Annotated in this window: 55 protein-coding genes and 1 pseudogene (1 of these 56 running past the window's edge); 52 read left to right on the top strand and 4 right to left on the bottom strand. The window is 62.9% G+C overall.

Annotated features, from left to right (window positions below):
- Positions 1-89: 89 nt before the first annotated feature.
- The 37 genes from NUW12_03905 to codY all read left to right on the top strand — a co-directional run bounded on the left by NUW12_03905 (position 90) and on the right by codY (position 36,180).
- Positions 90-908, top strand: a complete 819-nt coding sequence (locus NUW12_03905) for a patatin-like phospholipase family protein (protein MCR4401913.1) — start codon at positions 90-92, stop codon at positions 906-908.
- Positions 905-1,924, top strand: coding sequence for a PDZ domain-containing protein (locus tag NUW12_03900; protein MCR4401912.1), 1,020 nt, complete (start codon positions 905-907; stop codon positions 1,922-1,924). The genes NUW12_03905 and NUW12_03900 overlap by 4 nt, the downstream gene beginning before the upstream one ends.
- A gap of 195 nt (positions 1,925-2,119) precedes the next feature.
- On the top strand, positions 2,120-3,007 hold the full coding sequence (locus tag NUW12_03895; protein ID MCR4401911.1) for a peptidoglycan-binding protein: 888 nt from the start codon (positions 2,120-2,122) through the stop codon (positions 3,005-3,007).
- An 81-nt stretch (positions 3,008-3,088) separates the two neighbouring features.
- Positions 3,089-3,637, top strand: a complete 549-nt coding sequence (locus NUW12_03890) for a DUF177 domain-containing protein (GenBank protein ID MCR4401910.1) — start codon at positions 3,089-3,091, stop codon at positions 3,635-3,637.
- Positions 3,638-3,703: 66 nt separating this feature from the next.
- Positions 3,704-3,907 (top strand): 50S ribosomal protein L32, encoded by a 204-nt coding sequence (rpmF, locus tag NUW12_03885; protein ID MCR4401909.1) that lies wholly within the window; start codon positions 3,704-3,706, stop codon positions 3,905-3,907.
- A gap of 422 nt (positions 3,908-4,329) precedes the next feature.
- Positions 4,330-4,953, top strand: coding sequence for a transcription factor FapR (gene fapR / locus NUW12_03880; protein ID MCR4401908.1), 624 nt, complete (start codon positions 4,330-4,332; stop codon positions 4,951-4,953).
- Entirely contained in the window at positions 4,937-5,962 is a 1,026-nt protein-coding gene (gene plsX / locus NUW12_03875) for a phosphate acyltransferase PlsX (GenBank protein ID MCR4401907.1), read from the top strand. Before fapR ends, plsX begins: the two co-directional genes overlap by 17 nt.
- Positions 5,952-6,971, top strand: coding sequence for a ketoacyl-ACP synthase III (locus NUW12_03870; GenBank protein MCR4401906.1), 1,020 nt, complete (start codon positions 5,952-5,954; stop codon positions 6,969-6,971). The genes plsX and NUW12_03870 overlap by 11 nt, the downstream gene beginning before the upstream one ends.
- Positions 6,964-7,911: an ACP S-malonyltransferase gene (fabD, locus tag NUW12_03865; protein MCR4401905.1), complete on the top strand. Its 948-nt coding sequence runs from the start codon at positions 6,964-6,966 to the stop codon at positions 7,909-7,911. The genes NUW12_03870 and fabD overlap by 8 nt, the downstream gene beginning before the upstream one ends.
- A 1-nt stretch (position 7,912) precedes the next feature.
- On the top strand, positions 7,913-8,656 hold the full coding sequence (gene fabG / locus NUW12_03860; protein ID MCR4401904.1) for a 3-oxoacyl-[acyl-carrier-protein] reductase: 744 nt from the start codon (positions 7,913-7,915) through the stop codon (positions 8,654-8,656).
- Positions 8,657-8,709: 53 nt separating this feature from the next.
- On the top strand, positions 8,710-8,973 hold the full coding sequence (locus tag NUW12_03855) for a phosphopantetheine-binding protein (GenBank protein ID MCR4401903.1): 264 nt from the start codon (positions 8,710-8,712) through the stop codon (positions 8,971-8,973).
- Positions 8,974-9,035: 62 nt separating this feature from the next.
- Positions 9,036-10,277 (top strand): beta-ketoacyl-ACP synthase II, encoded by a 1,242-nt coding sequence (gene fabF, locus NUW12_03850; protein MCR4401902.1) that lies wholly within the window; start codon positions 9,036-9,038, stop codon positions 10,275-10,277.
- Between the two features lie 380 nt (positions 10,278-10,657).
- Complete coding sequence (gene rnc / locus NUW12_03845; protein ID MCR4401901.1) at positions 10,658-11,446, top strand: ribonuclease III; 789 nt, start codon at positions 10,658-10,660, stop codon at positions 11,444-11,446.
- A gap of 14 nt (positions 11,447-11,460) precedes the next feature.
- Complete coding sequence (locus NUW12_03840; protein ID MCR4401900.1) at positions 11,461-12,306, top strand: hypothetical protein; 846 nt, start codon at positions 11,461-11,463, stop codon at positions 12,304-12,306.
- Between the two features lie 99 nt (positions 12,307-12,405).
- The gene (locus NUW12_03835; protein ID MCR4401899.1) at positions 12,406-12,666 is read left to right on the top strand and encodes a stage V sporulation protein S; all 261 of its coding nucleotides are present in this window, start codon (positions 12,406-12,408) and stop codon (positions 12,664-12,666) included.
- Between the two features lie 333 nt (positions 12,667-12,999).
- Positions 13,000-13,725 (top strand): sigma-70 family RNA polymerase sigma factor, encoded by a 726-nt coding sequence (locus tag NUW12_03830; protein ID MCR4401898.1) that lies wholly within the window; start codon positions 13,000-13,002, stop codon positions 13,723-13,725.
- Positions 13,726-13,869: 144 nt separating this feature from the next.
- On the top strand, positions 13,870-17,460 hold the full coding sequence (gene smc, locus NUW12_03825) for a chromosome segregation protein SMC (GenBank protein ID MCR4401897.1): 3,591 nt from the start codon (positions 13,870-13,872) through the stop codon (positions 17,458-17,460).
- Positions 17,461-17,553: 93 nt separating this feature from the next.
- Positions 17,554-18,612, top strand: a complete 1,059-nt coding sequence (gene ftsY / locus NUW12_03820; protein ID MCR4401896.1) for a signal recognition particle-docking protein FtsY — start codon at positions 17,554-17,556, stop codon at positions 18,610-18,612.
- Between the two features lie 220 nt (positions 18,613-18,832).
- Positions 18,833-20,179: a signal recognition particle protein gene (ffh, locus tag NUW12_03815; GenBank protein ID MCR4401895.1), complete on the top strand. Its 1,347-nt coding sequence runs from the start codon at positions 18,833-18,835 to the stop codon at positions 20,177-20,179.
- Positions 20,180-20,216: 37 nt separating this feature from the next.
- On the top strand, positions 20,217-20,498 hold the full coding sequence (gene rpsP, locus NUW12_03810) for a 30S ribosomal protein S16 (protein ID MCR4401894.1): 282 nt from the start codon (positions 20,217-20,219) through the stop codon (positions 20,496-20,498).
- Positions 20,495-20,725, top strand: a complete 231-nt coding sequence (locus tag NUW12_03805; protein MCR4401893.1) for a KH domain-containing protein — start codon at positions 20,495-20,497, stop codon at positions 20,723-20,725. The genes rpsP and NUW12_03805 overlap by 4 nt, the downstream gene beginning before the upstream one ends.
- A 46-nt stretch (positions 20,726-20,771) precedes the next feature.
- Complete coding sequence (rimM, locus tag NUW12_03800; protein MCR4401892.1) at positions 20,772-21,296, top strand: ribosome maturation factor RimM; 525 nt, start codon at positions 20,772-20,774, stop codon at positions 21,294-21,296.
- 10 nt (positions 21,297-21,306) lie between these two features.
- Entirely contained in the window at positions 21,307-22,089 is a 783-nt protein-coding gene (gene trmD / locus NUW12_03795; GenBank protein ID MCR4401891.1) for a tRNA (guanosine(37)-N1)-methyltransferase TrmD, read from the top strand.
- A gap of 69 nt (positions 22,090-22,158) precedes the next feature.
- Complete coding sequence (gene rplS / locus NUW12_03790; GenBank protein ID MCR4401890.1) at positions 22,159-22,506, top strand: 50S ribosomal protein L19; 348 nt, start codon at positions 22,159-22,161, stop codon at positions 22,504-22,506.
- 356 nt (positions 22,507-22,862) lie between these two features.
- Complete coding sequence (gene lepB, locus NUW12_03785; protein ID MCR4401889.1) at positions 22,863-23,420, top strand: signal peptidase I; 558 nt, start codon at positions 22,863-22,865, stop codon at positions 23,418-23,420.
- Positions 23,417-24,283: a ribosome biogenesis GTPase YlqF gene (gene ylqF, locus NUW12_03780; GenBank protein MCR4401888.1), complete on the top strand. Its 867-nt coding sequence runs from the start codon at positions 23,417-23,419 to the stop codon at positions 24,281-24,283. The genes lepB and ylqF overlap by 4 nt, the downstream gene beginning before the upstream one ends.
- Complete coding sequence (locus NUW12_03775) at positions 24,280-24,945, top strand: ribonuclease HII (protein ID MCR4401887.1); 666 nt, start codon at positions 24,280-24,282, stop codon at positions 24,943-24,945. The genes ylqF and NUW12_03775 overlap by 4 nt, the downstream gene beginning before the upstream one ends.
- Before the next feature lie 65 nt (positions 24,946-25,010).
- On the top strand, positions 25,011-25,412 hold the full coding sequence (locus NUW12_03770; GenBank protein ID MCR4401886.1) for a YraN family protein: 402 nt from the start codon (positions 25,011-25,013) through the stop codon (positions 25,410-25,412).
- A gap of 5 nt (positions 25,413-25,417) precedes the next feature.
- A complete protein-coding gene (locus NUW12_03765) occupies positions 25,418-26,941 on the top strand; it encodes a YifB family Mg chelatase-like AAA ATPase (GenBank protein ID MCR4401885.1) in 1,524 nt (507 codons plus the stop codon).
- A 147-nt stretch (positions 26,942-27,088) separates the two neighbouring features.
- Positions 27,089-28,177 carry a DNA-processing protein DprA gene (gene dprA, locus NUW12_03760; GenBank protein MCR4401884.1) on the top strand — a complete coding sequence of 363 codons (1,089 nt, stop codon included), beginning with the start codon at positions 27,089-27,091 and terminating at the stop codon, positions 28,175-28,177.
- 13 nt (positions 28,178-28,190) lie between these two features.
- The gene (locus NUW12_03755) at positions 28,191-28,553 is read left to right on the top strand and encodes a DUF494 family protein (GenBank protein ID MCR4401883.1); all 363 of its coding nucleotides are present in this window, start codon (positions 28,191-28,193) and stop codon (positions 28,551-28,553) included.
- 32 nt (positions 28,554-28,585) lie between these two features.
- Positions 28,586-30,691 carry a type I DNA topoisomerase gene (topA, locus tag NUW12_03750; GenBank protein ID MCR4401882.1) on the top strand — a complete coding sequence of 702 codons (2,106 nt, stop codon included), beginning with the start codon at positions 28,586-28,588 and terminating at the stop codon, positions 30,689-30,691.
- 57 nt (positions 30,692-30,748) lie between these two features.
- Positions 30,749-32,101: a methylenetetrahydrofolate--tRNA-(uracil(54)-C(5))-methyltransferase (FADH(2)-oxidizing) TrmFO gene (gene trmFO / locus NUW12_03745; GenBank protein MCR4401881.1), complete on the top strand. Its 1,353-nt coding sequence runs from the start codon at positions 30,749-30,751 to the stop codon at positions 32,099-32,101.
- Positions 32,102-32,268: 167 nt separating this feature from the next.
- The gene (gene xerC, locus NUW12_03740) at positions 32,269-33,177 is read left to right on the top strand and encodes a tyrosine recombinase XerC (protein ID MCR4401880.1); all 909 of its coding nucleotides are present in this window, start codon (positions 32,269-32,271) and stop codon (positions 33,175-33,177) included.
- A gap of 18 nt (positions 33,178-33,195) precedes the next feature.
- On the top strand, positions 33,196-33,723 hold the full coding sequence (gene hslV, locus NUW12_03735; protein MCR4401879.1) for an ATP-dependent protease subunit HslV: 528 nt from the start codon (positions 33,196-33,198) through the stop codon (positions 33,721-33,723).
- A gap of 22 nt (positions 33,724-33,745) precedes the next feature.
- A complete protein-coding gene (gene hslU / locus NUW12_03730; protein ID MCR4401878.1) occupies positions 33,746-35,137 on the top strand; it encodes an ATP-dependent protease ATPase subunit HslU in 1,392 nt (463 codons plus the stop codon).
- A 257-nt stretch (positions 35,138-35,394) separates the two neighbouring features.
- Positions 35,395-36,180 (top strand): GTP-sensing pleiotropic transcriptional regulator CodY, encoded by a 786-nt coding sequence (codY, locus tag NUW12_03725; protein MCR4401877.1) that lies wholly within the window; start codon positions 35,395-35,397, stop codon positions 36,178-36,180.
- Between the two features lie 53 nt (positions 36,181-36,233).
- Here the strand turns inward: codY and NUW12_03720 are convergent, their stop codons facing one another.
- Genes NUW12_03720 through NUW12_03705 form a run of 4 tightly spaced genes read right to left on the bottom strand, consistent with a single transcriptional unit; the run spans position 36,234 to position 41,163 of the window.
- Positions 36,234-36,410 carry a hypothetical protein gene (locus NUW12_03720; GenBank protein MCR4401876.1) on the bottom strand — a complete coding sequence of 59 codons (177 nt, stop codon included), beginning with the start codon at positions 36,408-36,410 and terminating at the stop codon, positions 36,234-36,236.
- Positions 36,411-36,460: 50 nt separating this feature from the next.
- Positions 36,461-37,876, bottom strand: a complete 1,416-nt coding sequence (locus tag NUW12_03715) for a Ger(x)C family spore germination protein (protein MCR4401875.1) — start codon at positions 37,874-37,876, stop codon at positions 36,461-36,463.
- A complete protein-coding gene (locus tag NUW12_03710) occupies positions 37,866-38,981 on the bottom strand; it encodes a spore germination protein (protein ID MCR4401874.1) in 1,116 nt (371 codons plus the stop codon). The genes NUW12_03715 and NUW12_03710 overlap by 11 nt, the downstream gene beginning before the upstream one ends.
- Complete coding sequence (locus tag NUW12_03705; GenBank protein ID MCR4401873.1) at positions 38,974-41,163, bottom strand: spore germination protein; 2,190 nt, start codon at positions 41,161-41,163, stop codon at positions 38,974-38,976. Before NUW12_03705 ends, NUW12_03710 begins: the two co-directional genes overlap by 8 nt.
- A 252-nt stretch (positions 41,164-41,415) precedes the next feature.
- On the opposite strand from NUW12_03705, the pseudogene rpsB reads away from it, so the two are divergent.
- From rpsB to NUW12_03630, 15 genes and pseudogenes are all read left to right on the top strand, one after another.
- Positions 41,416-42,096, top strand: a pseudogene (rpsB, locus tag NUW12_03700) (30S ribosomal protein S2).
- A 207-nt stretch (positions 42,097-42,303) separates the two neighbouring features.
- Positions 42,304-42,927 carry a translation elongation factor Ts gene (gene tsf / locus NUW12_03695; GenBank protein MCR4401872.1) on the top strand — a complete coding sequence of 208 codons (624 nt, stop codon included), beginning with the start codon at positions 42,304-42,306 and terminating at the stop codon, positions 42,925-42,927.
- Positions 42,928-43,027: 100 nt separating this feature from the next.
- A complete protein-coding gene (gene pyrH / locus NUW12_03690; protein MCR4401871.1) occupies positions 43,028-43,774 on the top strand; it encodes a UMP kinase in 747 nt (248 codons plus the stop codon).
- Entirely contained in the window at positions 43,764-44,321 is a 558-nt protein-coding gene (frr, locus tag NUW12_03685; protein ID MCR4401870.1) for a ribosome recycling factor, read from the top strand. Before pyrH ends, frr begins: the two co-directional genes overlap by 11 nt.
- Positions 44,322-44,336: 15 nt before the next feature.
- Positions 44,337-44,510, top strand: coding sequence for a 4Fe-4S binding protein (locus tag NUW12_03680; protein ID MCR4401869.1), 174 nt, complete (start codon positions 44,337-44,339; stop codon positions 44,508-44,510).
- A gap of 76 nt (positions 44,511-44,586) precedes the next feature.
- The gene (locus NUW12_03675) at positions 44,587-45,411 is read left to right on the top strand and encodes an isoprenyl transferase (protein ID MCR4401868.1); all 825 of its coding nucleotides are present in this window, start codon (positions 44,587-44,589) and stop codon (positions 45,409-45,411) included.
- 56 nt (positions 45,412-45,467) lie between these two features.
- Positions 45,468-46,283, top strand: a complete 816-nt coding sequence (locus tag NUW12_03670) for a phosphatidate cytidylyltransferase (protein ID MCR4401867.1) — start codon at positions 45,468-45,470, stop codon at positions 46,281-46,283.
- A gap of 118 nt (positions 46,284-46,401) precedes the next feature.
- Positions 46,402-47,448 carry a sporulation integral membrane protein YtvI gene (gene ytvI / locus NUW12_03665; protein MCR4401866.1) on the top strand — a complete coding sequence of 349 codons (1,047 nt, stop codon included), beginning with the start codon at positions 46,402-46,404 and terminating at the stop codon, positions 47,446-47,448.
- Positions 47,449-47,563: 115 nt separating this feature from the next.
- The gene (locus tag NUW12_03660; protein ID MCR4401865.1) at positions 47,564-48,745 is read left to right on the top strand and encodes a 1-deoxy-D-xylulose-5-phosphate reductoisomerase; all 1,182 of its coding nucleotides are present in this window, start codon (positions 47,564-47,566) and stop codon (positions 48,743-48,745) included.
- A complete protein-coding gene (gene rseP, locus NUW12_03655) occupies positions 48,745-49,803 on the top strand; it encodes an RIP metalloprotease RseP (GenBank protein MCR4401864.1) in 1,059 nt (352 codons plus the stop codon). The genes NUW12_03660 and rseP overlap by 1 nt, the downstream gene beginning before the upstream one ends.
- A 160-nt stretch (positions 49,804-49,963) precedes the next feature.
- On the top strand, positions 49,964-51,052 hold the full coding sequence (gene ispG, locus NUW12_03650) for a flavodoxin-dependent (E)-4-hydroxy-3-methylbut-2-enyl-diphosphate synthase (protein MCR4401863.1): 1,089 nt from the start codon (positions 49,964-49,966) through the stop codon (positions 51,050-51,052).
- Between the two features lie 2 nt (positions 51,053-51,054).
- The gene (locus NUW12_03645; protein ID MCR4401862.1) at positions 51,055-51,711 is read left to right on the top strand and encodes a glycosyltransferase family 2 protein; all 657 of its coding nucleotides are present in this window, start codon (positions 51,055-51,057) and stop codon (positions 51,709-51,711) included.
- A 739-nt stretch (positions 51,712-52,450) separates the two neighbouring features.
- Complete coding sequence (locus NUW12_03640; GenBank protein ID MCR4401861.1) at positions 52,451-55,144, top strand: valine--tRNA ligase; 2,694 nt, start codon at positions 52,451-52,453, stop codon at positions 55,142-55,144.
- 37 nt (positions 55,145-55,181) lie between these two features.
- Positions 55,182-55,865, top strand: a complete 684-nt coding sequence (locus NUW12_03635; GenBank protein MCR4401860.1) for an endonuclease III — start codon at positions 55,182-55,184, stop codon at positions 55,863-55,865.
- A 14-nt stretch (positions 55,866-55,879) separates the two neighbouring features.
- Positions 55,880-57,671 carry the 5' portion of a Mur ligase family protein gene (locus NUW12_03630; GenBank protein MCR4401859.1) on the top strand. The gene runs 242 nt beyond the window's last position, so the window shows 1,792 of its 2,034 coding nt (coding positions 1-1,792); its start codon is at positions 55,880-55,882; its stop codon lies off the right edge, out of view.

The raw sequence follows: 57,671 nt of genomic DNA, 5'->3' as shown, positions 1-57,671 counted from the left end.
GCGCGCCGCGGGCGAAGTGCGCTGGAGCGCGAAGACCCAAGGCATATCGAGTTCGCAAAGCCAATAGAGCTATTCTGAGGAGTGGTGGGATGACGTCCGCTCGAGGTCCGCGCCCGAAGGTAGGCCTCGCCCTTGGGGCTGGGTCGGCGAGGGGTCTCGCCCACATAGGCGTGCTGCAGGTCTTGGAGGCGTCCGGAGTCCCCGTCGACATGATAGTCGGGTCGAGCGCGGGCGCCCTTGTCGGCGGGATCTATGCCGCGTGCAGGGACCTCGCGATGATGGAGCGGCTTGCGATGCATATCAAGTGGGATCACCTCGTGGACTTCTGCTTCCCAAGGATGGGCCTGATCGCTGGAGAGAGGATTCTTGAATTCCTGAGGGTTCTAACAGGCGGCCGGTCCTTTGACGACCTCTCCATGCCTTTCGCGGCTACTGCCGTGGACATAGAGACTGGTGAGGAGTTGCTCTTGAGAGAGGGTGAGGTCGCGCTCGCCATCCGGGCGAGCATCGCCGTGCCCGGGATCGTGGCGCCGGTAAGGGTCGGGGGCCGTCTCCTAGTAGACGGAGCGGTCCTGGATAGAGTCCCGGCGCGGCACGCGCGGGAGATGGGGGCGGATCTGGTCATCGCGGTATCCGCCGGCGGCAACGCGGGCGGGGCTCCCGACCGTCACAGGAAGGAGCCGGTACACAGCGTGTTCGAGGTGATAACTACGGCGATCGAGCTGATGGAGCTCACCATACTCCGTCAGAGGATAATCGACGCTGACGTAGTGATAGCCCCAGACCTGACCGACATCGGTCCCACGCGGCTGGACCTTGCGGCAGAGATCATCGATCGAGGCAGAGCTGCGGCCCGCGCCGCCCTGCCGAGGATAGCGAGGGTGTTGGAGGAGGTGGCGGCTTGGTGAGCGGGAGGCGGGCCTCGGTCGCAGTCGCACTCGCGGGTGCCCTCTTGGTCGGATGGGGAGCTCACCTTCATCTGGCCCGGACCTATGTGGTCGTCTCTCCGGGACCTGCGGAGAAGTTGTCGGAGATGGTCAAGGTGGAAGGGGGGAGCCGGGACGCGAAGGGCGCATTCCTGCTCACAGCTGTCACCAGCGGTCCGGCGGGTCTCCTGTCTCTCGTGAACGCCGCAGTGTCCCCCGTCGTGGACCTGGTGCCTCGCAGCCGCGAGATTCCACCTGGCCTCGACAGCCGCAAGTACCTCAAGATAATGGAGAGCTTGATGAGGGAAAGCGAGGTGATCGCGGGAGCGGTCGCCCTTCGAAAGCTGGGAATCGAGGTGGTCGTGGAAACCGCGGTGAGGGTGGAAGAAGTATTGAGGGAAAGTCCGTCGGAAGGCTTGCTCAGAGAAGGGGACGTCATTTTGGCCGTCGACGGCAGGCCCGTGAAGACCGCAGACGAAGCCGTAAGGAGGATAGGCGCGCGCAAGCCGGGAACGCCGGTAGACCTCACCGTGAGAAGAGATGGGCAGGTAGAAGAGCTCACGATACGAACGGTCCCACACCCCGAGAACCGGGCGCGGGCGGCAGTGGGGATATTGGTCAGCGCCAGCATCACTCAGGATCTACCTTTGGCGATCACCATCAACCCTCGTGACATAAAGGGGTCATCCGCAGGCCTCATGTTCGCCCTTGAGATCCTCGACCAACTTGACCCGCGAGATCTCACGAGCGGCCATGTGATCGCGGGCACAGGTACCATTGATCTCGCCGGTGTGGTGGGACCTGTGGGCGGGGTGAAACAGAAAGTCGCCGCCGCTATGCGTGCGGGCGCGCAGTACTTCCTGGTGCCCTTCGAGAACCTCGAGGAGGCTAAGACGGCCGCCACGAGTCTCGAGGTGATCGCGGTGGACGACGTCGACGACGCTTTGAGGGCGTTGGAGGAGATTGCAGGGAGGGGAAATGGCGCTTCCGGAGAATAATAGGATTTGGTAGGAGTCCCCGGGGTCGGGCGGTGTATTGCACGCTTGCGGAAGCCGGCGAGGCGATCTGACTCGAGGCGAGTGAAGCGGCTGCAACCAGCGCGGCGGGTGAGCTCTCTGAAACCGTCGGCTAGTCATGGCTGTGCCCCGGTTCGCCGGGCGGCGCGGAGAAGCGGGCGTCAGGAGGCGAATGCGTTGAGTGAGGTTACGCTGGGACGTGGACGCGTGCGTGTGGTTGCAGTCATCCTCATCGTCCTCTTTGTGTGTACATGCCCTTCGACGGTGAGCGCGCATTCCCGCGTGCTCAGACGGGGCATGACGGGGGAGGACGTCGTTCTGTTGCAGGAGGGACTCGCGGCTCTCGGCATCTACAGCGGCGAGTGTGACGGGGTGTTCGGCGAGGTCACACAGCGCGCGGTGGAGGACTTCCAACGCGAGCAGGGGCTGCAAGTGGACGGCGTGGTGGGCGCGTCCACCTGGGACCGGTTTGAGGCCAAGCTCGGTGAGGGGCGCGTGAGGACCTACAGAGTGACCCAGGGCGACAGCCTATGGGCCATTGCCGAAAGGTTCGGCGTCGACGTGCAGGATCTTGTGCGCACCAACGACATTCGCGATCCCTCCAGAATCGCGGTCGGCCAGGAGCTTCGAATTCCCAACGTGGAGGACTCTCCGTCGAGGGGCGGGCGCGGGCCCGTTGAGATCCTCCACTGGGACGAGGTGAAAGGCGTTTTCCGGTCGGATGCTACGGTGATAGACGTCCGCACGGGGCTTGCGTTTCGTGTGAGGCGGAGGGGCGGACATCTTCATGCCGACGCGGAACCGGCCAGTGCCGAGGACACTGCGATCATGAAGAGAGCATTCGGAGGCAGGTGGAGCTGGGACCGACGTCCCATTGTGGTGGAGGTGGCCGGGAGGCGGATCGCGGCCTCCATGAACGGGATGCCGCATGGTGGTGAGACGGTCGGAGACAACGGGTTCCCAGGGCACTTCTGCATCCACTTCCTCGGAAGCAAGCTGCACGGCTCCGGCAAGGAGGATCCCGCTCACCAGGCGTGCGTGCGGCAGGCTGCCGCGGGCGGGTGATCGCCGCAGTCTGTGGCTTTTTCTTGACGCCAGGGACGCCCTGGCTTATAATTTGTGTTGTTGTGCGGAGGCTTGCTCGTTGTGTGGATCGATGTGTCGACGATAAAGGACACGAAGGGCGCCAGCATCGACGTGGAGCTGCGAGAGCCCATCGGAAGCTTGGCCGCGGCAGGCAGGGAAGTAGGGGTCCGAGCTCCTGTTGAGGTGAAAGCGAGAGTCACCAATACCGGGCACGGCGTCCTGTGGGTCCAGGGCAAGGCAAGAGCCAGGCTCGCGGTCACGTGTGACAGGTGTCTAGCTCCGTTCGAGCTCGAGGTGGTGTCTGATTTCGAGCAACGGTGCGTCAGGGGGCGCGATGATGGACACCCGGCTCGTTCTTCCGAGGATGACGGTCGGACGAACGACGTGTGTGAGTATCGAGGCGATCTCGTCGATATCGGGCCTGGAGTGAGAGAGAGCCTTGCGCTCGCGATACCCATCAAGCTTGTTTGCGGCGACGAGTGCAAGGGACTGTGCCCGTCGTGCGGGAAGAACCTCAACGACGGTCCGTGCGATTGCACTGCAAGGTCTTACGACGTTCGTTTGGCAGCCTTGGCGGACCTCGATCTTCGCAGGTCGACACGCAACTGAGGCTCAACTAAGACTCATGCCGGCAATAGACGGTCTCAAACCTTTCCTGACAGGAGTGGAATAGAGATGGCCAACCCAAAGGGCAAGTTCGGGAAATCCAGGACTAGGAAACGCCGCGCGACATGGAAGATCGATCCGCCGGCGTTCGCGAAGTGTCCGAAATGCCACGCCGTGAGAATGCCTCACCGGGTATGCCCTGAATGCGGATACTACGATGGGCGTGAGGTCGTGGAGGTCGAAGAGGAAAAGAGGAAGAGAAAGGAAGCGTAGACCCTTCACTGTCCGGGTTTTCGCGGTCTTGCGGGAGGTTCGGTCGGGACCCGACTTCTCCACGTCGAGGTTTTTCCCTCTTGAAATTGGTCGTGGCAAGTTGCCCGAGGCGGGCTTCGGTGAGAATGCTCGCCCATCGGGCTTGCTTTTTTGGTAGACCGCTCGTCTCCATGGCTACGGTGCGCAACGGTGCGAGGTCCTGCGCAGGCCTCGTCCATGCTCTCTGTCGCTTTCCGAACTCTTGGTCTGTGAACGTCCCCAAAGTCGGCGGCTCGGGCTTGCAAACGTTGGGGAGGCAGTGTATACTGAATTAGTAGCAGATACTAATACGTGGTCTCAACGGGATTCCAGGAGGGGTGGCGATCTGATCGATGGTCGCTCCTTCCGCGCAGGATGGCCCCTCTTCAAGGAGCGATAGCCCATTGGGCGCGAAACCATCCAAGTCCGAGCGTCATGAGCGCCTTCGAGCGATGCTCGAGGGGGATCCCTTCGTTACCGACAGGGAGCTTGCGAAGAAACTGGGCGTCAGCGTGCAGACGATCCGTCTCGACAGACTGGAACTGGGGATCCCCGAATCGCGTGAACGCACGAGAAGAGTGGCGGAGGAAGCCACAAAGAACGTGCGGTCGGTGATGACGGGGGAGGTCATAGGGGACCTTGTGCACGTGGTGCTGGGGCAAGAGGGCGTTTCGATCCTCGAGCCAACGGCCGACATGGCTTTCAGGCGGACGGGCGTCGTAAGGGGACACCATATCTTCGCACAGGCCAACTCGCTCGCTGTCGCGCTCGTGGACGCGGAAGTCGCCCTGACGGGCACCGCGAACGTAAGGTTCCTGCGACCTGTCAGGGCCGGTGATAGGCTAGTGGCGAAAGCTCGAGTCACGGAAAGGGTGGGTCGGAGGTACCACGTGAACGTGGTCTCGAGAGTCGCTGACGAGGACGTGTTCAGAGGCGAGTTCGTTGTGTTTGCGCTGGATTCCTCGCCTGGGGAGGGCACGACCAAGGGAAGTTGTGAGGGGGGTAAGTTGGATGAGGATCGCCCTTGACGCGATGGGAGGCGACTTCGCCCCGGATGAGACGGTGGCCGGCGCCGTGCTGGCCTCGAAAGAGCTTGACGTGGACGTCGTGCTCGTCGGCGACAGAGAGGCCATTGAGAGGAGACTGGCGGCGCTCGGAGGCGCGAAAGGGTCTTCGATTTCGGTGGTCCATGCGGGCGGTGTGATCTCCATGGACGAGCACCATCCCGTCGAGGCGCTCCGGAAAACCCGCGATGCATCGGTGCTGGTCGCTGCGGACCTCGTCGGGAGGGGCGAGGCTTCAGCTATGGTGTCAGCGGGCAACACGGGAGCGGCCATGGTGTCCGCCATCATGAGACAGAAGCGGATACGGGGTGTGGATAGGCCTGCGATAGCCACGGTGTTTCCTACCACGGTTGGGTACTGCCTCCTCATCGACGCGGGGGCCAACTCTGAGTGCAGGCCCCATCATATCTTGACCTTCGCCCAGATGGGCGCGGCGTACGCCAAGAGCGTCATGGGGATACCGAGGCCAAGAGTCGCTCTCCTGAGCAATGGTGAAGAGGAGACCAAAGGCACGGAACTCGTGGTCGCCGCTCACGCGCTCCTCTCCAAAGCGGACCTTGGCTTCGTCGGCAACATCGAGGGCAAGGACATCCCATTTGGCAGGGCGGATGTGGTGGTGACCGACGGGTTCACGGGGAACGTCGCCCTCAAGCTGGCGGAAGGCGTGGGCGAGGCCATCGTAAGCATGTTGAAGGCCTCCATCAACAAGAGCGTGGTGTACAAGATCGGAGCCTTGCTGGCAAGGCCTGCTCTCAAGTCCCTCGCCAAGCGCATGGACTACTCGGAGTATGGGGGAGCCCTGCTGTTGGGCGTGAACGGCGTGACCGTGATAGCACACGGACGCTCGAAGGCGAAGGCGATTGCGAACGCAATTCGCGCCGCGAAGTCGGCGTGCGACGGGGGAGTAGTGAATTCCATAGCGGAAATGGTCTCGGCCGGGGGATACGAAGGAGGAAACGAAGTTGGAAGCTAGCGCGAAGACCGTCCGCGGGGCCGGCATCGCGGGAACAGGCGCCGCAGTGCCAGAGACAGTCCTGACCAACTTCCATCTCGAGAAGATGGTAGACACAAGCGACGCCTGGATAGTTGAGCGCACGGGGATCAGAGAGAGACGCATCGCGAGCGATGGCGAGGTCACCTCGGACCTCGCGGCGCGGGCCGCCAGACTTGCGCTCGAGGACGCCGGGGTGCCAGCCAAGGACGTAGATCTCGTGATAGTCGCCACCGTGACCCCGGACATGCCGTTCCCGTCGTGCGCGTGCGTCGTTCAGGGCAAGATCGGCGCCTCTCAGGCGGCGGCGTTCGACATCGGGGCGGGCTGCACTGGGTTCGTATACGCACTCTCAGTCGCCCACAGCCTGGTGGCGGCGGGGACTTATGACAACGTCTTGGTCATTGGCGCCGAGACCCTCTCGAGGATCGTGAACTGGAAAGATCGTAACACGTGTGTGCTCTTCGGCGACGGCGCGGGGGCGGTCCTCGTGAGGCCGCTCGAGCGCAGCGACGGGGTCATCGCCTGTACGCTTGGCGCGGACGGCACGCGGGGCGACCTGCTCACGCTCCCAGGAGGGGGGTCGGCCCACCCGGCGTCCCGGGATACGCTGGAGGAAGGCCTTCACTACATTCACATGCAGGGCAACCAGGTTTATAGGTTCGCCGTGAGGGTGATGGTGGACGCGACCCGAGAAGTGATCGCCAAGGCAGGGCTTACTGAGGACGACGTGGACTTGGTCATCCCTCACCAGGCGAACCAGAGGCTCCTCGATCTCGCGGCGGAGCGACTTGGGACTCCCGAGAAAGTGTACTCCAACGTGGCGAGGTTTGGGAACACGTCCGCAGCCTCCATTCCGATAGCGTTGGACGAAGCGTCAAGGAGTGGCAAGCTCAAGCAGGGCGCCCGCGTCCTGTTGGTCGCCTTCGGGGCGGGCCTCACTTGGGGGGCTGCCATCCTCCGCTGGTGCAAGGGTGAGTTCGGTGAATAGGATAGCCCTCGTGTTTCCCGGGCAGGGCGCACAATACGTGGGAATGGGTAAGGAGCTGGCATCACGGTACGCCGAGGCTAGGCAGGTGTTCGAGGAGGCAGACGATGCTCTTGGTTTCCGCCTGTCCGAACTGTGCTTTCAGGGATCCGCTGAGGATCTCGCCCTCACTCAGAACACCCAACCCGCTGTGCTCACGGTGAGCGTGGCCGTCTTCAGGGTGCTGGAATCCATGGGGATGCAGCCGAGCATCGTCGCCGGCCACAGTCTCGGAGAGTACTCGGCGCTCGTCGCGGCCGGTTGTCTTGGGTTCAGCCAGGCAGTCCGGCTCGTGAGGAGGCGCGGAGAGTTGATGCAGGCCGCCGTGCCGCCGGGCGTGGGGGCGATGGCCGCCATCGTCGGCCTGGGGCGCATTGACGTCGTGCGCTGTTGTGAAGATGCCCGCAATTCGGGCGCGGGCGACGTGAACGCGGCGAATTTCAACGCGCCGGATCAGGTGGTTATCTCCGGCGAAACAGGCGCGGTGAGGGTGGCCGGCGAGTTGTGTTCCCGCGCAGGGGCGCGGCGCGTCATCCCGCTCAGGGTGAGCGGGCCGTTTCATTCGAAGCTGATGACCAGCGCTTCTTCGGCGTTCGAGGCCGAACTCAGGGGTGTGGACTTGGGAACGCCGGCCGTGCCTGTTGTGTGCAACGTGACCGGACGGGCGTCGTGCGACGCGGACGAGTTGCGGGAGATGCTTGTGAAACAGATGTCCTCTCCCGTCCTCTGGGAGGAGTCTGTCAGGTACATGTGGGAGACAGGGGCGCGGGCATTCGTGGAGGCCGGTCCGGGAAAGACGCTCACGGGCCTGGTCAGGCGCATCGTGCCGGAGGCACAAGCTGTGGCGGCGGAGGCGTCGGCCCCTATGGAAGATGCGCTTGAATTCATCAAGGGGGTCCGGTAATATGAGGCTGGCGGGCAAAGTCGCCGTTGTGACGGGAGCGTCTGGTGGGATAGGACGGGCTTGTGTGGAGGCGATGGCACGCGAAGGAGCCTCGGTAGCAGTGGTGGCCGGGCGCAATCTTGCCGCCGCCGAGGATCTCGCCCGGAAGATCGAGGAGATGGGCAGGCAGGCCATTGCCCTCGCGTGTGACGTGTCGTCATCCGACGATGTGGAACTGGCCTGCGAGCGCATCTGCGAGCGGTTCTCCCGCATAGACATCCTCGTCAACAATGCCGGGATACGGCGGGACAACTTTCTCATCAGGATGACCGACGCCGAGTGGGAGGAAGTGATGCGCGTAAACCTCTCCGGAGTGTTCAATTTCACCCGAGCCGTGGGGAAGAGGATGTTTAGGCAGCGCCACGGGAGGATAATAAACATCTCGTCTGTGGCCGGTGTCACGGGGAACGCCGGGCAGGCCAACTACTCCGCGGCCAAGGCGGGCGTAATAGGCCTCACGAAGGCCGCAGCCCGCGAACTGGCCATGAGAGGTGTGACGGTGAACGCCATCGCGCCCGGGCTCATAGACGTCGGCATGGCTGCCTCTCTGAAGGACGACGTGAAGGCGAGGCTGCTTGCCGGCGTGCCGCTGGGCCGCCCGGGCACGGCTGAGGAAGTGGCAGCCGCGTGCGTCTTCCTGGCGTCGGACGAAGCGGGCTACATAACCGGCCAGGTCCTCTGCGTGGACGGAGGCATGGCGATGTGATGTGGCGAGCGGCTCTCCGGCCGCCAAGAGCAGGATCAATGGAGGTGAAGGAAATGGGTGAGGTGAGTCCGAAAGCGGAGGCGATTTTCGAGAAGGTCAAAAGGATCATCGTTCGCGAGGCGAAGGTCGACGAATCGTTGGTGACGTGGGACGCCACGATGAACGACCTGTACGCCGACTCTGCCACGAGGATGAGCATCGGCGATGAACTTGACCGGGAATTCGACCTCGGGACCCTTGACGTGGAGATCGCGGAAGACACGACGGTTCAGGACATCGTCGAGTTCATTCTGGAGAGGGTTGGCGACGAGGAGTAAGTCCAGAGATCGGCCTGCACGCTTGAGAAGGGTGCCGGGGGAGCTTTGTGTGGGGTGAGGGAATGACTGAGCGAGTGGTGGTGACGGGCCTGGGCGTGGTCACCCCCATCGGGATAGGCCGTGAAGCGTTTTTCGATGGCCTGAGGACGTCACGGAACGGTATCGGAAGGGTGACGAGGTTCGACCCTTCTCCTTTCAGGACGCAGATGGCAGGCGAGGTGCGCGACTTCGTCGCCACCGATTACATGACGGAGCGCGAGGCTCACCGACTGGCCAGGTTCACGCAGTTTGCCGTGGCGGCTGCGCGATTGGCTCTGACCGATGCCGGGCTCACCGTCGACGGCTCCAACCGGGACCGCGTCGGCGTTGTGATGGGATGCGGCATCGGCGGCCTGGAGGTGCTCGAGGAGCAAGTAGGGGCGCTGCAGGCTGAGGGGCCTCGGAGAGTGAGTCCGTTCTTCATCCCGATGATGATCCCGAACATGGCTTCGGGGCAGGTGGCGATATTCACCGGCGCCAGAGGCCCCAACATCACCGTTTCGACCGCGTGCGCGGCGGCCACTAACGCCCTCGGCGAAGCGTTCCGGGTGATTCAGAGGGGTGACGCAGACGTCGTGTTGGCAGGGGGCGCCGAAGCTGCGATCACGCCCGCGGGGTTTGCCGGGTTCTGCGCGTTGCGAGCCATGTCTCGCCGGAACGATGAGCCCGAGAAGGCCTGTCGGCCGTTTGACAGGGGACGCGACGGATTCGTAATGGGAGAAGGCAGCGTCGTGTTGGTCCTGGAGCGGCTCGATCATGCGCTTAGGCGTGGGGCGGACCCTTATGCCGAGATGGTCGGGTACGGCGCGAGCGATGATGCGCACCACATAGTCGAGCCAGACCCCGAGGGCAAGGGTGCTCTGCTCGCGATGCAGAGGGCGCTTGTCGACGCGGGGCTCTCTCCGGCCGATGTCGACTACATCAATGCCCACGGCACTTCGACGCCCCTGAACGACAGGTGTGAGACGATGGCCATAAAGGAGTTGTTCGGTCCCCTGGCGCCAAAGGTGGCGATAAGTTCGACCAAGTCGATGACAGGTCACCTCCTCGGGGCGGCGGGGGGCGTAGGCGCGGCCGCGTGCCTGTTCGCCATCTCCACCGGGTTGATCCCTGCTACCATCAATTACGAGGACCCGGACCCCGAGTGCGATCTGGACTACGTGCCAAACGTGGCGCGCAAGGGGCAGGTGGACGTGGCCATGTGCAACTCCTTTGGGTTTGGAGGGCACAACGGGGTACTCGTCTTGAAGAGGTTCGACGCGTAAGAGAACGACGGAGTGCCATACTCGTTCACGCGGCCGGGAAAACGCTGCGCTGCGGGGTCGCTGAGCCGGCGGCGTGAGTCCGCTAACACGACGCGACCGCCCACCGACGCATTGCTCGTCGTGGAGAATGGGGCGGACCTCGAGGCGCCGCACTCCGTTGCAGGCAGGCGGAGTGCAGGCAGGCGGAGGCGGCGGGACTGGGCGTATGAGACGGTGCACATCAGGCGGGAGCGGCGGGGAGGGTTGCTGCCACCTGTGGGCCTATCGAGAGTGCCTGTCAAGAGGACGCAATGAGAGGACAAAGAGAGGACGAACAGGAGAACGGGGGAGGCTGGAGACGATCCGGCCTCCCCTCTGTGCATAAGGAGGGGCGCACGGCTATGGATGAAGGTCGAGCGGACTACGCCAGAACGAGGCACTTGACCGCGGCTGCGAGGGACGGCATGGAAATCCCCGGGCTCACGAGGCTTCAGGAGATCATCGGTGTTCGCTTCAACGATCCGAACTTGCTGCTGCAGGCCGTGACCCACAGCTCGTTCGAGGGTGGCGGCCCCCTCGCGGGAAACGAGCGCCTGGAGTTCCTCGGTGATGCCGTGCTCAAGCTGGTGACTGCCTGGCATCTTTACGTTACGTGCCCGGAGGCTCCAGAGGGCGAACTCTCGACGATTCTGGGCCGGGCCGTGAGCGAGAAAGCGCTCGCTGAGGCGGCGGGCCGGCTCGGAATAGCGGACTTCCTGCGGGTCGGCCGAAGCCTTGAGGCCTCCGGTGGGCGGCGCCTGCCTTCGGTGCTGGCTGACGCGTTCGAGTCCATCTTGGGCGCGGTCTTTCTCGACCAGGGCTTGGAGGCCGCAAAGCGGCTCGCGGTGAGGGAACTTCGTCCCGGCCCTCGACCGGACGCAGGCGCGGACGCCGAGGAGACGAGAAATTACAAGGCCATCCTGCAGGAGTTCTTTCAGAAAAGGGAGAAATCTATCCCGGAATACGAGGTCGTGCGCGAGGCGGGCCCGGACCATGACAAAACGTTCACGGTCGTGGCAAGGCTCGCGGGCAGCTCGGTGGGGTTCGGAAGCGGCAAGTCGAAAAAAGCCGCGGAACAAGCCGCAGCGGCCGACGCCCTCGCTAGACTGGGTCTCCTGCCTGGTGCTGGGGGCGCCCGCGTTGAGGGTTGAAGGAGGAATGGCGAGTGGTCGCAACCCGTGAGGATACGCGACAAAGGCGCATACCGCGCCGTCGACTGGCCTGGCATGAGTTGGGGCCCGAGTGGCGCAAAGTACCGTACAATGACATAGTCCCGGAGGACGTTGACATCGAGGACGTCAACGAGGTGCTTTCCCAAATCCCGGGGCTCAACGCCGTGAGGATCATCGTGGACGGCAAGCGCATGATTACCGAGGTGCATTGCACGTCGATCGAGCTGCGCTCGCCGCAGGAGCTGGTACGGGATATAGAGACGGTGCTCTACGCAAAGTGGGGACTGAAGATAGACCACAGACGCATCGGTGTCTGCGTATTCAAGGACATGCCACAGATGGAGCTGGAGGCGCTCGTGGGCCACAGGCTCAAGATCGGCCGCGTGTACCTCAATCTCGGCAAGCACACAGCCGATTCCGTCGTGGAGCTGGGCCTGCAGGGGAGGGTGTACACGGGCACAGCGGTGGGGCCAGCCACGAAGTACGGCCAGTATCAGGTAGTGGCGCAGGCGACCATTGCGGCGGTGGAGGCGTTCCTACGGACGAGGAGCATGCTCTCCGTGGGCGAGGTGCGTCTCCTCAGGATGCTCGACCAGGACGTCGCGCTCGTGTCCGTAAGTGCCATCGGAACGCAGGGCGAGGAGCGGCTCATTGGGACAGCACCGGTGCGAACCTACGAGACCGACGCCGTCGCGCGTGCGACAATGGATGCGATCAACAGAAGACTCCTCGTATGGAAGAGCGAGGTGATCAGGGAGGCCAAGGGTGAACCCCCGCCTTTCCTGCCCCGACCCTACGAAACAAGAAGGCCGCGTGTTCGGCCCATAATACCGAAATAGCCACGAGTGACGCCATGCGAAGGATCTTCCAGTGTGACGTTGAATATACATATGGCAAGAAGCGCATGGTCCAAAACCTGGGAACGGGAGGTAGAAGGCGTGGAGGTACTTAAGGTATCAGCGCAATCAAAGCCCAAGTCGGTGGCAGGCGCCCTTGCCGCGGTGCTCCGAGAAAGGGGATCCGCGGAAGTCCAGGCGGTCGGGGCGGGAGCTGTCAACCAGGCTGTCAAGGCAATCGCCATCACGCGAGGATTTGTTGCGCCTAATGGGATCGACCTCGTGACCATCCCTGCTTTCGCCGAGATCCAGATCGATGGGGAGGAGAGGACCGCGATAAAGTTCATAGTCGAGCCTAGGTGACCATAGAAGTGCGCCTCCTGTTTCGGTATGGTGATTACTCTCCTATCGCACGCACCGTAGATGTCACGCAGTCCGCACATGCGGCAGGGCCGCAGATGCGGGCTGCTTTCTTACCTCCTCTTTCTCGTGGAGCAGCGGCCCCCCGACTTGACGCCCCTTCGGCTCTTTGTCGTCGACTCCGCTTGACGTGAACCCCGAAGGCCCTTGCGTCACGCACGCCCACGACTTGGCCAATCCGGTCGCGAGCCCTGTCCATCCGAGAGATCATATTCCCCTCTCGTCGGAAGTATATATCTAGCGGATGCAGAGGCGGCCTGTCGAGGGGGATGGGTCATGTCCGACACCAACCAGGAGCTCGACATGGAGTTGTTGATGCGGTCGAGGTCAGGGCAGGAGGGGGCGCGGGACGAACTCATAAGGAAATACGTCCCCATGGTCAGGCACATCGTGCGGACCACGGCCCCGAGTCTGCCCGTGTCGGAGTTCGAGGATTTGATTCAGGACGGGCTGGTGGGCTTGCTGGATGCCATTCGCCAGTACGACCCGGGCAAACCAGGAGTGAAGTTCAGCTCCTTCGCGTACCTCTGTATCATCAGGAAGATATACAACAGCCTTCGGCGTCACACCAGCAGCAAGCAGAAAGCCCTCAACCAGGCCATATCGCTGTACTCGTACGTGGACAAGGAGGAGACCAGGATGGTGCTGGACCTCCTCGCCGGCGACTACGTGGATCCCGAGGCAGTTGTCGAAAACGAGTGGGCGAGCGCCCGTGTGGAACAGGTGCTGCGGAGTCATCTCTCGATGCTCGAGTACGCCGTTACCGCGCTCCTGCTCCGCGGGTACACGACTGGGGAGATCGGGAGGGCCATGGGACTCGATCCCAAGTCTGTGGACAACGCTCGCACTCGCGTGAAGGCCAAGCTCCGGCGGCTGTTGCACAGGTACGGATCTCTCGTTCACCCGGAGATTCCCTCAAAGGCCCGCAGAAGGCGAGACCTCTGCATGGAGGTCCACGTGGGATGCATGTCAGGGCGCCAGGCATCGCTCTTCCCTGGATGATTCTCTTTTGGTTAGGGCTGTGATACAATACCAGTGCAATCCGGGGCGATGCGTGTCGATTCGGGTCGGCCCTTCGCCTGTGAGCGTAGCACTCGCGTAGGGCGGCGCGTCCGGGCGCAGGCGCACGCCCAGGGAGGATTCGCTTTGTACCTCAAACGGATGGAGCTTTACGGGTTCAAGTCCTTCGCAGACAAGACGGAACTCGAATTCTCGCCAGGCGTGACTGCTATAGTGGGACCCAACGGAAGCGGCAAGAGCAACCTCGCGGACGCGGTCAGGTGGGTTCTCGGGGAGCAAAGCGCGCGTGTTCTCAGGGGAACGAGGATGGAGGACGTCATCTTCGCCGGGTCGGGCGCGAGGAAGCCGCTGGGGTTCGCCGAGGTCACGCTCGTCTTCGACAACTCCGACGGCTCGCTTCCCTTGGACTTTGTGGAGGTCGCGGTGACGAGACGTGTCTACCGCTCCGGCGAGAGCGACTTCTCCATTTGCGGGATCCCGTGCCGCTTGAAAGACATTCAAACGCTGTTCATGGATACGGGTGCCGCCAAGGAAGGGTACTCTATAATCGAGCAAGGGAAGATCGATGCCATCCTTGGTGCTGGTTCGGACGAGCGCAGAGCGTTCTTCGAAGAGGCTGCGGGCATTCACAAGTACAAGGCGCGCAGGGCGGATGCGGCAAGGCGGCTCGCCACGGCCGATCTTTGCGCGACCCGCGTGAGAGACGTGTTGGGCGAGCTTGCCAGGCAGATGGAACCGCTCGAGGCTAAGGCCGACGAGGCGAGGAGATTTCAGGAGTGCTGCCAAGAGCTGGCCAACCTCGAGTTGGCTCTCGCCCTCAAGGAGTTTGACGCCCTGGAAGCGAGAAGAGCGGAGATCACTAGAGCGGCTTCTCAAATCGATGAGAAGTTGGGCGAGGAAGGTTGTCTCAGGGAGTCGCTGTCGGATGAGATCTCCCGTGAGAGGGAGGCGCTCTCAGCGCTGGAGGATGAGCGCGACAGGCTGCAAGAGCGGGCGGCTGCGCTCGCTGCGGAGATCGAGAGAGCCGAGGGGAGGATCTCCCTGGCCCGCGAGCGGGAGACGGTACAGTCGGCGCAAGTTCAGGCTCTTGTAGAGAGCATGGAGAAGGATAGGCAGGTCCTGGCGGCGTGCGCCCGTGAGAGCGAGTCGAAGTCGGCTAGGCTTGCCGAGATATCATCGGAGCTCGAGGAGGTCTCTCACCACCTCGACTCCCTACAGACGGAGGAACGCGGCCTGGCCGATACGCAGAGGCTTTCGGAACAGGCGTTGGAGAAGGTAAAGGCGGATGTCATAGAAGTGCTCTCGGCCACTGCGGACGTGAAGAACGAGCTTGCCAAGATGGCTTTGGAGGACTCTGCCCGGGCAAGGCAAGAGGAGCGGTCGAGGAGAGAGCTCGAAGCGGCGCTCGCCGAGGTCCGAGAGGCTGAGACGCTGGCCGCCCAGGAGGCTGCGAGGTCGGAGGAGCTTGGCGCCAAGGTTCGGCTCGTCTCTCGCGAGAGGGCAGATGCCGAGCGCGAGCTCGGCGCGGCTCGGGAGAGGCTCAAGCGTCTCACGGCTGAGAGCCAGGAGACCCGGACGCGCGTCCGGGAGCTGTCCCTTCAGGTGGAAGCATTGAGGAGAGCGGCATCCGCGGGCGATTGGTATCCGCACGGTGCCCGAGCTGTGCTCGTTGCGGCGCGGCGAGGCGATCTACCGGGCGTAGTCGGGGCCGTCGCGGACTGCATAAGGGTGGCGCCCGAGTACGAGCAGGCAATCGAGTCTGCCCTCGGACAAGCCCTTTCCGACGTCATCGTGGAAGGAGACGTCCATGCCAGAGCCGCTGTGCGGTACCTAAAGGAAAGAGGGCTCGGGAGAGCCACCTTCCTGCCCCTTGACCTCATAAGGCCGGGGGAGCTGGCGAGAGCGGAAATGGCTGCGCTCTCGATGGATGGGGTCATCGGGAGAGCATCGACCCTTGTGCAGTGCGAGGAACGAGTGAGAAAGGCCGTGGAGCATCTCCTCGGGCGGACCATCGTCGCGCGGGATCTTGACGCTGCGGTGCAGGTGGCGCGCGCCACGGGCACACGGCTGAAAGTGGTGACCCTTGAGGGCGACCTCGTGTTGCCGGGAGGGGCGATCTCGGGGGGCAGTGGTGCGCGCGGAAAGCAGCGTGAGACGCCGCTCGCGTCAAGGCAGCGTCTCGAGGAGCTTGAGGCGCTGCTGGGATCGCTTGCGGGGGCAAGTGACCGAGCGGAGCTGGCCGTTGCCAAGGCGCAGGACGAGGTCTCGCGTCTCGAGAGGGCGGTCGAAGAGGCGAGAGTCGCAGGGCAGAAGCTCGAGCTGGAGATCGCGAGGTCCGAGGCCGTGCACTCCCGGGCGCTCCGGGAAATGGAAAGAGCTCGTTCGAAGGCGAGGCTGCTGCAGGAGGAGCTCGGGACGGGCGGCCAGGATGACCGCCACAGAGGAGAAGTTCGGGAGCGGCTTGAAGCGAAACGCGCGCACCTCGAGGCTGCCGCTCAGGAACTGGCGGAGGCGCAAGCCAGGCTCACAGCGGACCTTCAGGAGACAGTGAGAAGACGCGAGGACATCGGCAAGGAAATGACGGCCTTGCGAGTGAGAGTGGCTTCCCTGACCCAGGAAGCAGCGGGGCTTCGCGAGCAGGTGAGGGCGCTGGACGCACGGGCGAGGGAAATCGCGGTTGACGTTGAAGCGAGGGAGGCAGAGCTGGCTCGTGTGGAGAGAACGTCCAAGTCCGCTTGCGAGGAGATAGCGTCCGCGCGCGCGGCGCTTGAGTCACTCGGTCGTGAGAAAGCCGAGGTCGACAGGGCTCTTGATTCGGCGAAGGAGGCGAGGCGGGAGATGGTCCGGCGTCTCGCCCAGAGGGAGTCGAGACTTCGGATGTGTCAAGGGGAAGTCGAAGATCTCCAAAGGACGAGAGCGTCGCTTGCCGCCGAAGAAGCCGGGCTTGTCGAGAGGGTGAATAGAGTCTTGGACGAACTCGCACGCAATTACCACTTGACTGTGGACGAGGCGAGGGCGCGAGCGGGCGAAGTGTCCGACAAGGAGGAGGCGTCGGCGCGGGCGAGGTCGCTCCGGCTGCAGATCGAAGCGCTTGGACCGGTCGATCAGGGCGTCATCGATGTGTACGAGGCGCTCAGGAAACGCCACGGAGACCTGGCTTCCGGGCTCGACGATGTCGCGCGGGCGAGGGCGTTCCTCGCGGAAGTCATGGAGCGCTCGGACGGCGAGAGCGAGAAGCGGTTCCGAGAAACGCTCGGGGCCATTCGGGCTGAGTTCGGGAGGAAGTTTGAACGCCTCTTCGGCGGGGGTAGAGCGGATCTCGTGATGGCAGACGATGACGCGCCCGACCCGGGAATAGAGATAGTCGCCGAGCCGCCTGGCAAGAAGTTGCAGAGCCTGAGCCTTCTCTCAGCCGGGGAGCGGGCGCTTGCGGCCACTGCGCTCGTGTTCGCCTTGCTCGAGGTGCGACCGAGTCCGTTCTGCGTGCTCGACGAGGTAGATGCCGCTCTCGACGAAGCCAACGTGGGAAGGTTTACCGATGTCTTGAGGAATGCGGCTCTGAAGAGCCAGTTCGTGGTCGTGACACACAGGAAGGGCACGATGGAGGCGGCGGATGCCCTCTATGGCGTGACGATGGAGGAGTCCGGCGTGTCGAAGCTCATCTCCGTGAGGATGGACGGCGTTGATATCGACGGCAGGCAACAGGAAACCGCGTGAAGGCGCGTGTGGCGTGACCCGGGTAGTTCAAGTCCCGCGCTCCGCCTGCGACCGATTCACCGTGATACCGCTGGAAGGTGTGAGGATTCCGACATGAGTGGCACTGGCTCTGGAATGGGACGGTTCGTGAGAAAGCTGTTGGGCAAGGATCAGGCGGTGCTTGACGAAGTTTCGCGACCACCTCTCGACGCCCCCGAGCATGGTGGGGAGGCCCCGAGGGCTTGCCCGGGCGAACCGAAAGGCGTGGTCGCCCGGCTTAGAGAGCGTCTTGCCCGCACGAGGGGCGGTCTCGTGGAGAGGGTCGAGGCGCTCCTTGGCAGGAAACCCGCAGTTGATGAGGAGTTCTTCGAAGAGCTCGAGGCCATTCTCCTTCAAGCGGACGTCGGGGTGAAGGCCACGACGAGGCTCCTGTCCGGCTTGCGGGCGAGGATCGCCGCGGGGAGGTCGGGCCTTGGCGCAGGGGACCTCATGGAGCATCTGAAAGCCGAGATCCTTGAGACGCTTGGGGCACGGGAGCCCCTCGCGAAAGCGCCGTCAGGAACGACCGTCATCATGGTGGTCGGAGTGAACGGAACTGGGAAGACTACCACCGTGGGCAAGCTGGGCTACAGGTTCCGCAAGGAAGGGTCGAAGGTGGTGCTGGGCGCGTCCGACACTTTCAGGGCTGCCGCCATTGAGCAGCTGCGGATATGGGGTGAGAGGTCCGGAGCGGACGTCATCCGCCACGAAGAAGGCGGAGATCCAGGTGCCGTGGCTTACGATGCGTGCCAGGCGGCGAAGGCACGCCGGGCAGACTATGTGATCCTCGACACCGCGGGCCGGTTGCACACCCGCGTCAACCTCATGGAGGAGCTCAAGAAGGTGAGAAGGGTGGTGGAGAGAGAGATACCCGGCGCCCCTCACGAGGTGCTCCTCGTGCTCGACGCGACTTCCGGACAGAACGCAGTCGCCCAAGCCCGGACGTTCAAGGACGCGGTCGAGGTGACCGGTATCGCCCTCACGAAGCTGGACGGTACGGCCAAAGGTGGCGTGGTGCTGGCCATTTGCGAAGAACTGGACATCCCGGTCAAGTTGGTGGGGATCGGCGAAGAGCCCGATGACCTGCGCGATTTCGATCCCGAGGAGTTCACGGAGGCTCTCTTCGCCAGGTGAGGGTGGGGAGGCCGGCTGGGCGGCCTGCCCAGCCGGCGTCTTGGCAGATGGGGCTTGCGGGGGCGGTCGGCCGGCGTCGGAGGCGCGGGCGAGCCCACTCGTGTCCCGGGCGCGGGCGAGTCACAGGAGCCCTGAAGCGCGTGGACGCCCGGGCCCCGAATTGACTCCATGAATGGCGCAGTGTATACTACTTGCGTGAGTTGAGAGGAGGTGGGGTCTCGTGTTCGAAAACCTGACGGCGCGGCTCCAAGAGACGTTCCGCAGACTGCGCGGCAAGGGCAAGCTCAGCGAGCGCGACGTGGACGAGGCCCTGCGCGAGGTGCGCATAGCCCTTCTCGAGGCAGACGTGAACTTCAAGGTCGTCCGCGACTTCATTGCGCGAGTTAGGGGGCGGGCGTGCGGGCAAGAGGTGATGGCCAGCCTCAGCCCCGGACAGCAGGTCATCAAGATAGTAAATGCTGAACTGACCGCTTTGATGGGAGGGCAGGAGAGCAGGCTTCAATACAGCTCGAAGCCGCCGACTGTTATAATGCTAGTTGGCCTCCAGGGGTCAGGCAAGACCACTACGGCGGCCAAACTCGCTCACTTGCTCAAGCGACATGGCAAACACCCTCTCCTGGTGGCTGCCGACACCAAGCGCCCGGCTGCCATCCGCCAGCTGCAGGTGCTCGGAGAGAGAGTCGGGGTGGATGTGGTCGCGACGCACGAGGGAGATGACGCGGTGCGCGTGGCAAAGCAGGGAATGGAGCGCGCCGCGGGGCTCGGTCGCGATGTCGTGATAGTCGACACTGCCGGACGGCTCCACGTTGACGATGAGCTGATGGACGAACTAGCCCAAATGAAGGCCCAGTTGAACCCGGCAGAGGTTCTCCTCGTGGTCGACGCCATGACAGGTCAGGACGCAGTCAATGTGGCGCGTGTGTTCAACGAGCGGCTCGGCCTCTCTGGAATGATCCTGACCAAACTGGACGGCGACGCGCGAGGAGGCGCGGCCCTGTCGGCCCGTGCCGTCACCGGTCAGCCCGTCAAGTTCGTGGGCGTCGGGGAGAAGATGGATGCTTTGGAGCCGTTTCACCCTGACAGGATGGCCTCGCGCATCTTGGGCATGGGTGATGTCCTCAGCCTCATCGAGAGGGCGGAAGCTGCGTACGACGAGGAGCAGGCTCGCAAGCTCGCGGAGAAAATCAAGAGCAACGAGTTTACCCTCGAAGATTTCGCGGACCAACTGCGGCAGATGAAGAAGATAGGCCCTCTTGACGAGATACTGTCGATGCTGCCCGGGTTCGGCCGGATTCGCGGGGCCGCCGAGGTCAAGGTCGATGAAGGGCAGCTCAAGCGAGTTGAAGCGATAGTCAATTCAATGACACCAGAGGAGCGGAGGAACCCCACGATCATCGACGGCAGCCGCCGGAAGAGGATCGCGCGGGGGAGCGGGACGCGTATCCAGGATGTCAACAGCGTTCTTCGCCAGTTCGAGCAGGTGAGAGACATGCTTAGGCAATTCGGGGGCGCCGAGAAAGCTGCCCGTCGCGCTATGCGAAAAGGCGCATTCCCGTTTGTGAAATAGGCTACTCCGGACGGCCGGAGGACGGGAGGTGACACACTTGGCGGTAAGGATAAGGCTTGCCAGGACCGGGGCAAAGAAACAGGCTTCTTACAGGATCGTCGTCGCCGACACCCGGTATCCGCGGGACGGGCGGTTCATCGAGATCCTTGGGCATTACAACCCCCGGACGAACCCAGAGACGCTCGAGGTGGATGTGGAGAAAGCCGGTGAGTGGCTGAAGAGAGGCGCTCTTCCGACAGACTCGGTGAAGGCGTTGCTCGCGAGGGCCGGCGTTCCCGGGTTGGGGGCACCGGCGGCCGGTGAGGGGAAGGCCGTATGAAAGGGCTCGTCGAGTTCATGGTGAAGAGCCTGGTGGACAACGCGAACGCGGTGAGGGTGGAGGACGTCCAGAGCGCCAACGAGTACACCGTGTACGAGGTGTCCTGCGATCCGGAGGAGAAGGGCAAGCTCATCGGGAGGTCCGGCAGAACGGCGAAAGCCCTGAGGACGATCGTGAGGTCCGTGGGGGCAAGGCAGGGGAAGAGGGTCACGTTGGAGATCGTGTGATGAGATCGTTGCGCCCACGGATTCTTCAGGAGACTTGTCGCCCAAGATGACCAGCGAGTACATTGCCGTTGGACAGGTGACCGCGCCTCAAGGGATCCGCGGAGAGGTCAGAGCGCTGCCGTTAACCGATTTCCCCAACCGGTTCAGGCCGCCTCTTCGACTGCGCGTCCGCAAGGGCGAGGCCATCGCGGTTCTGGATGTGGAGGGCTCTCGGCAGCATCGGGGCTTCGTGGTCATAAAGTTCCGAGGCGTGGACTCCGTGGACGAGGCGGAGAAGCTGCGCGGCGCGATCCTCGAGGTCCCGAGGGCAGAAGTGGTGCCGCTCGAACCGGGACGGTACTACTTCTACGAGATAGAAGGCCTCGACGTTGTCACGACTGAAGGTCGTCGACTCGGGAGGGTGGCCCGCGTCTTGCGTGGCGTGGCCAATGATGTCTATGAGGTGGAGGTCCTCGCACCACGCTCTCGCCGAGGCAGGACCATCCTCGTGCCGGCGGTGCGTGAGATAGTGAAGAGCATCGATCTCGAGCGGGGCGAGATGACCATCGAGCTCATCCCGGGCCTGGAGTAGGTGGCTGGCATTGAGGATCGACGTGCTCACCCTGTTCCCGGGGATGTTCTCCGGGCCACTGTCCGAGAGCATCGTCGCGCGGGCGAGGGAGCGCGGGCTCGTGGAGGTCCATATCCACGACATCCGCGACTTCGCCCAGGACAAGCACAGGGTGGCGGATGATTACCCGTTTGGCGGAGGGGCGGGCATGGTGATGAAACCAGAGCCCATCTTCGCCGCAGTTGAACACGTGACGGGCGGGGAAGCGGGGGCAGGCAGGGTCATCCTGATGAGCCCTCAAGGGGCTGTCTTCACTCAGGAGATGGCGGTGCGGCTTGCCAGAGAGCCTCACCTAGTCGTCATCTGCGGGCACTACGAGGGCGTGGATGAACGGGTGAGAGAGGCCCTGGTTGACGAGGAGATCTCCATCGGGGACTATGTGTTGACTGGGGGCGAGCTACCCGCGATGGTGGTCATCGACGCCCTCACAAGGCTCGTTCCCGGGGTGCTCGAGGAGGAGTCGGTGGCGGCCGAGTCGTTCACAAGCGGGCTGCTGGACTATCCTCAGTACACCCGACCGAGGGAGTTCCGGGGCATGACCGTGCCGGAGGTCCTCGTCTCGGGGGATCATGAGAAGGTGAGGATCTGGCGGCGGAGGCAGGCTCTGGCTAGGACCCTGGAGAGGCGGCCGGACCTGCTTCGCAAGGCCGGCTTGACACCGGAGGACCTGCGGCTGCTGCAGGAGATAGAGCGCGACAGGGCCACCGAGCCGCGGAGGGCCGGTGTTGAACCGGGCTCCGGCGGTGTGGTATAATCACATTCGTTGAACGAACGCAGGCTGAGGACGTGCGACCCTTCCAGCCTGGAGGGAGGCTCCCTGACAATGAACATCATCGACATCCTGGAGCGCGACCAGATGCGCGAAGACATACCGCAATTCAAGCCGGGCGACACCGTGAAGGTGCACGTGAAAGTCGTCGAGGGCGGCAGAGAGAGAATCCAGGTCTTCGAAGGAGTGGTAATCGCCCGAAAGGGCTCCGGGATCCGCGAGACCTTCACCGTTCGCAAGGTATCTGCGGGCATAGGGGTCGAGCGGACTTTCCCGCTGCACTCGCCGCGGGTCAGCAAGATCGAGAAGGTTCGCGAGGGCAAGGTCAGGCGCGCCAAGCTCTATTATCTCAGGCAGCGTGTGGGCAAGGCCGCAAGGGTGAAAGAGGCGGACAGGACGTGACTTTTGGGATGGAGGATCCGCGCGAGACCGGGGCGGCCGGCGCTCCGACGATGCGAGCGGCGGAACCGGGCCGAGGCGGCCAGGGCGAGGATGGGGCAATGAGCGGCGCGGATAACGAGGCTGCGCGCGCCCAGGGAGACCGCGAGAGGATCGAGGACCCCGCGGGCAGGGTTTCGCCGGCTGAAGACGCATGCCCCGCTTCAGGCGGAGAGGGCGCCGTTGCAGGGGCGACCGGATCTGCCGGGGAAGCTGAGGGAGAGGACTGTGGTTCGGGCGCACCCGACGCAGGGGTGTGTTCCGAAGCAAGTCCGTGCCAGTCGCCTTCGGGGCCGGTGGCCCCTGTGTCAAGACTCGCCATATCACCGGCGCTCAGAGCCGAGATCGTCGAGTACGTGCAGGCGTTTGCAATCGCCATAGTCCTGGCGGCGTTCATCATCACCTTCATCGCCCAGTCCTTCGTGGTCGAGGGCTCTAGCATGGAGCCGAACCTGCACAACCGCGAGAGGCTCCTCGTGAACAAACTCGTGTACCGGTTCAAGGAGCCGCAGAGAGGCGACGTCGTCGTATTCAGGTACCCTGCCAATCCCAGGCGTAAGTTCATCAAGCGTGTCATAGGGGTCCCCGGCGACATGGTCGAGGTGAGGGATGGACACGTCATTTTGAACGGAGAGGTCCTCGAGGAAGATTACACTATGGACCTCACCTTCGGGACCTTCGGTCCAGAGGTCGTGCCTGCCGGACACTACTTCGTCCTGGGAGACAACCGGAACAACAGCGATGACTCGCGTTTTCCCGACGTGGGGTTCGTCCCGCGGCGGAATATCGTGGGCAAGGCCTTCGTGGCGTGGTGGCCTCCGGGGGAGATCGGGCTCTTACGGACACCGAAGCTGGGGGCTGGAGTTGTCGCGGAATGACGTTCTCGTGGTTTCCCGGCCACATGGCCAAGGCAAGGCAGGCTATCAAGCGAAGTCTGGCAGGAATCGACGTAGTCATAGAGGTCCTGGATGCGAGGATCCCTCGTACCAGCCGGAACCCGGAGATTGAGTGGATCGTCGGGGATAGAGCAAGGGTGGTCGTTCTCGCCAAGGAGGACCTCGCAGATCCGGTCGAGACCGGAAGGTGGCTCGCGACGCTGCGCTCGCGCGAGCCATTTTGCTATGCGGTCAACGCCGAGACCGGAGAGGGCATCGAAGCGGTGGTGGCCGCTTGTTCCTCCGTGGCAGGCCAGATAATGCTGAGACTGGCTGCCAGGGGGAGAAGGATGCGGGCCGTCAGGGCGATGGTCATCGGCATTCCCAACGTAGGGAAGTCGTCGCTGGTGAACAGGATAGCGGGGCGCAAGTCCGCCAGGACGGGGGCGAGGCCGGGGATCACCCGTGGCAACCAGTGGATAGCCGTCGGCAGAGGGATAGAGCTGCTCGATACCCCGGGAGTCCTCTGGCCGCGGGCGGACGACCCGGGCGCCATGTTCAAGCTCGCCGCGACTGGGGCCGTGAGCGATGAGAGCTTCGATCTCGTGGACGTCGCCGAGCGGTTGCTGGAGGTGCTCAGGGAGTCGTCGCCCGACGGCCTTGCTTCTCGTCTGAGATCACACGATGCACTTGCCATGGGGGGGCGCGACTTGCTTGAGTTGGCGGGCAGGAAACGTGGATGCCTGGGGCCGGGCGGCGTGGTCGATACGGCTCGCGCGGCCGCCGCCGTTCTGTCTGACTTTCGGAAAGGGCTGTTCGGAAGGGTTACGCTGGACCCGGCTCCCGGGGAAGGTGACTACGCGTGACCGACGTTTCCGCAGCGAGACAAGGTTCCGGCGTGGACCTGTTGGAGTTCGAGCGACGCCTGTGGAATCGAGGTTATGTGGCCGTTGCGGGGATAGATGAAGCCGGCCGCGGAGCTCTCCTCGCGTCGGTCGTCGCCGCGGCGGTAGTCTTCCGGCCTGGGACTCTGCTCCCGGGGGTGCGCGATTCCAAGACCCTCTCGCCCAAGAGGCGGGAGGAGCTTTACGACGCGATACTGCAGACGGCCGTCGCCGTGGGAACCGGTGCGGTGGACGCGGAGACCGTCGACCGCATCAATATCAGGCAGGCGGCGAGGCTCGCTATGAAGAAGGCGGTGGAGAGCCTCGGAATCGTCCCCGACTACCTTCTAGTGGACGCTGAAGAGGTGGGCGTGCCCGTTCCTCAAATCGCCATCGTTCACGGGGACGCGCTCTCGCAGGCCATCGCAGCCGCGTCCATAGTCGCCAAGGTCACGAGAGATAGAATGTGTGAGGTATGGGACGCGCAGTACCCGCAGTACCGCATCGGGTCTCACAAGGGGTACTGCACGCGGGAGCACGTTGCGGCCATACTCGAGCATGGCCCGTGTCCACTGCACAGAAAAACGTTCCTCAGACGCATCCTCTGTCATCAATCCAGCTTCGCCCGGGATCTCGGGGTGTGACACAATTTGCCAATCTGCCGCCGATGAGTGGCAGGAATATCCAGCCCCGTAGCGAAAAGACATCTATGTCAGTACATGCCAGGGAAGTGGGACTTGTGGGCGCATCTGGCGGCAGCCTGGGCGTCTTGGGCGAGGAGCTTGCGGCAAATTACCTTGAATCAGTGGGATTCGTCGTCCTGGAACGCAACTTTCGCCGGAAGACGGGGGAGATCGACGTCGTGGCGCGCGATGGGGACACGGTGGTGTTCGTGGAGGTCAAGACGCGGAGGTCTGGTAGGTTTGGCTGGGCCGTCGAGCAGGTGACCGCGGGCAAGCGTAGACGTCTGGTGAGGACGGCTCTCGCGTATGTCGTCGAACGCGGAATGGCCGGAGCCGAGTGCAGGTTCGACGTGGTCGCGGTGGACATCCGCCCCGTGGGTCCGCCGGCCATCTCTCTCATAAAGGGCGCCTTCGACTGCAGGAGGTGAGGTCTTTGCTGGCGAAGGTGCCGAGCGGCGCGGTTCTCGGGGTGGACGGGTACCCGGTCCACGTGGAGGTAGACGTGTCGGCAGGCCTTCCTTCGTTCGAAGTGGTGGGACTGCCGGACGCCGCCACACGGGAGTCCCGGGAGCGAGTGAGGGCAGCCCTCAGGAACTCCGGGTTCGAGTTCCCCCTTCGGCGGATCACGGTCAACCTCGCGCCGGCCATGGTCCGGAAGGAGGGAGCTTGTTTCGACCTGGCAATGGCAGTAGGCATTCTGACCGCGACCGGGGAGGTCCCGGCGCCTGCGGCGGAGGGCCAGGTGCTTGTCGGTGAGCTGTCACTGGACGGCCACGTCCGGGGCACGTGGGGCGTCCTCCCCATTGCTCTCGCCGCCAAAGCAGCAGGGTTCTCGAAGATGGTGGTGGCACGCGAGAACGCCGGGGAGGCAGCGCTCGTTGACGGCCTCGACGTGTACGGGGTGAGCACGCTTCGCGAGGCGGTCGGTCACCTTTCCGGGGCCATCAGCGTTGGGAAGACCCCTTCCACGAGACGTTGCGTTCCGGGCAAGGGTAACGGGGAAAGAGTCCCCGACTTTGGTGATGTTCTGGGACAGGATCACGCAAGGCGTGCTCTCGAAGTGGCTGCGGCAGGAGGGCACAACGTGCTCATGGTGGGGCCTCCGGGCGCGGGCAAGACCATGCTCGCAAGGCGCCTGCCTTCCATCCTGCCGCCATTGTCGTGGGACGAAACCCTGGAGGTGACGAGGGTCTACAGCGCGGCGGGCCGCCTTCCGGCGGGCGCGAGCATCGTATCGGAACGGCCTTTCAGGGATCCCCACCACAGCATATCGCTGGCCGGCCTCATCGGAGGAGGCCGCGTGCCCAAGCCGGGGGAGGTCTCCCTCGCTCACCGGGGTGTGCTTTTTCTGGACGAGATGCCGGAGTTTTCCGGACGTGCCCTGGAGGCTCTCAGGCAACCCCTCGAAGACGGCCTTGTCACAATATCGCGGTCGGGCGGGGTTGCGACTTTTCCCGCTCGGTTCATCCTCGTAGGAGCCATGAACCCGTGCCCATGCGGGCGGGGTTACGGGTCCACCGGGTGCACCTGCACCCCTGCCATGGTGAAAAGGTACCTAGCCGGGCTCTCGGGGCCTCTGCTCGACAGAATAGACATCCATCTGCACGTGGGGAGGGTGAACATGGAAGACGTCGAGAGGGGTCCAGTGTCGGAGACCTCCGAAGAGATCAGGAGGAGAGTGGTCACGGCCAGGGAGGTCCAGGAAAAGAGGTTCGAAGGGCTCTCGATTCGCACCAACGCGGAGATGAAACCCGCGGAGATCCGCGAGCACTGTCGCATGTCAAAGGACGCGAGGATCATGTTGTACTCTGCCTGTGCCAAGCTGGGTCTGTCGGCGCGCGCCTACGCCAGGGTGCTGAAGGTGGCCAGAACCATAGCAGATCTCGACGGAAACGACGAGTTGCTCGTGCGCCACGTGGGCGAGGCCGTGAGCTACAGGTCATTCGCAGCCCGTTAGCGCGTTTGAGCGCTTCCCAGGCGGCAACGTGCGGGCGGCCTGGGGCTGTGCGGCTCGCCCGCCCGAGCGCGCCCGGTCGTCGGGCGGTCCGCAAGTGCGACAGGATGAACGCGGCTGCTCGTGGCCGCGGTAATGGGTTGGGAACACATGGACGAGAGAGAGTGTGTGATCGCTCTCAACTTGGTGGACACGATAGGTGGGGAGAGGCTTGCAAGCCTCATCGAGAGATTCGGCTCTGCCCGGGAGGCCCTCCTCGCGAGCGAAGCCCAGCTTCGCACCGTGGAAGGCATCGGCCCCGTGACAGCTCGGAAGATAGCGGCAGTCCGCGACGGGAAGCTCTTGCGGGAGGAGCTTCGCACCGCGTCCAAGCTCGGCGTGAAGATAGTGACCTCCTCTGACCCTGGGTATCCTGAACGCCTGCACACCATCAACCATCCTCCTCCCGTGCTCTACGTCAAGGGGACGCTCCTTCCGTCGGACGCGTTCTCTCTTGCGATCGTAGGGTCGAGACGGGGCAGTCATTATGGCCGTAGGGCAGCGCGTCTTCTCTCGTCCGAAGCCGCAGCGGCCGGCCTCACTGTGGTATCGGGAATGGCGAGGGGCATCGACTCGGTCGCCCATCATGCCGCCCTGGAGCGCGGTGGGCGCACCATCGCAGTCCTGGGGTGCGGCATAGACGTGGTGTACCCTCCGGAGAACGTGAAACTCGCGCAGGAGATTGCAGGAAACGGGGCGCTCGTGAGCGAACGCTCTCTTGGCACCCGCCCCCTCGCTCGCAACTTTCCAGCTCGCAATAGGATCATCAGCGGGCTCTCCCTGGGTGTGGTTGTAGTGGAAGCGGGGGAAACGAGCGGCTCGCTCATCACGGCGGAGTTTGCGGCTGACCAGGGACGCGAGGTCTTTGCTGTTCCGGGCGACATCGAAAGCCCACTCTCACGGGGGACTCACCGCCTCATCAAGGAAGGGGCGAGGCTCGTGGAGGGAATCGCGGACGTCCTCGACGAGCTCGGGATCGAGGTGCCTCGCGGGGATCACAGGGGCACCATGGAAGGTGAGTCGAGTCTGTCAGCTCGGGAGAGAAGAGTCCTTGCGGTGATGGGATTCTCTCCGGTGTCCGCCGATGATATAGTATACGAGACGGGGCTGGCCCCCCAAGACGTTGCAGTCGCTCTCGGGTCGCTGGAGCTTCGCGGGATTGTTGAGCGTTCTCTCGACGGCTACGCGCGACGCTCGTGAGGAAGGTGATAGGGTGGCCTGCAGCAAACGCGACCAGACGCGCGGAAGGCGCCGACTTGCGGCCGCTCCGCGAAGGGTATTAAACGCACATGAACGACAGAAGCTAACCGTCGACGCTTGGGGCCTTCTTGCTTTCCTACAGGAAGCCGACCTCGTCAGAGCCGATGAGCTCGAAGAGGCTCTCCTCCTCATTGCGACCCTCGAGTCCGGCGAGGTCGACGCGAAGGAGTTGGCGCTGGTGCTATCCAGCGTGATAGCGGACAGAGATAGGGCAGCCATCATCCTTTGGAAAGCCAGCGGGCGCGACGGGGACGACGATGCTGGGGAGGAGGACGAGGAGCAAGACGCAGGACCTCGGCCTCGGCTGCTTCACTGAGCGAAAGCACAGAATGGGTGAGGAGTGTCGGAATGTCGAAATCCCTCGTGATAGTGGAATCGCCTGCAAAGGCGAAGACCATCGGCAAGTTCCTCGGCTCCGGGTTCACGGTGAAAGCTTCCAAGGGGCATGTGCGCGATCTTCCCAAGAGCAAGCTCGGAGTGGACCTGAAAGGTGGGTACGCCCCTCATTACGTGCTCATCAAAGACAGGGGTGATATCATCCGAGAGCTCAAGGGAGCGGTGGCATCGGTGGACGGGGTGCTGCTCGCGACCGACCCAGACCGTGAAGGTGAGGCGATATCGTGGCACCTCACACAGGTGCTGGGGATCGACCCGGGGAGCCCTTGCCGGATCGAGTTCAATGAGATAACCCGGACGGCCGTGAGAGCCGCCTTGGGCAGCCCAAGGCCCATCGACATGGCCCGTGTGAACGCGCAGCAGGCTAGACGCGTGCTCGATAGGCTTGTCGGTTACGGACTGAGCCCGCTTCTGTGGAAGAAGGTCCGTAGAGGGTTGTCCGCCGGAAGAGTCCAGTCTGTGGCGGTACGGCTGGTCTGCGACAGGGAGAGGGAAATACAAGCGCATGTCAGGGAGGAGTACTGGTCCATAACCGCTCACCTCCTATCAGGTGAGGGAGGGCGGGAGTTCCCCGCCAAGCTCGTGCTACGGGGCGGAAAGAAAGTCGAGATCAGAAACGAAGGCGAAGCCGGATCCATTCTGAAGGAGCTCGAAGGTGCAACGTACCTAGTCGAGCAAGTTTCTAGAAAGGAGCGCCGGAGAAACCCCTCGCCCCCATTCACCACGAGCACCATGCAGCAGGAGGCTTCGCGGAGGCTCGGCTTCGGGTCGAAGAAGACGATGATGGTGGCCCAGCAGCTATACGAGGGCTTACCGCTCGGCGACGAGGGAAGCGTGGGGTTGGTGACGTACATCCGCACGGACTCAGTGCGGGTGGCCGCTGAAGCGGAACAAGCCGCGAGGGCGTTCATCGTAAAGACATACGGGCGGGAGTACGCCCCGGGGCACCCGAGGCGCTACCGCGCGAAGACGACGAGCCAGGACGCGCATGAAGCGATACGCCCCACAAACGTGGAGAGGCTGCCGGACCACGTGAAGCAATACCTCACTCGTGACCAGTACAGACTGTACAGGTTGATATGGGAGAGGTTCGTGGCGAGCCAGATGGAATCGGCCGTGCTCGACGCCATGAGCGTGGATGTCCGGGCGAGGGGATACACCTTCAGAGCCACGGGTTCCAGGGTGAAGTTCCCCGGCTTCGCCATGGTGTATCAGGAGGCCTCCGACACTGAGAAGGGGGAGGAACAGAGCCTTCCAGAGGTGCGCGAGGGTGAGGAACTTGCCCTTGTGAAGTTGGAGCACGCCCAGCATTTCACGGAGCCGCCGCCGCGCTACACTGAGGCCACGCTCGTCAAGGCGTTGGAGGAAAACGGCATAGGAAGGCCGAGTACGTACGCACCCATCATCGACACGATCCTGAGGCGTGGGTACGTCGTTCTGGAGGACAGGAGATTTCATCCAACTCAGCTTGGGTTCGTCGTCGTAGACGTTCTGAAGCAGGTATACCCGCAAGTGGTGGACGTGGCGTTCACTGCCGACGTGGAAAGCAAGCTCGACAGGATCGCAGAGGGCGAGCTCGACTGGGTGAGGGTGGTCGACGAATTCTACGTCCCCTTCCAGAAGGTCGTGACGGCGGCAGAGGAAACCATGGGGCGAGTGAAGATCCCCGACGAGGTTACCGACGAGAAGTGCCCCGAGTGTGGGCGCCCGCTCGTGGTGAAACATGGGAGGTTTGGAACGTTCCTCGGTTGCCAGGGGTATCCCGATTGTACCTTCACGAAGAAGATCGTGCGCTCTACGGGAGTGGCCTGCCCCGAGTGTGGCGCGGAGGTGGTGGAGCGCAGGACGAAGAAGGGCCGGAAGTTCTATGGCTGCAGTAGGTACCCGGACTGCCGGTTCACCACGTGGTACACTCCGCTGAAGGTCACCTGTCCCAAGTGCGGCGCATTCCTTGTGAAGCGCGGGAGAGGGGGCGGGGTGCGGGCTTGCGTGAGAGAGACCTGCGACTATCGTGAAGAGGGAAAGGCGGAGCCTGGCGGCGCGGGAGCCAACGCGTGAGCATCCTCTGAGTGCAGCGACTGCAGACCCTGACTTTGCTGCGTGGTGAGTTCAGCTATGCAAACGACCGCGGTCGACATCGATGGAGCGGACGTGATAGTGGTGGGAGGAGGTCTTGCCGGAAGCGAGGCAGCTTGGCAGGTGGCCAGGAGAGGACTGCGAGTGGTCCTTTTCGAGATGCGCCCGTCGTTGATGACCCCAGCCCACGCCACAGGAGACCTTGGTGAGCTCGTCTGCTCGAATTCTCTCGGCTCGGACAGCCTCTTGAACGCCGCAGGGGTCCTCAAAGAGGAGATGAGGATCTTTGGGTCGATCATCATGAGGTGCGCGGAATGCTCGAGGATACCAGCGGGGTCCGCGTTGGCGTGCGACAGGCGGCGGTTTGCCCGCCTGGTGACCGCGTACGTTGAAAGGTGCCCGAACATGAAGTTGGTGAGGAGGGAGATGAGGGGGATCCCCGAAGATGTCCCGACGGTGATAGCGACGGGTCCCCTCACTTCCGATGACATGGCTGCGGCCATAGCGGGGCTTGCGGGGACGGAGCATCTGTACTTCTACGATGCGGTGGCCCCGATAGTGACCGCCGAGTCCTGCGACATGTCGAAGGCCTTCTGGGCGGCGCGTTACGGTCGCGGGGGGAAGGACTATCTCAACTGCCCGATGACGAAAGAGGAGTACGAGCGCTTCCACGAAGCGCTCGTTTCCGCGAGGTGCGCTCCGGTCCACGGCTTCGAGGACACGAAGGTCTTCGAGTCGTGTATGCCTGTGGAGGTTCTGGCTCGGAGGGGCAAGGAGGCACTCGTCTACGGACCTCTGCGTCCCGTCGGTTTGGTCGACCCGCGGACCGGCGAGAGGCCGTACGCAGTGGTGCAGCTCAGGCGGGAGGACGAAGAGGGGACGCTCCTCAACATGGTGGGCTTTCAGACGCGGCTTGCCTGGGACGAACAGCGACGTGTCTTTCGGATGATTCCAGGCTTGGAGCGCGCGCATTTCGTTAGGCTTGGGGTGATGCACAGGAACACTTACGTGAACTCGCCCGAACTCCTCCGACCGACCATGCAGTGTCGCTTGCGTGACACGCTCTTTTTCGCTGGGCAGCTGACCGGCGTGGAGGGATACCTGGAGTCTGCGGCTTCGGGGCTAGTGGCGGGGGTAAACGCGTCGAGACTAGCTCTCGGGCTGGCTCCCGTGGTGTTCCCGAGGGAAACGGTCCACGGCAGCCTGTGTCAGTATATCACCTCGCCTCACGCTGGAGGCTTCCAGCCGATGAACGCGAATTTCGGCATCATGCCGCGCGCCTCGGGAGGAGGGCGGGGAAGGGCGGCAAGGCGGGCGATTTCGACTCGAGCCCTGAATGCCGCGAAAGATTTCGAGAAAACTCTGCGGAGTGGGGTTGAACAAATATTATAACTATGGTAGAATTTGAGGCTAGATGGGCGCCAAGAGGGCTTCTCAGCAGGGCCGCGGCCGTGCGCCTCATCGCCGGCTCCGTTACTTCGTCCACAGGGGGCTGCCTGATCTGCGGGGAGGCAAGCGGCTAGAGACATGACATGAGCCGGAAGGGGGCTGCGCCTTTGCTGGCCTCGCAAGTCGACGGGTTTCTCGCGCACCTCGCGCTTGAAAAGGGCGTGTCGCCCCATACGCTCGAAGCTTATTCCCATGACCTGCGGTGTTTCATAGACTTCCTCGACGAGGCTCTCAAGGAGAGGAAGGACCTTTCCGAAGTAAGCCACCTTGAGGTCCGCGCGTACCTTGCGAACCTGCAGAAGGCCCGGTACTCGAGACGCACCATCGCACGCCGCCTTGCGGCCGTAAGGTCGTTCTTCACATACCTTTGCAGGCAAGGGCTCTGCCGCACGAACCCAGCTCGGGGTGTGAGCGCGCCGAAGCTGGGCAGGATGTTGCCGCGCTTTCTCCACGAAGAGAACGTGACCAGCCTCGTGGAGGCTCCCGCATCGGATACGCCGATCGGGCTTCGGGACAGGGCCGTCCTGGAGACGCTGTACGCCGCGGGACTGCGTGTGAGCGAACTCGTGGGTCTTGACATGGCTGACGTGGACTTGTCGCACGGGTTCGCAAGAGCCTTCGGGAAAGGCGGGAGGGAGCGCGTGGTGCCAATCGGCGAGCGTGCGGCAGACGCGCTGAGAGAGTACATCGCGAAGGGCAGGCCTGTTCTCGCGGGCGGTCGTCGTGAAGAGGCAGCTGGCGAGGAGGCGCTCTTCTTGAATCGCGGAGGGCGGAGGCTTTCGACCAGAGCCGTTCAGCTCATGCTCGACAAGTACATAAGGCAGGTCAGTATAGACAAGAAGGTGAGCCCTCACGCAATCAGGCACTCCTTTGCCACCCATCTCCTTGACCACGGTGCGGACCTTCGAGCCGTGCAGGAGCTGCTCGGCCATGTGAGCATTTCGACCACGCAGATCTATACCCATGTGAGCAGAGAGAAGCTGAGGCTCGTCTACGACAAGGCTCACCCCCGAGCCTGACCAGAAGGAGGGAGCCATGTGTTTCACGCCACGACAGTGGTCGCCGTGAAGAAGGACGGTCACGTGGCCGTCGCAGGTGACGGCCAGGTGACATTCGCTAACACCGTGATGAAACATAGAGCGAAGAAGGTAAGAAGGATACACGATGGGAAGGTCCTTGCTGGTTTCGCTGGCGCGGCCGCTGACGCCTTCGCGCTTTTCGAGAAGTTCGAGGGTAAGCTGGAGGAGTTCCGGGGCAACCTTCCCAGGGCAGCCGTAGAGCTTGCAAAGGAATGGAGGCTCGATAGGGCTCTGCGCAAGCTGGAAGCCCTCTTAGTCGTCGCGGATGCTTCACACCTGCTAGTGGTGTCAGGAAGTGGAGACGTCATCGAACCCGACGACGGCGTCGCTGCCGTCGGATCGGGAGGCCCGTATGCCTTGGCCGCCGCAAGGGCGCTCCTGCGCCACACGGACCTTTCGTGTCGGGACATCGTGGTGGAGTCTCTCAAGATAGCCTCATCGATCTGCATATATACGAACGAGGAGATCACGTTCGAGGAGATATGAGATTGCGAAGGGAGGCGCGAGGGTGGAGGACCTGACACCCCGAGCCATCGTCGAGGAGCTCGACAAGTACATAGTCGGCCAGGCGAGAGCCAAACGCGCGGTGGCCATAGCTTTGCGCAACAGGTATCGCAGGCTCAAGCTGCCCGCGCCATTACGTGACGAAGTCGTGCCGAAGAACATCCTCATGATAGGCCCCACTGGAGTGGGCAAGACGGAGATCGCGAGACGGCTCGCGAGATTGGTGAATGCCCCGTTCATCAAGGTGGAAGCCACGAAGTTCACGGAGGTCGGTTACGTGGGCAGGGATGTGGACTCCATCATCAGGGACCTCGTGGAGACGTCGGTGAGGATGGTGAAGGCGGAGAAAACAGTGCAGGTATATCACCGGGCGGAAGCGGTGGTAGACGAGAGGCTTCTCGATATAATGGCGCCCATCCCCAGCCGTGAGTCGGAGAGGAACCCGCTGAGCGCCCTCATGGGAGGGCTGGGGCTCATCCGGGACGATGAATCGTTTCAGTCGAGGCAGGCGGAGGCGAAGGCTAGGCGAGACGAACTCAGGGCGAAGCTTGCCGCGGGGGAGCTCGAGGACATGATGATCGAGGTCACTGTCGAGGACCAAACCCCGCCTATGCTCGAAGTCTTCAGCGGCGCTGGTGTGGAGGAGATGGGCATCAACATGCAGGACCTCTTCGGGGGGCTTCTCCCGAGGCGCCAGCGACGCCGAAAGGTGCCTGTCAGGGAGGCGCGCAAGATCATAGCGCAGGAAGAGGCGCAGAAGCTCGTGGACATGGAGGAGGTCGAGCAGGAGGCCGTCAGGCGCGCCGAGCAGTCCGGGATAGTGTTCATAGACGAAATCGACAAGATAGCAGGCAGGGAGCGCGGCGTGGGGCCGGACGTATCGCGCGAGGGCGTTCAGCGGGACATTCTGCCCATTGTCGAGGGATCTACCGTGATGACCAAGCACGGCCCGGTGCGAACGGATCACATATTGTTCATCGCGGCAGGGGCCTTTCACGTGGCAAAGCCTTCAGACCTCATCCCCGAGCTGCAAGGGCGTTTTCCGATAAGAGTGGAGCTCGACAGCCTTACAAGGGAGGACTTCAAGCGCATCCTTCTCGAGCCCGAGAACGCCCTGGTGAAGCAGTACAAGGCCCTGCTTGCCACGGAAGGGATCGAGCTGGAGTTCCTGCCCGAGGCCATCGACGAGATCGCTGCCATCGCTGATACAGTCAACCAGGAGACGGAGAACATCGGCGCGAGGAGGCTCCACACGATCATCGAGCGGCTGCTCGATGACATCTCCTTCGATGCGCCGGACATGGCGAAGGGGAGGGTGCGGATTGACCGGGAATACGTTCGCGGAAGACTGCAAGACATAGTCGGAGATAGAGACCTCAGCCGCTTCATCTTGTGAGCAGCGCCTGCTGCGCCGTCGCGCGGGTCTCCAGCCGCATGAGGCCCGGGACTGCCGGGGCCGTCCCTCTCCCGGCTTTTCCCGGCCCTCGACACGGACACGGGTGGCCGGAGTCCCGCGGAGCGATTCTCCCGGCACGGGGCCTCGACCCGAGCGCGGGGTGGGACAAGCCGGGTGAACGCGAGTGCTAGGATTCCTACAGCGAACCGCTGAAACATGGGGGAAGACCCCGGCAGCAACATGAGGAGGAGACGTCAATGAGCGAGTTACTGGAGAAGACGCGAAGGATCAGTCGATTCATACAGGAGTCCACGGGTTTTCCCAGCGATTTCAACGATCTAGCCAGAGTGCTCTGCGAGGAGATTTCCGCTAACGTGTTCGTGGTCGGGCGCCGAGGGAGGCTTCTAGGATACGGGTTCGTGGAGGGGTTTGACTGCGACGTGGCGGCCGGGTGCGTCGGGAACGGCTGCACGTTTCCCAAGGACTCGGCGGATTGGCTCCTTAGGATAATCGAGACGTCTGAGAACATCCGCAATGAACGTGGCAAGTGTTTCCTCCGTTCCAACGCGAAGTGCGGGTTTGCCGAGGAACTGCTGACGGTCGTCCCCATATACGCTGGGGGAGACAGGATGGGGACGCTCGTGCTGGCGAGGTTCGAGAGGGAGTTCTCCGACGACGACCTAGTGCTCGCCGAGTACGCCGCGACCGTGTTCGGAATGGAGATCCTCCGTTCGAAGACCGGTCAGGTCGAGGAAGAGGCCAGGAAGAAAGCATCAGTGCAGATGGCTTTGGACACACTGTCCTTCTCCGAGCAGGAGGCGGTGGAGCACATCTTCAGGGAGCTTGGAGGGGAAGAGGGGCTGCTCGTGGCGAGCAAGATCGCGGACAAAGTAGGCATCACCAGATCTGTGATCGTGAACGCGCTGCGCAAGTTCGAGAGCGCCGGGGTCATCGAATCCCGCTCACTAGGCATGAAAGGGACTTACATCAGGGTGCTCAACGACAAGTTGTTCGACGAATTGGAGAGACTGCGGGCAAGGTGACGCATCGACGCGAAGAGTGAGCCGGGTGCGGCGGGTAGCCTCTGCCAAGGAGGCTACCCGCGGACCATGAGAAGGAACAACGGCACAGCCAAGCAGCACGCCGCGAGGAGGAAAACCCCGACGGCCCCTCGAACGTTCTTGCGCCGCCAAAGCCACAGCCCGAAGCTCAGGGTGTACAATGCCACCACAATCGGGACCGACATGTTTGTGAATAGCAAGCTAGCGCGCACCAGCACGTCACCTCTCTATCGCCTCTCCTCAGATGAACGCTGTCCGTCTGCTAGGACGAACGCTTTCTTTCAGTGCTCGGCAGAGGAGGCTTGAAAAGCAACCCCGTCCGGCGGAGAGCGAGCCTGAAGTCGATATCCACCACAGCTTCCGGGAACTTCTCTGGCCAATCAAGGGCCTCCCACTCTTCCCAAGTCTTCACGAGGTGTCTGGCTTTGTTCCCGAACGCGAAGATGTCCGCGCGCAGCGTTTCCTGCGCCTCTTTCACTAGGTGCTGACAACTCCTCGTGAGGTCGTCGGCGACACGTCTTTCAAGGGTGTGGAGGTTCTTGGGGTCGGAGTAGTCGACAAGACTTTGGGTTCCGATGAGCTCCCCTTCGAGCAAGACCTTCACCTTGACGTGGAACCTACCGCCTTCCCTGGTGACTCTGATCTCCGTAGGACGAGCCAGGCGAACGCCGCACGATACGTACTTGCCCTTCACGAATGGGTCCTCGACGTCGAGAACGCCTCTCTTGAATGTGCCCCGGAGCATGAGCATGGCTCTCACGTCCTGCCCCGTTATCTCTCCGACCATGCGATCCCCCCTGAACACGGCTCCGCCCAGGAACTCTATGGGGTTTCCGCCGACAGAGGGGGACTGCCCCGCGACGTAGTCAGAGTCGCTGCGGTGAGAGATCGCCTGTATCAGTGGCATCTTGGGCTGCTCGTTGCCCTCGTCTGTCTGTGACGCGTTGCCGGATGACCCGCTCGAATCGTCCGGGGTGTCTTCGCGAGATTGCTCGGTCCTGCCCCCGACGGCCTGTTCCTTCATTCCCGCGAGGATAGTGACGGGCGCTTCCCCAAGCGACTGCATCTCCACCAGGAACCTGTGGACCTGCGACGGAGGAATGAACCCGGCCTGTTTGTTGGCAAGCGCGAGGAGCTCGAGGTTCTTGGCGGGGTTCTGCTCGAGCACCGGGCGGTTCTTCTCGATGAACTCCTTGGCCGTCCCGCGGACAACCGCGAGGAACATCGTCCTCCGCGTCTCGCGAAACCTGAGGATTTCGCCGATGTATGGGGCTATGCCTCGCTTTGCCAGCTTCTCTCCGACGACCACCATCTTTCCGTGGACGAAGGACGGGCGTCTATCTACGTGCGTGCTCAACAAGTTGAGGAGGCTCAACACGGACCTGCCCATGAGCGTGGTGATGAGGCTTGACTGCTGACCCGCCCCTCCTCCGCCCGAGCCTCCGCCCACCCCTCCCGCGCCGGCCACGGCCCTCGGGACGGCTATGTGAAAGGTAGCGTACACCTGGTCGTCCGGGGCGTCGTCCAGGCCGATCGCCATGATGAACGCCACGTCGTCCACCTCCGTCCTGTCCCAACACCCGGACGACGATAACGCCATCACGACGAGAATGGAGAGGAGCAACGAGGCACGGACCAGTCTTGGCCCCCGACCTTCCTCCCTTACCTCAAGCGCCATCCTTTCGCCTGCCCCCTTCAGCCTTGCGGACTTGCTTCACTTGGGCGGCGAGAAGCAGCACAGCCGGGACGACGAACACCGCGATCCCGCCGAACGTTCTGACCAGCTCGAAGTCAAGCCTGGTCGCGGTGGGCACGTCGGGCGGCACGAAGGCGAGTGAATAGCCGATGACCCCCAGTGCCGGAAGGAGCGGACGGTACAGGGGCAGTTTGAGCGTTCGGGCGAGGATGATCGCCGAGGTATACGTGCCCAGCGCGAGCTCAATGCATCCGCTTATGACCCAGAGGAACACGAAAGCCACCTCCACCCTTTGGAAGAACCGCCCTACGTAGATGAGGGTGGAAGTCTCGTAGCCGGGGTACGGTATGTGCACGCAGAGCGGGTAAGGAAAGACCGTGACAAATGTGAGCACCGACACGCTCGTGAACAATGCTGTGATCGCCAGCGCAGCGAGGCCTATCGCGCGGGCATGGGACCACTCCCGGAGCTGAGGAGCTATGACCGCCAGGAACAGGACCTCGCCCCCGACCGCCGAGTGGATGATCCCGTGGTAGACGAGCTTGTCGAGGCCGGGGCCGAAGAAAGGGAACATCGCGTCGAAGTTGGCCTGGGGCACCAGCAGGACGTTCAAGAAGACGAGGGTCACCACGATCAGTGGTGCGGCGAGGAGAGCGGCCCTCGTGAGCGCCTCCACGCCCAGGTAGGTCGCGGCTATGGTGACGAGCGCGAATATGAGCGTTATCACTGCTAAAGGCGTGCGAGGGAGGAGGGCGGTCCCGACTGTCTCCGAGAACTCGCGCATGATGACGACGGTCGCGACGAAAAAGAACGCGAAGTATCCCAAGGCGGCCAAGCTGCCGAGCACAGGGCCCGCCAACTCCTCGCCTATCTCCACTATGCCCATACGGGGGTAGCGTCTCAAGAGCGCGGTAACGATGAGGAAACCCACTGCCGCGCCGGCGAAGCTGATCATGGGCACGATCCAGGCGGCCGTCAGGCCGACCGTGGCCATTTGCTGCGGAAAGGAGATGAACAGCTTTGAAGAGAGGAAATAGAGGGTTGCCGCGACCGCCTCGCCCGTACCTATCCTTCCCTCCTCAAGCACGTGCCCCACCTCCCTTCTTCCGCTGCGGCCCGCTGTCTCCGCCTGCGCTCTCACCTGTGTCGCTCCCACCGGCGGTTTCGGAGGACGGTGCTGTTGCGGAACCGATCGTCGATGGAGCGTCGACTCCTGCTGACTGAGTCCACTTCCGGCTCACCTCGGGTTGTCTCTCTCTATGCTGGGTTTGAAGGAATCTGGGGCGCAGTTCCATGCTCCACGACGGATAGCGCAGGATGAGGTCCCCGCTCCCCTGTGCAAACGGAGCGACGGGCGACATGAAGGGCACGCCGAACGACCTGACATTCACGTAGATCAACATGTGGACGAAGACGCCGACCGCGATTCCGTAGAAGCCAAGCGCCGCCGCCAACCCGATGTACACGAACCGAGCGATCCGCGCGGCGAAGGCCATGTTGAAGTTGGGTATGGCGAACGATCCGAGCGCGGTGAGGGCGACGATGATTACGAGGATCGGGCTGACTATCGAGGCGGCCACCGCGGCTTGGCCAAGTATGAGTGCTCCAACTATGCCTAAAGTAGGGCCGATGACCCCTGGAACTCGAATCCCGGCCTCCCGGATCAACTCCAGGGACACCTCCATGATGAGCACCTCCAGCACCGTGGGGAAGGGCACCTTCTCGCGGGTAGCCGCGATGGCCAGAAGGAGGTCTGTGGGAATCATCTCGGGGTGGAAGTTCGTCGCTGCAACGTACACCGCTGGGAGGAGCACGGCCGTCCCCAGCGCCACCACGCGCACCAAGCGCAGGAACGTGCCGAACGGCCACCGCAAGAAGTGATCCTCCGCCGCATGAAGCAGGGACCAGAACGTAGCGGGGACCACCAAGCCGAAGGGACTTCCGTCTAGCAGAATCCCCACGTGTCCTTCCGAGAGATATGCAGCCATTCTGTCCGGTCGCTCAGTGGACAAGGTCTGAGGCGCCATCACGAACGGCCTGTCCTCGATGAATTGCTCGAGGACGCCTGTGTCCTGGATCTGGTCTGCTGAGATCCCGTTGATCCGTCTCTTCACCTCAGCCACGAGCTTGGGGTTGGTGAGGCCTTCCACGTACAGGACGGCGCAGTCCACACGGGAGAGCGTTCCTACCTTGATGATCTCGCTCACGAGATCGGGGGTCCTCATGCGTCTCCGTACCAGGGCGACGTTGTTCTTCAGGATCTCGTTGAACGCTTCCTGCGGACCGTGGACCACCATCTCGGCTGTGGGCTGGCTCACGCCACGGTGCTCCCACGACTTGGTCTCAATCTCAAGCGCTGTGCGGCAACCTTCAATGAGGAGGCACGTCGTCCCCGCTATGACGGCTTCGATGATTCCTCGGAGGTTGTCCTTGCGCGTCACTTGGTTCCCGGGGAGAAGCCGGCGCTCCACGATCTCGAGGACGTCCGCGGCCCGTAGATCCCTGTCGAGATGGGAGATGAGCATGAGCGGCTGAAGTATGGCGAGGTTGATTATGTCCTTGCTCGCAAGACCCTCCATGAAGACGATCGCGGCCTTCGTGGGAGGAGTGGTGGGTATGTCGAACTCCCTCACGACCACGTCCGAGTTCAGACCATAATGGAGGACCTGCTTGAGAGCGTCCAGGTTCGCCTGCAAGCTTTCAGCCAGGGGCTTCACTTCGTCCTCCCGTTGCCCTTGGGCTTCTCTCGTCCGGTCGCCCTGCGCCGTCGTGGAGCCTGCGTCGCCGGCAGGCCGCCCACCGGGCTGAGGAGCGGGCTGGCCGCTCCTTCGCTGCGGGGAGATCTCGTCCGCAAACTCATCCGGCGAGGAGCCAGGACCGGGGCTGGCCTGCGGGCGCGGTGCGTGCCCGTCACCCACCTTGATCGTGGACATCTTCTTCGGGCGGACGAAGCCGTACGGTGTGCGCGGCAGGGCTTCCCCGAGTCCGGCCACGCCTGGCGGCACCGCTCTGCGGACACCGTGTGATCCGGACCGCGGGCGCTCGGCCCCCACGGGCCGGCTTGTACCGGACAGATCTTCTTGAGCCTCTGCTTGTCCGTCGCCCGGTTGCCCTCGAGAAGGTGCAGGCTGGGCGCCTGTCTCGGGGACGTCCGAAGTCAGTCCGGGGATCTTCTGCTGTGTATCGAGGACGAACGCCTCTTCCCTGGCGGGACTCTCAAAGGAAAGCAAGGACGCGATTTCACTTAGAACGCTGCGAAGGAAGCCCAAGCTAGAAGACCTCCACTGGACGGGGAAAGCTGGCTTCGTGTTCGTACGTTAGGTATTCCCTAGGGGCGGGCGTGTATTCAGGCGCTCGAAATTCGTGGCGTGGTTTCGTTGATATGGGTGTGAGCGTGTGGTATACTACGACTTGGTGTGAGCACGCACGTCCCAGGATCCCGGTAACGGTGCCTGTTTGCGCGGGTCTTGCCGGGGGATGAACGGGGCGGAGGAACAACCGGTGGGGGAGGAGGTGAGATCGTGGCAGTAGTCACCATGAAGCAGTTGCTCGAAGCCGGGGTTCATTTCGGTCACCAGACCAGACGCTGGAACCCCAAGATGAAGCCCTTCATTTTCACCGAGCGCAACGGCATATACATCATAGACCTCCAAAAGACAGTGAGGAAGATCGATGAGGCATATGAGTTCGTGAAGCGCGTGGTCCAGGAGGGCGGGACGATCCTCTTCGTCGGGACGAAGAAGCAGGCCCGCAACACCATCAAAGAAGAGGCCGAGCGGTGCGGCATGTTCCACGTGAACGAACGCTGGCTTGGCGGGATGCTCACGAACTTCCGGACCATTCGCAAGCGAATCGAGCGTCTTCGGTTGCTGGAGAGCATGCAGGCCGACGGATCGTTCGACGTGCTTCCCAAGAAGGAAGTCATGCAGCTCGTGAAGGAGAAAGAGAAGCTGGAGCGATTCCTGGGCGGCATTCGCGAGATGTCGCGGCTGCCAGGTGCGGTTTTCGTGGTCGATCCGCGTAAGGAGAGAATAGCAGTGCAGGAAGCCCGAAAGCTTGGTATACCCATAGTGGGGATCGTGGACACGAACTGCGATCCGGACGAAGTGGACTACGTGATCCCCGGAAACGACGACGCCATTCGAGCGGTGAAACTCATCTGCGGCAAGATGGCCGACGCGGTGATAGAGGGTCTCGAGGGGCGTGACGCTACCCTGGCAGTCCAGGCCCAAGAGGAGTCGATGACTGGAGAGATCCGCGAGCACGAGCTCGAAGGGGAGTACGTCGACGCCGCGACGGACGTCGTCGAGATGCCTTTGGACATCGAGGTCGCAGAAGTCGACAACGATGATCACGCTACGGTGCGTGACGATGACACGGATCGGTAGAGTTGCGGGGAGGTAGCGCTTGTGGCTGTGACAGCTGAGAACATCAAGGAACTCAGGGAGAGAACCGGCGCTGGGATGATGGACTGCAAGAAGGCCCTTGAGGAAACCGGGGGCGACATGGACAAGGCCGTCGCCTATTTGCGAGAGAAGGGCCTCGCAAAGATGCACAAGAGGGCCGGAAAAGTCGCAGCCGAGGGCGTGGTGGAGGCCTACATCCACCTCGGGGGCAAGATCGGAGTGCTCGTTGAGGTCAACTGCGAGACCGACTTCGTGGCACGCACCGATGACTTCCGCTGGCTTGCGAAAGAGGTTTGTCTTCAGGTCGCGGCCGGGAAGCCGCTTTACGTGTCCGGCGAGGATGTGCCTGAGTCGGTGCTCGAAAGCGAGCGGGCTGTATACCGCGCGCAGGCCCTGAACGAAGGGAAGCCTGAGGCGGTGGCAAACAAGATCGTCGAAGGCAAGCTCAAGAAGTTCTACACTGAGGTCTGTCTACTGGACCAGCCATACATCCGAGACCCCGAGAAAACGATACGCGATCTCGTGGCTGAGGTGTCTGCGAAGACCGGCGAGAAGATCCTCGTGAGGAGATTCGCCAGGTTTGAGCTGGGTGAGGGCATCGAGAAGCCGGACGCCTGCGGAGCCTGAGGAGTGGTCTGAGGGCTCGTGGGGCGGTTGGGCCGGCGCGCGCGATCGCCGAAAGCTGACGCAAGGCGCGTGGGACGCCGAAGGAAGGCTGGAGGACTTGATGAGCAATGTTGAGGAGGCGACTCCCCGGTTCAGGAGGGTCGTGTTGAAGCTGTCTGGGGAGGCCCTGGCTGGCCCCAGAGACTTCGGGATCGATCTCGAGGTCGTGAAGCACATCGCCGAGGAGGTGCGTGATGTACACGCGCTCGGCGTCGAGGTTGCTGTGGTGGTCGGTGGGGGGAACATCTGGCGCGGCGTCCAGGCGCAGAAGGCGGGGATGGACCGCGCCACCGCCGACTACATGGGGATGCTTGCCACGATCATAAACGCCATGTCGCTTCAAGACGCTCTGGAGAAACTGGGGGTAGACACGAGGGTCCAGACAGCCATAGAGATGAGGGAGATAGCCGAGCCCTACATCCGCAGGCGAGCCATCCGTCACCTAGAGAAAGGGCGGGTCGTCATCTTCGCGGGAGGCACGGGGAACCCCTACTTCTCCACTGACACGGCGGCGGCGCTGCGTGCGGCCGAGATCGAGGCCGATGTAATACTCATGGCGAAGCGGGTGGACGGGGTGTACGACTCTGATCCTCGCTCGAATCCATCCGCCGTACGGTTCACGCACGTCACATACAGGGACGTCATAAACCGTGGGCTTGGAGTGATGGATTCCACCGCCGCCTCGCTCTGCATGGACAACGGTATCCCCATAGTCGTGTTCAACCTGACGAAGAAAGGGAACGTCAAGAGAGCAGTGCTCGGTGAGGCGATAGGCACTCAAGTCGGGGGTGAAGAGCATGCCAGATGATGAACGTGCCAAGGCCGAACAGAGAATGAAGGAGATAGTAGAGGCAACGAGGCGGGAATTCGCGCAGATCCGGACTGGGAGAGCGAATCCGGCCCTGCTGGACAGGGTGACGGTCGAAGCCTACGGTGATGTGTACCCTGTAAACCAGCTTGCCAGCATCTCTGTGCCTGAGGCCAGGCTGCTTGTCATCCAGCCATGGGATCGCAAGGTGCTTCCCAACATCGAGCGGGCGATCCTGAAGTCGGACCTCGCTCTCACGCCGGTGAGCGACGGGTCTGTCCTCCGCATAACCATTCCGGCGCTCACGGAGGAGAGGCGGAGGGACCTAGTGAAGGTCGCGAAGAAGGTCGCGGAAGAGATGAGGGTCGCGATACGGAACGCGAGGCGTGATGCGATCGATGCCCTGCGTGCAAAACAAAAGGGCAAGGAGATAACCGAGGACGACCTCAAGAAAGGACAGGAGGAAGTCCAGAAGCTCACCGACAGATTCATCGCTGAGATAGACGCTCTCCTGGAGGCCAAGGAGGCCGAGATAATGGAAGTGTGAAGGGAGGTGGCCGTGATGCCTCACGTGATCACTGACGACTGCACCAAGTGCGGTTCGTGCGCGGAAGTGTGCCCCTTTGAGGCGATCAGCGAGGGAGAGGACAAGTTTGTGATTGACCCCGAGGTCTGCACCGACTGCGGCATGTGTGCTGAGGAATGCTCCTCGGGCGCGATAGTGGAAGAGGAATAGGGGCTGAGTGCATGGTCAAGGGGGGTCGCCGCAAGGTCGCGCGCTCCCCTTGAGCTTTTGAATGGGAGGAAAGCTTGTGGCGCGACTCCCGAAGGGGTTGGCGACGCTCGCGGGGCCCGTGTGGCTTCTCGCGAGGGCGATGGGGAGGTCATGGTCACCGGAGGCGCCCAGGGAATCAGGCGAACAGCCGCCCGTGGACGAGAAGAGATTGCCGCGCCATGTGGCGATAATCATGGACGGCAACGGCAGGTGGGCTACGAGACGAGGTCTCCCACGGCTTGCGGGACACCGAGTCGGTGCCGACCGTGCTGAGGACATAGTGAGGGCCGCTTCAGAGATGGGCATCGAAGTGGTGACGCTGTACGTCTTCTCGACGGAGAACTGGAGGCGCCCTTCCGATGAAGTGAACGGTCTAATGGATTTGCTCGTGGAGATGTTCGACAAGAGGCTGAACCCTCTCGTCGACTTCGGAGCGCGGATTCGCGTGATCGGCGCTCGGGATGGCCTACCTCATGCTGTACTTGAAGCCGTGAACCGTGTGGAGAAGGCCACCGCGGGGAATCGGGGTATCCTGGTCAATCTTGCCATCAACTACGGCGGTCGCGACGAAATAGTGAGAGCGGCCAGACAGGTGGCCGAGGCGGTGGTCAAGGGAGAGCTGGGACCGCAAGACATGGATGCTGGCGTTCTGGCGGCCCGCCTGTACACGGCGGGGGTTCCAGATCCAGATCTCCTCATCCGGACTGGCGGGGAGATGAGGATATCCAATTTCCTACTGTGGCAGATTGCGTACACCGAGCTGTACGTTACCCCGGTGTTGTGGCCTGATTTCACCCGCCGCGAGCTGGAGCGGGCGCTTCAGGAGTACCGAAGGAGAGTCCGAAGATTCGGCGGGATTTGATCTTGCTCTCTTCCGGAGCATGCCGGATCGGGCACTGTGGGAAGGAGGTCCGGAAGGTGCGGGACAGGGTCGTGAGCGCGCTCGTTGCGGCCCCGGTTACGCTGGCTGTCGTCGCGGTGGGAGGGCCATATCTTGCTGTAGTTGTCGCGTGCGTTGGAGTCGGGGCTGTTCTGGAATTCTACAGCCTGGCAAAGGGAGCGGGGCTGCGGCCGACCCCGATCATTGGAGTATTGGGCGTCGTATCGTTTGCCGTCTCGGGGTACGCCGGCTCGAGCTCCGCGGTAGGCGCCATCCTGGCGAGCATGACCCTAGTGAGCCTGGTCTTTCAAACGCTCAAGCTCGGCAGGGAATCAGCCATCGCCAACCCAGCTGTCACGGTGTTTGGTGGCGCTTACGTGGGGTGGACCATCTGCCTGCTTCAGCTCCTGAGGGGGCTCGGTGGCAAGGACGCCGGTCTGGGACATGTGGTGACGCTTCTGGTCACAGTGTGGGCGAATGATATCGGTGCCTATTTCCTCGGCACTGCCCTGGGTAGGCACAAGCTCATGGCGGAGGTAAGCCCGAAGAAGAGCGTGGAAGGCGCATTGGCGGGCCTTGTCGCCGGTCTCTGTGTCGGTGTGGGAGCCAGACTGGTCGGAGCGGCCTTGGGTTGGTGGCCGGGCATTCCTCTTGCTCACGCGGTGGCCGCTTCTCTTGCGATCGGAGTGGCGGGGCAGGCCGGCGACCTGGCCGAGTCCGCCATGAAGCGGAACGCCAACGTCAAGGATTCCGGGATGTTCCTCCCCGGACACGGCGGCGTGCTCGACAGGGTCGACAGCTTGTTGTTCGCCGTTCCCGTGGCGTACTACTACGCGATCCTGTTCCTTGCCTGAAACCGCGATCCTGAATGTGCCACGGGCGTTCCTCGCAGTTCCTCGCAGAGGATCACCGGGACGTGGGGCAAGTCCGGCCCCATCCTGTGGCAATGCACTAGACACGAGGTGGTCTGGATTGCAGCGACTTTCGGCGACGTGGAAGCATTTCCTGGCATGGGCTGCCGTCCTTGTCGGCTGTTTCCTCGTGGTCAAGTACGTGTTGACGTACTTCGTGCCCTTCATTATCGCATTCGTCATTGCGGCCGTGATAGATCCCCCGGTCGAGTTCCTCGTGAGGCGGACCAGGTTGTCGAGGGGCGGAGCGGTTCTCATCGTGCTGTGTCTGCTCTTGATCGTCGTAGGACTCGGAGTCGTCGTGGGAGTATCCAGGATATACCTGGAGATACAGGCGCTTTCACGTGCCTTGCCTATGCTCAACATCAGCTTTGAGGAAATGCTCTCCAGAATCGTGCGAGACGTGGAGAGGGTCTACCGTGAACTTCCAGCGCCTGTCATCGACGCGATAAGGAACAACCAGTACAGGCTGTACCTCGCCATCGAAAGCATCCTCGCGAAGGTCACCGGGATGGTAACGGCCTTGCCGGGCGTAGGGCTCGTTCTTTTCATAAGCTTTTTCGCGGCGTTCTTCATGAGCCGTGACAAGAAGGAGATATCCGAGTTCGTCGTGACCCTTGCTCCCCCCAAGTGGAGGGAGAGGGCAAAAGCGATGAGGGCGGAAATGGTCTCTGCTGTGTTGGGGTTCATCAGAGCGCAACTGATCCTGATTCTCATCACGACGGTAGTGAGCGTGATCGGGTTCGCCGTTGCCGGCGTCGGGTACGCGTGGGTCCTAGGGATCGTGTGCGGCATCCTCGACCTCATCCCCGTGGTAGGACCGGGTACTCTATACGTGCCGATGATCGTTTACTACGCGCTGAAGAAGCAGCTCTTCGAGGCGGTGGTCATCGGAGCATTGATGGCTGTTCAGTTCGTGCTGAGAAAGGGAGCAGAGCCCAGAGTGGTCGGGGCCAACGTCGGAGTGCATCCCCTGGCGATCCTCGTCGCCGTGTATGTGGGGATGCGGCTCTTCGGGGCGGGCGGGATAGTGATAGGCCCTGTCTTCGTGATAATGATCAGGGCCATTGCGCGCGGAGGATTGCTCCCTGTCACGCCGAGGGAATGATACGATACGGCGGTGGGGCGAACACAGCAAGAGGACTCCGTGGTGCTGCGTGACGCCGAGCAATGGCTGGCCGCAAGCGCATGCTCCTGGCGGACGCGCGAGGGGAGTGGCCTAATTGCGCAGAGGTATCGCGGTCCTGGGTTCCACCGGATCCATCGGCACTCAGGCTCTCGAGGTGGCTGGCTGGCTTGGCGACAGCGTCAGGGTGGTCGGCCTCGCAGCCGGGCGGAATATCGATGTGTTGGAGGCGCAGATAAGGCGGTGGGCGCCGTCGATCGTAGGGGTTGCGGACGAGGTCGCCGCGCGGGAACTGCGCGGGCGGATCAGCGACTTGCAGCCTCGCGTTGAAGTCGTGTCGGGCTCCAGCGCAGCGGAGCGCGTTGCGGCGCATCCCGACGCTGATGTGGTGCTGTCGGCAGCAGTAGGGATAGCAGGCTTCTTACCCACTTACGCAGCGATCTGCCTGGGCAAGACCGTAGCCCTCGCGAACAAGGAGACGCTCGTGGCGGCGGGAAGACTCGTCATGGAAGAGGCCTCGAGACGCGGGGCCACCGTGATCCCGGTGGACAGCGAGCACTCGGCGTTGTTCCAGTGTTTGGCCGGGCGCGACAAGTCGGAGGTGAAGAGGCTCGTCCTCACTGCCTCGGGCGGTCCCCTGCGCACACTGGACGCGAGCGACCTGGAAAAGGTACGGCCGGAGCAGGCGCTGCGTCACCCTACATGGTGCATGGGCGCCAAGATAACCATAGACTCCGCCACCCTCATGAACAAAGCTCTAGAGGTAATCGAGGCCAGGTGGCTCTTCGATGTCGATCCCGATCGGATAGACGTCGTGGTTCACCCTCAGAGCGTCATCCATTCCATGGTGGAGCTCGTTGACGGTTCCATCATTGCCCAGCTCGGACCGACCGACATGAGGATTCCGATCCAATATGCCCTCACGTACCCGTCGCGAGTGGCGGCACCCGTGAAGGCTCTCGACGTGTCCCGCCTCGGAGCTCTGACTTTCGAGCCCCCCGACTTGGTCAGGTTCCCGGCGCTGCGCCTGGGCTATGAGGCGCTTCGGGCAGGGGGGACGACGCCATGTGTCCTGAGTGCGGCGAACGAGGAGGCGGTCAAGATGTTCCTCGAGGGCAGGATCCGTTTGCCTGACATTGCCGCACTGACCGAAGACGCCATGGCGAGCCACGACCCGGTGGATCCACTGACACCGTCCGACGTCCTCGAGGCGGACGGCTGGGCGAGGGAGCATGTCGCCCGGCGAGCGGCGGACATCGAAATGAGGAGGACCCGTTAGTGGTTCAGAGCGTTGTTGTCACGGTCTTGGCATTCGGCTTCGTCTTCGCGACGTTCGCCCTTTCACACGAGCTGGGACACTTCGTGGTGGGCAAGGCGGCTGGAGTGAGGGTATATGAGTTTGCCCTGGGCTTTGGGCCCAGGGTATGGCGCCGGAGGCGCGGTGAGACGGTGTACTCCATCAGAGCGCTCCCCCTCGGAGCGTTTGTGAAGTTTGCGGGCCTCGACCGCCCGGAGGATCCTAGGGACGCAGTCGATTCGAGCGACCCTCGCAGCTTCAGGGCGAAGCACGTCGCGTGGAGGATAGCGACGATCCTTGCGGGGCCCTTCATGAACTTCGTGATGGCGTTCGTGTTCTTCTGCGTCGTGTTCGTCGCGGCGGGGGTCCCCACGGTGGTCGTATCGGAAGTGTACCCCGGAACGCCGGCCGAAGCCGCTGGGCTGCGGGCCGGGGACAGAGTGGTTGCCGTCGGACGGGCCGCCACCGAGACGGTGGCGGAGGTGAGGGAGGCCATATCGGCGAGTTCCGGGAGGGCCATTGCGGTGACGGTCGACCGCGACGGAACGAGGCAGTCATTTCGGGTGACGCCGGTGCGGGACCCGGAGACCGGCCGCGGCGTGATAGGGGTGTTGCTGTCCGAACCATGGCAACGCTCCGGGGTGTTGAGGGCGCTTGGCACAGGCGCGACGTTCACGGTGGACGTTGCGAGGAATCTCCTGGTCACGCTCGGGCGGATGGTGACGGGCAAGGTGAGGCCGGAGGTGGCGGGGCCCATCGGTATTGCCCAGACCGTCGGCCAGACGGCGCGTCTGGGTATGGTGAACCTTCTCTATCTTGCGGCGCTCCTCAATGTCAATTTGGGGCTGCTCAACCTTCTGCCCATCCCTGTCCTGGACGGTGGATGGATCGTCTTGCTGAGCATAGAGGCTTTGCGGAGACGCCCTCTCAATGAAGAGCAGGAGGCCTTCGCTCGGATGGTTGGGATCGCCATCCTCGCGCTCCTCATCGCGTTCGCGACGTTTTCCGACATAGCTCGGTTGGGGGGACTGCTGGGGTAGCCCTCCCTTTCTCTGCGGGCTCTGCGGGAGGTCGGTACGGCTTCGTCGCCGACTCTCGAGACTTGTCGTAACGTCACCGGCAGTTATCGGGCGATCATGGGCAAGATCATGGGCAAGAGGAGCGGGCGGCACTTTGTGGCGGCAGGGAGCGTAGTGACAGATGATCAACAGGCGTAGGACCCGGACGGTCATGGTCGGGGGCGTTCCGATCGGCGGGAGCGCACCTGTGGTGGTTCAGTCCATGACGAAGACCGATACGCGTGACGTGGCTGGCACTGTGAGCCAGCTGGAGAGGCTCGCGCAAGCCGGTTGCGAGATAGCGCGGTGCGCCATTCCCGACCCCGCTGCTGCAGCGGCGTTCGCCGAAATAAAGCGGCGGTCGCCCCTGCCTTTGGTCGCTGACGTCCACTTCGACTATAGACTCGCCCTTGCCGCGGTGGAGGCGGGAGCGGACAAGCTTCGCATAAACCCGGGCAACATAGGGGACGTATCGAGAGTGCGAGAGGTGGCCCGGGCGGCGAAGGAGAGGGGGGTGCCTATAAGAGTCGGCGTAAACGCCGGGTCTCTGGAGAAGGACCTGCTCACGAAGTACGGGGGACCTTGCGAGGAGGCGCTGGTGGAGAGCGCGAGGAGGAGCTGCCGCTTGCTTGAGGACGAGGGCTTCGCGGACATCGTCATATCGATAAAGGCATCAGACGTGATCACGACGATCCGAGCGTACGAGCGTGTTTCGCAAGAGACGGATTACCCGCTTCATGTGGGCCTCACCGAGGCGGGCGGCCCTCGGACCGGCACCGTGAAGAGCGCCATCGCCATTGGTGCGTTGCTGCTGGAAGGGATCGGCGATACCATACGGGTGTCGCTCACTGCGGATCCCGAAGACGAGGTGCGAGTCGCGAGGGACATCCTCTCCTCAATCGGTGTGAGGCGGTTCGGCGTGGAACTCGTGTCCTGCCCGACATGCGGTCGGTGCCGAGGCGATCTCTTTGGCATCGTCCGTGAGGTGGAGCGGGCGGTCTCAGGGATAGACGCTCCTCTCAAAGTGGCGGTCATGGGCTGCGAGGTCAACGGCCCCGGTGAGGCGCGCGACGCGGACATAGGAGTGGCGCTTGGCGTGAGCGCGGCCCTGCTTTTCACGCACGGTAGGCCCGCCGGAAGGGTTCCGAAGGAGGAGATCGTGCCCAGGTTGGTGCGAGAGATAAGAGAGGCAGCGCGGCTGAATTCCGGAGAAGCGGGAGGGCGTGGCTAGAGATGGACGACGGACGTCGCGCGACGTGCGTCCCGACAAGGGTCGCGGTGATAGTGCCCGCCTATAACGAGGCTGCCCGCCTCGGCCGAGTCATATCCGCAGTGCAGAAAGCCAGGTTGGTATCGGAGGTCATAGTCGTCAGCGACGGGTCAACGGACGGCACCGCCGAGGCGGCTCTTTCGCTTGGGGTCCGCGTGGTCGAGCTGGACGCGAACATGGGGAAGGGTGCGGCCATGAAGGCCGGCCTCGCCACGACGGACGCCGAGATCGTGGCGTTCATAGACGCGGATCTCACGGGGCTCACGGCGGAACACGTCGATGAGCTCGTTCGCCCGGTCGTTTGCGGCGAGGCTGACGCCACGTTAGGCGTGTTCGCGGGCGGCCGGAGGTGCACGACCCTCGCGCAGAGGCTGACTCCGGGACTCTCCGGCCAGCGAGCCGTGAAAGCGGCACTCATTCGCGAGCTTCGGATGGAGGATGCCCGATTCGGTGTGGAGGTGCTTCTGAACAGGCATCTTGCTTCGCTGGGAGCGAAGGTCAAGCGCGTAACATTGCGCGGTGTGTCGCAAGTGATGAAAGAAGAGAAGCGCGGCAGACTGGAGGGCTTCAGGGCGCGCCTGCGGATGTATTGGGAGATCGTGAGCCATATGAAGGGGTGATTGTCCAAGGATCACTGTGACATGCGCAGCGTGGGCGCGGAGAGATGGCGCAAGGCAGTGATCGCCGGGCCTTGACGAAGCACGGCGCGAGTTGTATGATACAGACACACAAGATAACACAAGAGACGCGCGTTGATGGAGAGGAGTAGGGCGGGACCGCCCATAGAGAGGGAGGCTCATCGGCTGCAAGGCTTCCTGGGATGTGACCGCTCGAACGTCGCTCCGGAGCATCGAGGTCTGATCGCGGCTGCCTCACGGCTCTTAGTGGAGCTTGCCAGGTGATCCTGGCTCGCGAGCCAAAGGGCCAGGCGCATATGAGCCTCGACGGACAGCCCGTTAGAGCTATTGAGAGCCCGCATGTTCCTTGCCTGCGGCCATAGGTGAGTGCGACCGTGGTTGCCGAGGCTAATGGAGGGTGCGGGAAGCAAGGTGGTACCGCGGAAGTTGCCCCTTTCGCCCTTGTGGAGGCGAAAGGGGCTCGCGTTGTCTAGAGGCGTCGTGAGGCGTCGCGGAGCGCGCGGGGTTGTTCCTCACGGGGACCCCCACGGGAGCCGGTCTGACGAGGGCTCTGGTCGAGGCCGGTGAACCGGCGGGCCGTAGGCAGCGGGCAGTTCAGTCGGACGTGGTATGACGAGCGAAAGGCAAGGAAAGGAGGAAGCGGCGGCTTCAGTCATTGGCCGTTGCCGAGGAGGACCTAGATCGACGGAACGGTGACGACGACGGGGTCGCTGCGGGCGGAATGGCAAGGGCTCAGAGCAAACCGGACCCCACCACAGCGGACGCAGGGAGGCTTGCGCCGAGATACGATCCCCTCGACATGGAACAGGAGATCTACGCGGAGTGGTTGCGCCGCGGGTACTTTCATCAGGAGGTTGATCCGTCGCGGAAACCGTTTTGCATCGTGATCCCTCCTCCCAACGTCACGGGATCTCTCCACATCGGGCACGCCCTTGACAACACGCTTCAGGACATCCTGGTGCGCTGGCACCGGATGATGGGAGACAACACTGTATGGATCCCCGGCACCGACCACGCGGGTATCGCCACCCAGGTGAAGGTGGAGGCCGCTTTGGCTAAAGAGGGGCTCTCACGCCACGACCTCGGAAGGGAAGAGTTCGTTCGCAGAGTGTGGCAATGGAAAGAGAAGTACGGCGGCACCATTCGAAGCCAGCTCCAGAGGCTTGGCGCGTCGTGTGATTGGGAGCGCGAAAGGTTCACCATGGACGAGGGGCTGTCGCGCGCCGTCCGCCAGGTGTTCGTACGGCTGTACGAGAAGGGGCTCATATACAGAGGCACGTACATCATCAACTGGTGCCCGAGGTGCCGCACGTCCCTCTCCGATCTCGAGGTCGAACACGAGGACAGCAAAGGGACCCTGTACTACATCAAGTATCCCCTGACGAAACCATCGGGAGGGGACGGCCATGTCACTGTAGCCACTACTCGCCCTGAGACGATGCTCGGGGACACGGCTGTCGCGGTGAACCCCCGCGACCCCAGGTACGCGCGGCTCATCGGCGCCAAGGTCGTGCTCCCGATAATGGGGCGCGAGATTCCGATCATCGCTGACGACCACGCGGATCCTGAGTTCGGAACGGGCGCGGTGAAAGTCACGCCGGCCCATGACCCGAACGATTTCGAGATAGGCTTGAGACACGGTCTTCCCGCCGTGAAAGTCATAGGTGAAGACGGACGGATGACGAAAGAGGCCGGCAAGTACGAGGGGCTCGATAGGTACGACTGCCGCGGCAAAGTGGTCGAGGAACTAGCTTGCCTGGGACTCCTCGAAAAGGTAGAGCCGCACGACTATGCGGTGGGCCATTGTCAGAGGTGCAACTCCGTGGTCGAGCCGATGATATCGCGGCAGTGGTTCGTGAAGATGAAGCCTCTTGCTGGTCCGGCGCTCGAGGCGGTCAGGGACGGTCGGTTGAGGTTCGTCCCGGAACGCTTCGCAAAGGTCTATCTCAACTGGATGGAGAACGTCCATGACTGGTGCATCTCGAGGCAGCTTTGGTGGGGGCACAGGATCCCCGTGTGGTACTGCGGAGAGTGCGGCGAGGCCAGCGCCTCCGCGGAAGACCTCACGAGGTGCCCGAAATGCGGCAGCACTTCGCTCGAGCAGGACCCCGACGTGCTCGACACGTGGTTCTCGTCGGCGTTGTGGCCGTTCTCGACCATGGGATGGCCGGAGGCTACACCTGAACTTCGGCACCTCTATCCAACCTCGGTGCTTGTCACGGCGTACGACATCATCTTCTTCTGGGTCGCCAGGATGATTTTCATGGGTCTCGAGTTCATGGGGAACGTTCCGTTCCGCGACGTGTTCATCCATGGGCTCGTGAGGGCAGCGAGCGGGAAGAAGATGAGCAAGTCTCTAGGCACCGGAGTAGATCCTCTGGAGGTCGTGGACAGGTGCGGCGCGGACGTGCTGAGATTCACCCTTGTCAGCGGGAACACCCCTGGGAATGACATGCGGTTCCGCGAGGAGCGTCTCGAGGCCAGCCGGAACTTCGCGAACAAGCTATGGAACGCTGCCAGGTTCGTCCTGATGAACTTGGGCGACTTCGATCCGGCGAATGTCGACGAGAGGGCCTTGCGCTTGCTTCCTGCTGACAGGTGGATTCGCAGCAGAGTGAACAGGGTGGCGCAAGAGGTGGACTCGCACCTCCGCTCGTACGAGGTCGGTGAGGCCGCACGGGCGTTGTACGACTTCACGTGGGATGAATTCTGCGACTGGTACATCGAGATCTCCAAGGCGCGTCTGTACGGAAGCGACGACCTGGCCCGCTCGACCGCGAGGTTCGTGCTCTGGGAGACGTTGGGGAAGGTTCTTCGGTTGCTTCACCCATTCATGCCGTTCATTACAGAGGGGATTTGGCGGAGGCTGCCCGGGACGTCCGGCAGCGTCATGGTATCGGCTTGGCCAACGTTCGAAGAAAGGTTGGACGATCCTGACGCGGAGGCGGAAATGGTCACCATCATGAGCGTAACGAGAGCCATCCGCAGTATAAGGTCCGAAATGAACGTGCCCGCTCAGAAGAAGGTCGCCGCGGTCGCGGTGGCGGAGGGCAGGACGGCGCAAGCCCTGCAGACGGGCCGGGACCTCGTGATGCGCTTAGCCGGTCTGGAGAGGCTGAGAGTTGAGAAGGAGCTTGAACACAAGCCGGAGAAGGCGGCCCACGCGGTTGTGGCCGGGGTCGAAGTATACGTGCCGCTTGGGGGCATTATCGACTTGGAGTCGGAGATTCGGCGCCTGGAAAGGGACATGAGGGCGGCCGAGGCGGCGCTGGAGGCAGCGGAGCGCAAGCTCTCGAACCCGGGGTTCTTGGAGAAGGCCTCAGAGGAGGTCATCGATCGAGAGAGGGCGCGGCGGGGGGAGTACGCCGAAAAGCGGGAGCGTCTCGCGGCCCTTCTTCAGGACCTAAGGGCCTGACGGCGACCGCGAGAGTCTGATCAGCGGAGGCGTGAGATTGGACACCACAAGTCACGACGACCTCGACAGTCGAGTGCGGCGAATCGCGGCGCTTCTAGAGGAGGCGTACGGGGGTCCTCGCCCAAGAAGGGAGGACCCCTTGGACACCCTCCTGGCGACTGTGCTTTCCCAGAATACGTCCGACGTCAACTCCGAGAGGGCGTTTCGAAGGCTGAAGGAAAGGTTTCCCTCGTGGGAGTGCGTGAGGAAGGCCGATGTGGACGAGGTCGCTGAGGCCATAAGGGAAGGTGGCCTTGCCCGGGTCAAGGCGGCCAGGATAAAACGGATACTGGAGCGCCTGCATCGCGAGAGGGGGCGTCTATCCCTAGACTTCCTCGCGGGACTCGGTGTGGAGGCGGCCAGGGAATACCTCCTGTCTTTCGAAGGCGTCGGCCCCAAGACCTGTGCCTGCACTCTACTCTTTGGGTGCGGTCTTCCCGTGTTCCCCGTGGACACGCACGTTCTGCGGGTGGCGAAGCGCCTCGGGTTGGTGCACGCAAGGTGTGGAGCGGAATCTGCTCATGAAGTCCTGGGGGCACGGATCCCTCCGGAACTCGTGTACTCCATGCACGTCAACATGATCTCTCACGGACGGCGCCGATGCAGGCCGCAAAGGCCCAAGTGCGACGGGTGCCCGCTCGCTCCCGAATGTCGATCGGGGAAGGAAAACGCTCAGCTATAGCGAAGAAAGCCTTAATGGAGTACGAAGAGGCCATCACATTCCTGCACAACCTGGGGAAGTTCGGAGTAAGCCTCGGCCTCGACCGGACTCTCGCCTTACTCGATGCCACAGGCTTGCCCCATCTCAAGCTGAAGGCCGTCCACGTGGCGGGAACCAACGGCAAGGGTTCGGTCGCGGCCATGACGGCTTCAGTGCTTCGCGCCGCGGGGTTCCGCGTTGGGCTGTACACGTCTCCCCACCTATCGTCGTACACCGAGCGCATACGAGTTGACGGCAGGCCCATGCCGAGGAGGCGCCTGGCGGAACTCGTCACCACACTGCGGCCCCATTTCGAGAGGATGGCCTCACAGTCGTCATTGGGCGCGCCGACCGAATTCGAAATGGGCACAGTCATGGCATTCCTGTATTTTGCGGAAGAGCGCGTGGACTACGCCGTGATAGAGGTGGGTCTGGGCGGCAGGCTGGACGCCACGAACGTCATTACGCCGCTCGTGTCCGTCATCACTCACGTTGACTTGGATCACCGCGAAAGACTCGGCGGCACGATAGAAGAGATCGCCGGCGAGAAAGCGGGCATCATCAAGCGGGGAGTGCCCGTGGTAGTCGGGGTGCAGCACCCCCCGGCGCTCGAGGTGATAAAGCGAGCGGCCGCTGAGAGGGCCGCCCCCGCCCTAGTCGTGGGCGAAGACGTTCACTGCGAGCGCACCTCCTGCAACGAGGAGGGGCAAAGATTTCGCGCGTGGGTACGCGGTCGCGATTTCGGAGAGTTCGAGATCCCGCTCCTTGGCCAGCACCAGGTGGAGAACGCCGCATGCGTCGTAGGGGTCGCGCAGGTCCTTGGCGGTATCGGAGTCCATCTGACTCGGGAGGCCGTGAAGCGAGGATTCAAGCTTGTCGAGTGGCCCGGGCGGCTGGAGGTGCTTCAGAGACGCCCTCTGGTGATGGTCGACGGCGCTCACAACCTGGATGGTGTGAGAAGGCTCGCCCTGGCTGTTCCGGAGGTAACTGGAGGGCGGCGGGTCACAGCGGTCGTCGGGATCTCCAGGGACAAACAGGTGGAGGACATGGTGCGCGAGGTGGCGGGTTTCGCGTCGCAGGTGATAGCGACGACCGCCTCGTCATCGCGTTTGGGAGCCGTCGATCCGCGCTCCATAGTCTCACTTGCGCTGCGCGCGGGTTGCCCGGGTCTGGTGAGGGAGAACGCAGTGGAAGCAGTGGACGAAGGGCTGAAGTGCGCGGGGCATGACGGTGTGCTCCTCGTGTGCGGGTCTCTGTACTTGGTGGGCGAGGTGAGAAATCACCTCCTGTCAATTGCGGGCACCCTCCCCATGACACGAAGGATAGTGGTCTTCACCGGCGCCTATGGATCGGGCAAGACGGAAGTCTCCCTCAACTTCGCCAGCTTGAAGCGGCGGGACGGCGCCCGCGTGGTCGTGGTCGATTTGGACATTGTGAATCCCTACTTCAGGTCGCGCGAAGCTGCCCGAGAGATGGAAAGCCGGGGCGTGGAGGTAATATCGTCTGCTCCCGGGTTCGAGGCGGCGGACCTGCCGGCCCTGGCTCCGGCGATTCTTCGGGCTTTCCACGACGAGACCGCGACAATAGTCTTCGATGTGGGCGGAGACCCCGTCGGAGCGAGGGCGTTGGCGAGGTACTCCGCCCACTTCGAGGGGGCGGGTTACGACATGTTCTTCGTGGTCAATGCCAACCGGCCTTTCACAAGGGACGTTGAGGGTGCCGAAGACATGCTGGAGTCGATTGAGGAGGCCTCCGGGCTGACTTTCACCGGGATCGTGAGCAACACGC

It is taken from the genome of Bacillota bacterium (assembly GCA_024653485.1).
Taxonomy (GTDB): domain Bacteria; phylum Bacillota; class SHA-98; order UBA4971; family UBA4971; genus UBA6256.
The sequence above is the reverse complement of the archived record's forward strand: the minus strand, read 5'-3'. Positions and strand labels throughout refer to the sequence as shown.

Coding starts and splice junctions, on each gene's coding strand:
- NUW12_03905 (MCR4401913.1), top strand. CDS start 90: ATGACGTCCGCTCGAGGTCCGCGCCCGAAGGTAGGCCTCGCCCTTGGG.
- rpmF (MCR4401909.1), top strand. CDS start 3,704: ATGGCCAACCCAAAGGGCAAGTTCGGGAAATCCAGGACTAGGAAACGC.
- plsX (MCR4401907.1), top strand. CDS start 4,937: ATGAGGATCGCCCTTGACGCGATGGGAGGCGACTTCGCCCCGGATGAG.
- fabG (MCR4401904.1), top strand. CDS start 7,913: ATGAGGCTGGCGGGCAAAGTCGCCGTTGTGACGGGAGCGTCTGGTGGG.
- NUW12_03855 (MCR4401903.1), top strand. CDS start 8,710: ATGGGTGAGGTGAGTCCGAAAGCGGAGGCGATTTTCGAGAAGGTCAAA.
- fabF (MCR4401902.1), top strand. CDS start 9,036: ATGACTGAGCGAGTGGTGGTGACGGGCCTGGGCGTGGTCACCCCCATC.
- rnc (MCR4401901.1), top strand. CDS start 10,658: ATGGATGAAGGTCGAGCGGACTACGCCAGAACGAGGCACTTGACCGCG.
- NUW12_03830 (MCR4401898.1), top strand. CDS start 13,000: ATGTCCGACACCAACCAGGAGCTCGACATGGAGTTGTTGATGCGGTCG.
- ftsY (MCR4401896.1), top strand. CDS start 17,554: ATGAGTGGCACTGGCTCTGGAATGGGACGGTTCGTGAGAAAGCTGTTG.
- NUW12_03805 (MCR4401893.1), top strand. CDS start 20,495: ATGAAAGGGCTCGTCGAGTTCATGGTGAAGAGCCTGGTGGACAACGCG.
- rimM (MCR4401892.1), top strand. CDS start 20,772: ATGACCAGCGAGTACATTGCCGTTGGACAGGTGACCGCGCCTCAAGGG.
- rplS (MCR4401890.1), top strand. CDS start 22,159: ATGAACATCATCGACATCCTGGAGCGCGACCAGATGCGCGAAGACATA.
- ylqF (MCR4401888.1), top strand. CDS start 23,417: ATGACGTTCTCGTGGTTTCCCGGCCACATGGCCAAGGCAAGGCAGGCT.
- NUW12_03770 (MCR4401886.1), top strand. CDS start 25,011: ATGTCAGTACATGCCAGGGAAGTGGGACTTGTGGGCGCATCTGGCGGC.
- dprA (MCR4401884.1), top strand. CDS start 27,089: ATGGACGAGAGAGAGTGTGTGATCGCTCTCAACTTGGTGGACACGATA.
- topA (MCR4401882.1), top strand. CDS start 28,586: ATGTCGAAATCCCTCGTGATAGTGGAATCGCCTGCAAAGGCGAAGACC.
- trmFO (MCR4401881.1), top strand. CDS start 30,749: ATGCAAACGACCGCGGTCGACATCGATGGAGCGGACGTGATAGTGGTG.
- codY (MCR4401877.1), top strand. CDS start 35,395: ATGAGCGAGTTACTGGAGAAGACGCGAAGGATCAGTCGATTCATACAG.
- NUW12_03715 (MCR4401875.1), bottom strand. CDS start 37,876: ATGGCGCTTGAGGTAAGGGAGGAAGGTCGGGGGCCAAGACTGGTCCGT.
- pyrH (MCR4401871.1), top strand. CDS start 43,028: ATGAGCAATGTTGAGGAGGCGACTCCCCGGTTCAGGAGGGTCGTGTTG.
- frr (MCR4401870.1), top strand. CDS start 43,764: ATGCCAGATGATGAACGTGCCAAGGCCGAACAGAGAATGAAGGAGATA.
- NUW12_03680 (MCR4401869.1), top strand. CDS start 44,337: ATGCCTCACGTGATCACTGACGACTGCACCAAGTGCGGTTCGTGCGCG.
- ispG (MCR4401863.1), top strand. CDS start 49,964: ATGATCAACAGGCGTAGGACCCGGACGGTCATGGTCGGGGGCGTTCCG.
- NUW12_03645 (MCR4401862.1), top strand. CDS start 51,055: ATGGACGACGGACGTCGCGCGACGTGCGTCCCGACAAGGGTCGCGGTG.
- NUW12_03640 (MCR4401861.1), top strand. CDS start 52,451: ATGGCAAGGGCTCAGAGCAAACCGGACCCCACCACAGCGGACGCAGGG.